The sequence below is a fragment of the Pseudoalteromonas sp. MEBiC 03485 genome (genome assembly GCF_004195145.1).
Taxonomy (GTDB): domain Bacteria; phylum Pseudomonadota; class Gammaproteobacteria; order Enterobacterales; family Alteromonadaceae; genus Pseudoalteromonas; species Pseudoalteromonas apostichopi.
Map to the genome: position 1 here is coordinate 3,485,094 of NZ_SGBT01000001.1, position 57,671 is coordinate 3,542,764.

A 57,671-nucleotide genomic window follows, 5' to 3' on the forward strand; every position below is an offset into this window, starting at 1 on the left:
CGTGCCTTGTAATAAGGCATCTAAAGGTTTGATAACCACCTCTTCTTGACCAATTAATGAGTCAACAACAAAGCCCACTTGTTTAGTACCTATTTGTACAATCACCACGTGACCTTCTGCTTTACGCTCTTGGCGGTTGGCACCTTTTACTAACCAATGTTGTAAATAGAAAAGCGGAATCGCTTTTTGACGAACTATTATTGTCAGTTGGCCATCAACTACGTTAGTTTTAGTTAAATCAAGGTGGAAAATTTCGCTTACGCCAGCAAGTGGTAGAGCAAAGGTTTGCTCACCTACAACAACCATTAGAGTTGGTAAGATAGCAAGCGTTAATGGCACCTTAATTTCTAGTGCAGTACCTACGCCCAATTCCGACTGGATGTTAACCGAACCATTTAACTGGGTTATTTTAGTTTTAACCACATCCATGCCGACACCGCGCCCTGAAATATCAGAGATCTCTTCTTTCGTTGAGAAACCAGGAGCAAATATTAGGTTGTATGCTTCTGTATCCGACAAACGGCTTGCTTGATCATGATCAATTACACCCTTGCTGATTGCGATTTTTTTCAGCTTATCAGCATCCATACCAGCACCATCATCACGAATGGTAAGCAGAATATGATCACCTTCTTGTGATGCTGAGAGCGTGACTGTACCTGTACGCGGTTTACCTGCAGCTTCACGCACATCTGGCATTTCAATACCATGGTCTACAGAGTTACGCACTAAGTGCACCAATGGATCAGCAAGTGCTTCAACAAGGTTTTTATCTAAATCGGTTTCTTCACCTACTAGCTGCAGATTAATGTCTTTTTTCAAGCTACGAGCTAAGTCACGAACTACGCGTGGGAAACGACCAAATACTTTCTTAATTGGCTGCATCCGGGTTTTCATTACCGCACCTTGTAAGTCCGCGGTTACCACGTCTAGGTTCGAGATGGCTTTACCCATTGACTCACTGTTGCTGTTATTCGCAAGACTTACCAAGCGGTTACGAACCAATACAAGCTCACCAACCATGTTCATGATTTCGTCAAGACGTTTGGTATCAACACGAACCGTTGTTTCTGCCTGTGGAGGCGGAGCCTTTTTCGGTGCCGCTGAAGCTGCTGGCGCTTTTGCAGGAGCTGGAGCAGGTTTACTAGCTGCAGCTGCAGGTTTCGGTGCAGGTGCAGGTGCCGGTTTAGAGGCTGCAGGCTGAGCAGGTTTTGCTGGTTCAGCTTTTGGTGGCTCAGGTGCTTTTTCCGCGGTTGAACTTTCCAATGATTGAGGAGCTGTGCCTTTGCCATGTAACTCGTCAAGAAGTGCCTCAAACTCATCATCACTAATTTCATCGTCTGAATCGCTGCTTGCTGCCTCCGCAGTAGGGGTGGCAGAGGCTGGCTCAATAGAACTTGTAGCTTCAGGCTTGGCAGTATTATCTTGTTTTACTTCCCCAAAATTACCAACACCGTGCAATTCATCTAATAAACTATCAAATTCATCATCGGTAATATCATCACTGTCACTGCTATTTGACTCAGGAGCAGATGCTGCTGGTCCTTGGCCTTTTCCATGCAGCTCATCTAACAGGCTTTCGAATTCATCTTCAGTGATTTCGTCAATATTTTGAGACTCAGCGCTGCTATCAGCAAGACCGCCGCCATCAAATAACATATCGAACGCAAATGGGTCATCTTCATCGATGTTGTCTGTTGCTGTATCTGCTGTGACTTCAGGCGTATCAACAACAACCTCTTCAACTGCTGGTTCTTCAGGTGCAACTGCAACGTCCTCTGCTACAGATAAATCTTCACCTGCAAGCTCTTCTGCAGTAGGCGGCTGACTTAATTTATGAAGGACTTCTAATAGGGCTGGATCTGCAGGCTCTGGTTGTTCGCGATTTTGAATCGTGGCGAACATTTCATTAATAGTATCAAGGGCTTGTAATATTACGTCCATTAGCTCAGGCGTAACAGTGCGTACACCTTGGCGTAATAAATCGAAAACATTCTCTGCGCCATGACAAGCATCAACAAGTTCAGTCATACTTAAGAAACCTGCACCACCTTTAACAGTGTGGAAGCCCCTAAAAATGGCGTTTAATAGATCTTTGTCTTCTGGGTTGTTTTCAAGCTCAACTAATTGCTCCGACAATAGCTCTAAGATTTCTCCTGCTTCAACAAGGAAATCCTGTAATATATCTTCATCGACTTCAAAGCTCATGCAGCTACTCTCCTCTTAGAAGCCCAGACTTGATAATAGATCATCGACTTCATCTTGTCCTGAAACAACATCATCGCGAGACTCTTTATCAATAATCGGCCCTTCAGGACCTGCTAGTGTGTCACTTGGTGCAGGTGCTTTTTCTATGGCCTGTTTTTCTTGTTGTTGATGACCATCTTCTTGACTGCCAAACACAGTTAAGAGATTAATTAAACTGTCTTCTACTTCTCGCACTAGTTCAATGACACGACGAATAACTTGTCCAGTTAAATCTTGATAATCCTGCGCCATCAGCACATTGGTCATCAAGCCTTGAAGCTCATCGGTTTTTGTGTGCGAGTTATTCATGAACTTATCTAGGCTATGACATAACGATTTAAATTCACCGAGTTCAATTTCTCGGTTCATTAAACGATCCCAAGTAGGCTTAATTGCAGCAATTTCATCAGCAAGTTGTTGCGCTATCGGTAAACTTGCTTCAACTGCATCCATAGTTTTATTGGCGGCACTCTCTGTCATTTCCATAACATAATTTAAGCGCTGCTTAGCATCTGGGATAGCGTCGGTAGTTAAATCAGCGAGACGAGTATCTAGGTCAAAGTTTTTTAACGCTTCATGAAGTTGACGCGTCAATTTACCGACTTCAGCAAACAACTCTGATTGCTCTTTTGACGCAGCATCAAGAATTAGCTTATCAGCTTTTTCTTGTTCACCATTTTCAAGATACTCAACAAGTTGACGAGCTTGCTCTAAACTTATTTGAGGCGCAGCAAGTGCTGACATAAGCCTCTCCCCTTAGATTAACCTAAACGTTCAAACACTTTTTCCAATTTGGTTTTAAGTGTCGCAGCAGTGAATGGTTTAACGATATAGCCATTAACACCTGCTTGAGCAGCAGCAACAATTTGTTCTTTTTTCGCTTCAGCTGTCACCATTAACACAGGAATATGCTTAAGGCTATCATCAGCACGAATTGCGCGTAACAAATCAATACCTTGCATACCAGGCATGTTCCAATCTGTTACAACAAAATCAAATTCTTGATTTTGTAGCATTGGCAATGCTGTTGAACCGTCGTCAGCTTCCTGCACATTGGTAAAACCTAAATCCCTTAATAGATTTTTAATGATACGTCTCATTGTAGAAAAATCATCAACAACAAGAATTTTCATGTTTTTATCCAAAACATCCTCCGGTGAGGTTTGAACCTTTATTTACTTACTACTAATTAATCCAGTCATTGATTTTTGCTTTGAGCTTAATCATCGCCTGACCATGTATTTGACTCACACGCGACTCGCTAACATCGAGTATGTGTCCTATTTCTTTTAAGTTCATTTCGTCGTTGTAGTACAAAGACAAAACGAGAGCATCTCTTTCTGGTAACGATTGGATAGCCGTTAATAGAGACTGGTTAAACCGCTCATTTTTAACGTTATTAAACGGTTTGTCTAGTCCTAAATCCTGACCTACTGGTGTGATGACATCTTCATCCACGCCTAAGTCTTCAATGCCTAATACTTTACTAGAATTTACATCATGTAGAATATGATGGTACTCATCCAGTGTAATATCAAGTTTTTCAGCTACTTCAGTGTCTTTTGGTTCACGATTTAACGTGCTCTCTAATTCGGCAATGGTTTCTGCCACTAGGCGGGCATTTCGGTGAACTGAACGTGGAGCCCAGTCACCTCGGCGAATTTCATCCAGCATAGCACCACGAATACGAATACCTGCGAAGGTTTCAAAACTAGCACCTTTGCTAGCATCAAAGTTTTTTGACGCTTCAATCAGGCCTATCATGCCTGATTGAATTAAATCATCGAGTTGCACACTGGCAGGTAAACGAGCAATTAGATGGCACGCCACTTTTTTCACTAAAGAGGCATGTTTTTCAACAATCGCATTTAAATTTTGTGCTGATTGATATCCCATCGCTTTATTCACCGATGTTGTCATAGTTAGCCGTTTACTAGTTTTTCAATAAAAAATTCTAAATGGCCAGACGGTTGATTAGGGATCGGCCATTTAACTGCTTTTGTTGCTAATGTTTTAAACGCCACCGCTGCTGGTGAATTCGGGAATAATTCAACGATTACTTTTTGACGGCGCGTAGACTTACGCATGTTCTCGTCATAAGGAATGGTTGCTACTAACTCCATCGAAACATCTAAAAAACGATCCGTTACTTTTGAAAGTTTAGCAAATAATTCTTGCCCTTCACGCAAACTGCGCACCATATTGGCAACAATTTTAAATTTATATACGCCATGCTCACGGCTAAGTACTTTTATAAGTGCGTAAGCATCAGTAATTGAGGTGGGTTCATCACATACAACTACAACAACGTCTTGGGCTGCACGAGAAAAGCTTAATACCATGTCTGAAATACCTGCGGCGGTATCAACAATTAAAATATCAAACTCAGTGTTTAACTCGCTAAATGCACGTATAAGACCTGCATGCTCAGATGGCGATAATTCAACCATACTTTGAGAACCAGACGTTGCTGGTACAATTTTGATTCCTGCAGGGCCTTCAACGAGAATTTCATCAAGCTCACACTCGCCCGACAAAACATGAGATAAGTTACGTTCAACACGAAGGCCAAGCATCACGTCACAGTTTGCCAAACCTAAATCGGCATCTAATACTAATACACGATTTCCTTGCTGGCCTAATGCGATTGCGGTGTTGAGTGAGACGTTGGTTTTACCCACTCCACCTTTACCGCCAGTAACAGCGATAACTTTAACGCCACTATTATTATTTTGATTCATTTTGCGCAGGCCGCTTGCTTGATCTAATACTGTGTTAATCATACATCCCTACTGTGTTCGACGCTACTGCTTGACGTCTTGAATGTTGTGCTTTTGCTCGTTTTAAATACAATTGTTCAGCTTTTTTCACTAGTTTTTCAGCATTCGCTACGCGAATATCCTCAGGAACGCGCTGACCGTTAGTAAGATACCCTATTGGCAGACGATTTTGAATCGCTATGCTAATAATCTCACCTAAACTTAAAGATTCATCCAATTTAGTGAAGATACAGCCACTTAGGTGAACCTTTTTAAAGTGTCTTACGGTTTCTTGCAACACATTTATCTGCGCTGTAGCACTTAATACTAAATAACTACGAATATCAACACGCTGATTACGCATTAAGGTGTTTAATTGTTCAGTTAAGCGTAAATCTCGTTGGCTCATACCCGCAGTGTCTATTAATACTAGACGCTTATTACGTAAATGGTATAACACTTCAGCTAATTCATTCGCATCTTTTACTTGCTTTACACCACAACCAATAATACGACCATAAGTAGCCAATTGTTCGTAGGCACCAATTCTGTATGTATCAGTGGTGATCAGTGCAACTTTATCAGCACCATATTTTTGTGCTCCAAGTGCTGCTAATTTAGCAACTGTGGTTGTTTTACCAACGCCCGTTGGACCAACTAGTGCAAAAACTCCACCTTGGCGTAGGATTTCGTTGTTAGTTGTATGCATTTGGTTTTCAACCATTTGCAGCAGCGCTTGCCATGCTTGTTGGCGAGATACATCATCAGGAATAAAACACGCCATTTGCTCAGCAACATCACGCTCAATCCCCATACCAGCTAAACGATCAATCATACAAGCGCGTGTTGGATCACGGCGCGCCATATCTTGTTGCATTAATCCAGATACTTGGTGTTCAAGTAATTGACGAATCGCATTCATTTCTTCGCGCATAGTCGTCATTTCTGATTGATTAGCTGGGGCTGAGTTTTTATGATCAGCGGGTGAGTCTAAATCATCAAAACCTGCGTCTAAATCGTCATCAAACCCTAGGCTATGAGCTTGAGTTTGTACACGAGGTGCTGCTTGCTGCTGATAACGAGGAGCTTGCTTATATTCAGGCTGTTGCTGCTCAAAGCTTGGTTCTTTTGGTTGATAATGTTCACTCGTATCAATACCAGATTGACTAAACATTGACGCCAGCTCTGGCGAACGAGGGCGTGGGGCTTGACGCTCAAGTAACGCTTGTAGGCTATCAGCAACTTTCGCTTGCGGCTCAGGTTTAGCACGCATTGGCTCAGGCTTAACAAAATTATGCTGTGGTGCAGGTGCTGATTGTGCCACTGCAGGTTTAGCTTCGGCTTTCGGGGCTGCTTTGTCGTAATCAACAGCTGCAACGATTTCAACGCCGTTAGCAAGCTTTTTGTTCGACATAATAACCGCATCAACACCTAACTCATCTTTCACTTCTTTCAGTGCAGTGCGCATATCTTTAGCAAAAAAACGTTTAATTTTCATGGTTCAACCCCTTTACTATCCTATTGTTGGCCTACTGAGCTGACAATCTTAATCTGTCTTTCGTCTGGTACCTCTTGATAAGACATCACCCTTAAACCTGGGATTGTGTACTTAACGAAGCGAGATAACACAGTACGTAACATTCCTGACGTTAACAGTATCGAAGGTTCACCGGCCATTTCTTGGTTTTGATGCGCTTCATTCAATGATTGTTGAAGTCGCTCTGCAAGGCTTGGCTCTATTCCGGCACCTTCGTCACCTGCATTCTGAAGTGACTGATGCAACATCTGTTCCAACTCAGGCGCCAAGGTAATGACAGGGATCTCAGAAGACATACCAACAGCATCTTGAACGATAAGTCTGCGAAGTGAAATTCGCACTGCAGCCGTTAGTACATCAGGGTCTTGGCTACGTGGACCATACTCAACAAGGGTTTGAACAATCGAGCGCATATCGCGAATTGCCACCCCTTCATTGAGTAAGTTTTGTAGCACTTTTACGATAGTAGTAAGTGGTAATACGTCAGGAACCAGTCCTTCAACAAGACGTGGATGACTCTTCGCTAACATATCTAATAAGTTTTGTACTTCTTCATGACCAAGTAGTAAAGCAGCACTGTTCGTGAGTAACTGACTAATATGAGTTGCAACTACCGTTGCTGAATCAACGACGGTATAGCCAAGTGATTGTGCTTCATCTTTTTGGTCAGGTTTGATCCAAACCGCATCTAATCCAAATGCAGGGTCTTTTGTGGCAACCCCTTTGATTGGACCAAATACTTGGCCTGGATTAATCGCTAGCTCATCACCATGTTTAAGCTCACCCTCACCGCTTGAAACACCCATCATAGTGATTCTGTATGCATTAGGGTCGAGTTCTAAGTTATCACGAATATGTACAGGAGGTACTAAGAAACCAAGCTCCTGAGAAAGTTTCTTACGTACACCTTTAATACGATTTAGCAGTTCACCACCTTGAGATTGGTCAACAAGTGGAATTAAGCGATAACCCACTTCTAAACCAATAACATCAACTTGCTGTACGTCATCCCAGCCAAGCTCTTTTTGTTCTTGTTTATTGGCAACACCAGTACCAGGCGCACCACCATTTGCTTCTTGCTCTGCTTTTTCAGCTTCTGCTTTGGCTTTTTGTTGTTGTGTGAAATAAGCAAGGTAACCAAGTAAAGCACCTAAGCTTAAAAACGCGATGTGCGGCATACCTGGTACTAGACCCATGATGATCAGAATACCTGATGCAATATAAAGTGACTTTTCGTTACCTAGCTGTGTCTTAACTTGGTCGCCCATATTGTGCGACTCATTCTGACGAGTAACAACGATTGCAGTACCGATAGAAAGTAACAGTGAAGGCAGCTGTGCAACAAGACCATCACCAATAGTCAACAAGGTGTAGACTTCCATCGCACGGCTGAAAGATAAGTCATGTTGGATCATACCGACGAATAAACCACCAACGATATTGATCACTAGAATGACGATACCTGCTATTGCATCGCCTTTTACGAACTTACTAGCACCATCCATTGAACCATAGAAGTCGGCTTCACGGGTGACTTCTTCACGGCGTTCACGGGCTTGCTCTGCACTGATAAAACCTGCGTTTAAGTCAGCATCAATCGCCATTTGTTTACCAGGCATTGCGTCAAGAGTAAAGCGAGCTGATACTTCAGAAATACGGCCAGCACCTTTGGTGATAACCACAAAGTTAATAATGATTAAAATAAGGAAGACCACTAAACCAACAGCATAGTTACCGCCGATAACAACCGAGCCAAAGGCCTCGATAACTTTACCAGCTGCATCTCCACCATTATGACCTTCTAGCAATACCACACGGGTACTGGCAACATTCAGCGCTAAGCGCATGATAGTTGCAATCAGTAGAACCGCCGGGAACATACCAAATTCAAGGGGCTTCATGGTATAAACCGTAACCAGTAACACCACGAGTGCTAAAGCAATATTAAACGAAAAAAGAATATCTAAAAGAAACGGAGGCAGAGGTAATATCACCATACCCAGCGCAGCAAGTACCATTAACGGCGTACCGATACCCTTAGCATATTCTTTTTTATCTCTGTTAAGTTGTTGTAATACCGCTTTAAATTCCATAATTCAACAATTTCAAAAAATTGACACTACACGGAATTTGCAATAACTATTCCAAGTTACAAATTTATACCAATTCGCTTAATTAAGTGATCTATTTTGAGGCAATAAAACCTCGTTGATAGCAAGGCAAAAATTTCGTTATTTAGTTGTTCTAAATCAGAAATTTTTAACGCAGATAGCGACAGGTTTAATCCCTCAAAATGATTAAAGTATTATTGCGGATTGGTATTATTAATATTTGTAAGCATCTGGTATTGGTAGCTTTTTATTGAGCGGAACAGGACGTTTTCCGCGCCCTTTTTGGAAGCGTTTTAACTGGAAAACATAAGCTAGCACTTGCGCTACTGCGGTAAATAGTTGATCAGGTATTTGCTGACCAACATCGGTAGTGTGATACAGCGCACGTGTAAGCATTGGTGATTCAACAATTGGCACGTCATTACCCTTTCCCACTTTACGAATTTGCATAGCAAGCTCGTCCACGCCTTTGGCAAGAACAATAGGCGCACCAGCTTTAGCTGTGTCGTATTTTAGTGCAACAGAATAGTGAGTCGGGTTGGTTACAATAACGTCTGCATCAGGAACATCTTGCATCATCCGCCTTTGCGACATTTCCCGCTGGGTTCGACGAATACGCGCTTTAATTTGCGGGTCACCCTCAGAGTTTTTGTATTCGTCTTTCACTTCTTGCAGGGTCATTTTTAGCTCTTTATGGTGTTTATGACTTTGGTAAGGAGCGTCAATGGCGGCAATAATAATTAATGTACAAGTTAGCCCAAGGAACATCCAAGATAAAATTTCAAGCGCATGAATAAAATTACTAGGGGCGCTTTCTTGGCTTAAATGTAGTATTTCATCAAAGAAGGTATTGATTAAAAACACCGCAAAACCGGCAACGACAGCAAACTTTAAAATAGACTTGACCAGCTCTACCCCAGCTTGAGGGCCAAGCATACGTTTTATGCCTTTAGCTGGTGACATTTTACTCGCTTTTGGTGCCGCCGCTTGCCAACTAAAGTTAAATCCTCCTAATAGTGTATTGCCTATAAAAGCTGCAATTACAATAATAAAAACAAACATTGCCATAGGGAATAGTAAAGCATCCGCAACTATTCCCCACACAGAGAACATTTTAGTGGTGTCGTAGGTTTCATTTCGATTAAGGCTTAATAAGCGCCCCATGACATTATAAAGTCCCTTACCAATTTCAGGACCATACAATAATAAAGAAATTGCCGAGAAGATAAGCACAAACATAGTGCCTAACTCTTTTGAGCGAGCAACCTGGCCTTTTTTCTTGGCGTCTTCTATTTTTTTTCCTGTGGGTTCTTCGGTTTTTTCTTGACCTGAATCTTCAGCCATGGCGCGCTCCTAAGGTGTACAACCAACTAGGCTGCACATTAACTCAACCATTTTTAACCACTGAAACTCAAATTGAGTCATAAAGTTACCTAGAGTAGCCCAAATAATCACAAGACCAGCCACCAAGGTAAACGGAAAACCTATCGAAAAAATATTTAATTGCGGTGCCGCACGGGTCATTACACCAAATGACATATTAATAACAAGCATCGCCGTCAGTGGCGCTAAAGCAAGCACCAAGGCAGTAGTAAACATCCAACCGCCCCATGTGACGATATCCCAGTAATGATCAACGGACCACCAAGTTCCATCGATTGGTAGTACCTCAAAGCTATGAATGACCATTTGAATCATCATTAAATGACCGTTAAATACGAAGAATAGCAAGGTAGCCAAAATTAAATAGAACTGACCAACCGCGGGGACATTCATGCCGTTAGATGGATCAACAACTGACGCAAAACCAAGACCAGTTTGCATTGCAAGTATTTGCCCAGCTAGTACAAAAGTGTTTAGTAATAGTACTGAAGCAAAGCCTATCGCCACACCAATAAGCATTTGCTGAATAACGACAAGGATCATTTCAAAGGAGAATAGGTTATTGAAGGTCGCTTGTGGCAGCATAGGCACAGCAACAAAGGTAACGACTACCGCTAAACCAAGTTTAATTCGAGTGGGTACATTCTTCGCACCAAGGCCTGCCATAATCATGATCATGGAGCTAATACGCACCAATGGTAGCAAAAAATCGCTGAGCCATTGAATAATGACAGCAAATGGAAATTCCATTTAGCCTGCAATCTCCGGTATCGACATCACTAAACGAGTAAAATAGTCCATAAGCTCTTGAGTGAACCAGTGACCCCCTAAAATTAATGCACTAATTGTAATTAACAAACGGGGTAAAAAGCTTAATGTTTGCTCATTGATGGATGTTGCCGCTTGAAAAACTGCCACCACAAGACCGACTAACAAGCCTGGCACCACAATTGCCGATACCAATTTAATGACTAAAAATAGTGCATCACTCAGAATATCGACAAAAATTTCCGGTTCCATTTTGTCTCTCCTAACTAATTATGTGCCTTGAAGTGCATTGTTACACCCCGAGCCCGAAACTCTTAGCAAGTGTGCCCATAACAAGACCCCAGCCATCAACTAACACGAATAGCATGATCTTAAATGGTAAAGATACAATCATCGGCGAAAGCATCATCATACCCATGGCCATTAATACGGAGGCCACAACCAAATCCACAATCAAAAAGGGAATGAAAAACATAAAACCAATGATAAAGGCCGTTTGCAGTTCACTGGTAACAAAGGCTGGGATTAAAACAATCAGTGGGGTGTCTTCTGGCGAGTCTAATTGCTCATAACCAGCTATTTTCGCAAAGGTCTCTAAATCTTTTATACGAACTTGCGAGAGCATAAAAGCTTTCATTGGCTCTTTGGCAAGCTCAAGTGCTTGTACTGAGGTAACTTGCTCATTCAAGTATGGCTCAATAGCGCGCTCATTCACCTGCTGATAAATTGGCGCCATAATAAAAATACTTAAAAACAGCGACATACCTAACAAAATTTGATTCGATGGCGTCTGTTGTAAGCCTATTGCTTGGCGTAATATTGCCAGTACCACAATAATGCGTGTAAATGAGGTCATCATAATCACTGCCGCTGGAATGAAGCTCAGCGCAGTCATGATCGCTAACACTTGTAGCGTCACAGAGTAATCTTGAGAACCATCAGGGTTAGTGGTAATAGTCAGGGCTTCTATACCCTCAGCGTTAACCGACGGCAAAAACAGCAAACTTGCTAAAATAAGTATCCACTTGATCATAGCGTTAATTCTTTTTATTTGAAGGTGATTGTGGGTTCAGTAGCTTACCAAACTTCTTGGCAAGTTCTGGGAGTTCTTTTTCTTGTAAAGGTGTCTCTAGCTTATGCAAGTAATTAATACTATGCGGGGTAACACCAATTAAGTGTTGAGCGTTATCAATTTCAATAACCATCAAACGTTCACGGGAGCCTAAGGGCAAGCTACGCACTACTTTAAACTCATCACTGTTGGCAAGGTTTGGGTTTAATTTTTTTACCAAAAAAGCCAAGGCAATAATAACCACAAGCACTAAAAGCAAAGACATCACCATAGACAATAAATCTGCCGTTGGTGATGCCGTGGGAAATACAGTGCTCGACGCACTTGTTAAAACAACTAAAGCATTCATCGTAACTTTTTAATACGTTCAACTTGGCTAATAACGTCAGTTAAACGAATACCGAACTTATCATTTACTACGACTACTTCACCATGCGCAATCAGGGTGCCATTAACCAATACATCAAGTGGCTCACCAGCTACTCGATCTAGTTCGACCACTGAACCTTGGTTGAGCTGTAATAGATTACGAATGTTGATTTTTGAACGACCCACTTCCATCGAAATAGTAACAGGAATGTCCAAGATAGTATCAAGTTTACGTTTTTCGTCGCCAGACAGCTCATGTCTTTCATCTTTTAGTTCATCAAGTTCAGCCACAGCCGCATCACCTGAACCACCTTCGGCTTCTTCAGCTTCGGCCAATGCCGCAGCCCATTCGTCCATTGTATCTTGATCATCACTCATTATGTTTAACCTTATAAATCGACTACCAGTCTAAATCCACACCTTCTGATAGATGTAGATCTTCTTCTAGTTCTGCTAATTCTGCATCTGAATCCAGTTTTTTGCCACCTTTTGTGAACACATGTAGTTCTGACTTAACTGATTCAGGGCGTTTAATTTTTTCGCTAATTTGTAGTGCAACATTGTCACGAGAACGACCCATTTTTGCTCTAAAGGTCGGCAATTCTTCTACAAAGACGGTGATATGTTCTGGCATTTCCACAGGGATAATATCGCCAGCTTTAAGCTCCATGATTTGTTGTAGTGTTAAATCGACCTCAAGTAATTGAGTCGACAAATCCACTTCAACATCCATGATCTCATCACGCAATGCTTTACTCCAACGTAGGTCAGTGTCTTCGGTGTCTGATTGCACACCGGCATCGAGTAATTCACGAATAGGCTCAAGCATAGAGTACGGCAGTGCAATATGGAAATCACCACCACCACCATCTAGCTCAATATGGAAAGAGCTAATAACAACGACTTCAGTTGGACTTACGATGTTAGCCATCGCAGGGTTAACTTCTGAGTCAAGGTACTCAAAAGATACATCCATTACCGGTGCCCATGCTTCTTTATAATCTTCAAAGATAATTTTAAGCAGCATTTGAACGATACGACGCTCTGTAGGGGTAAATTCTCGGCCTTCAATTTTTGCATGATAGCGACCATCTCCACCAAAAAAGTTATCCACTAAAATGAATACTAATCGGGCTTCCATGGTAATTAGGCCTGTGCCCTTCAAAGGACGAAAACGTACCATGTTCAAACTGGTTGGCACGAATAAGGTGTGAATATATTCGCCAAATTTAATCATTTGCACGCCGTTAATCGACACCTCTGCGGTGCGGCGCATCATGTTAAATAAGCTAATTCGCATATGACGGGCAAAACGTTCATTCACGATCTCCAGGGTCGGCATACGACCACGGACAATACGATCTTGTGATGAGAAGTCATACTGTAAGGTATTACTGTCTAAGTCATCACCTTCGTGAATATCTTCCTCTTCGACTTCGTCGACGCCATGTAAGAGCGCATCAATTTCGTCTTGAGATAATAAATCGCTCACGCTGACCCCTTATTGCATCACAAAGCCGGTAAATAATACCCGCTCTATCACTTTGCTACCTTCAACATCACTTAATGCTGATTGTACTTTTTCAAGTGCAGCGACACGCACTGACTCTTTACCTTCGCTAGTACCTAATTCATCTGCGGTCGTTGTTGAAAGAACGCCAAGTAAGGTACTTTCGATAAGTGGAATGTGTTTTTTGGCAGTTTCTTCGTTTACTTCACCGCGCACTAGTAGCTGAACTTTTATCTGTACGATACGGTCTCGACTAGCACCGGGTACATTAAATACAAATGGACGTGGCATTGCGACATATAAAGCCGAACCAATTTGTGCGGAGCTCGATGGTGCAGCGGACTCAGTCACTGTGGTTTCATCTGCTAGGCTTTCTTCAGGGGCATCATCGCCCATAAATAAAAAGTACCCTGCAGCTGCACCAACTATCAACACTACAGCAGCAATGATGATTATTAGTTTCTTTTTGCCTTTACCCGTATCTTCTATTTCTAAATTTGCTTCTTCGGCCATTGTCACTTCCCTCAAAGTTACAGCAATCTGTTCATCAGGCTGTAACTATTTTATTTCTTATAATAGCAGGACTTATGCATAGTAATCTATTGATGATGAAGATTGTTGTCGAGAAGTTTCTGAGCTTTGCGCTGTTACTTCTTGTTGCTGCTCTTGTGTTTGTTGTTTTCCAGCGAACTGCCCTTGCCCTGACTGCTCTTGTTGTTGCTCAGGGTTACCCTGCTGAATACTACTCTCACCAAGTTCAATACCTTGCTGCGCTAGCATCTCTCGTAAACGTGGCATTGACTGCTCTAAAGCTTCTTTTGCTTGCTGATTTTGTACAACAAAATTAATTTGAGCTTGCTCTGCATCGCTACGTATACGAATTTGCATACTGCCCATTTCTGGCGGGTCTAAGCGAATTTCAGCTTCTTTATTATTGATATTTAATAATGCACTAACACGCTCTTGAAGCATTTTTGCTGCATCACTTTTTATAATGTTAATCGCTTGCATTACTCCAGGGTCAAGGGCCACTGATTTAGATTGAGCCTGGGTTTGTGCTGTTGTTTGCGTATGCATTGTTTGTACTTCAAGCGCTTGCTCGTATTGTTGATGAGCCATTTCATAAGCACCTGGTTGTACTGTTGCATTTGCTTGAGCCGTAATCTGAGTAAATAACTGAGCTACGCGCGGGGTAACTGCTTCTTGTGTGCGTTCGGTATTGAGTTTTGTATCCAGTTCTGTTGTGACGTCATCACCAATCATTGCTTTGCTTGCATCAGCTGTGACTTGCGCTGAGCTATTTTGTTTCGCCTTGCTATGTTCAGCTGTGACTGTTGCTGCGGGAACAGGCATTGCTGTGGCTGTATTTACTTTAGCTGGAGCATTAATAGCCTCTGTGAGCAAGGTTTGTGTTGCAGAGAGCTTTTCGTACTGAGCAGTGCCCGGCGTTAACGTTTGCAGTTGAGTATTCACTTTATTTAAAAGCGCTTGCTGTTCATCCTTAGTCAACGCCGTGATTTGCTTTTCGACGCCTGTAGGTAACTTGTTATCTAGAGCCTTATTGTCAGCTAATTTAGTATCTTGTTTTGCCTGATTTTCATTAGCAATGTCTTGTTCTACAGCAAATTGTGATACAGGGCTTTGTGCTGCTGACTTGCTATTGCTTAATTCAGACAATAGCGACTTGACTGTTGCCACCTCATCAGCGCTGAGTTTATTATCAGCTTTCAGTTGATTTATTTGTTGCTCAAGTTGCTTTTGCTGTTCAGAGGTTAGCGACAAACCTTTAGCGAACTCACTCACAGCCTCTCCATCACCACTTTGTACCTTAGCGAATAGGCCAACAATTGAGTTATCTGTCACTTTCTTGTCGATGCTGCTTGCTGCAGATTTATCAACGTGGCTTTGAGTTTGTTTTGAACTAACTTCGCTCGTTTTACCTTCTAAATCCGCAGTCTGCTGTTTTTGAGTAGATTTCAACAGAGCATCTAATTCAACATCAGCCTTTTTACCGCCTGTTTGTTCAGTTGCATTATTAAGATTACTTACCTGAGGTTTTGTATCAGGCGTATTAACAGCAGAAACACCCAGCTTTCCTTTATCGGTTAATGGGCTGTCAATAACAGGGCTTATGCTATCTTTTGGTGGTAAATCACCCATTGCTTTTAGCTGGCTATCTACCGCAGTCGCAACTTTAGACTTATGTAATAAGCTTGCTATTGAATTATCGCCTTCCGCGTCGGCTTTTGAATCATCGGTTTGTGCAACGTCTGTCATCGGTGAAGGTATAACAGGTGTAATGGTATCGATTGGGGATGGTTTTTTATCAACAACTACAGGGCTAACATCATTATTTTCAATCAATTTATTAACACGCGTACTCATAGCTTGAGCCGCATTAATTTGCGAAAGCAGTGAGTTTTCCTCATCTTCTACAAGAGCAAGTTCATCGCTTTGTTCTTTAGTTACAGCTTCATTACGAACATCTGGACTTGTTTTAGATTGCTGTTCTGAAGAGGTGGTAGCAGTTGCAGCTTTAGCATCAGCAGCTGTGCTTTCATCACCAGGTTTAGCATCTGATTTAGGCTCTTCAGAAGTACTGATAGCTTTAGTTTCATCAACTGAGTCAGCACCTGCATCACTTTTTGCTTGCGCGTTTGCCGCTTCACTTGCTTGTGTTAGTGAAGTTAAAAAACTTAAGCCCGATGCTTTGTCGCTAGACTCTGATTCTTTGCCTGAAAAACCAGTACCTTGCTCAGTTTTAACCTGCAAATTGATATCACTGATCGCCATAATTCACCTAAAACTAAAGAGGCAATTTGCCGCCGCAAGTGCCAAAATTAATGCTACTGGTTAGGTAAATGCAATTAACATGCCTAAAAAAGGTCGTATTTTAGAGAAGTGCGTTTTTAAGTTGACGTTGATAAAACTGATTTGAAGCGAACTCATCCAGCATTTTTTGCTCCGCTTTAGCCACTTGCATCGCTTGTTTTTCAGCTTGCTTTTCGATTAACTTCGCAACTGCTTTAGCTTTCACTTGCTGTTTTAACCACAGTGCTTTTCGCTGCGTAACAACTTGCTTTGCGGTATTCACAGTGCTTGCTTGCTGACGTATCGCTTCTTCAATTTTTGCGATAAAGGCATGATATTGACTAAACCCGGCACTAGACAAACCAGAGCGACCTTTCAAATGTAACTGCTGAGAATACTCCATGCGAAAGTTATTCAGCCCTTGCAGTTTTTGTTGGTTACTTTGTAAGTGCTGCTGCGCTTTTAAGTAATCCATGCGTAGAGACTCTTCTTTATCGCTCTCAAGCTTTAACAATAAATCAAGTTTACTTTTAGCCATTAACCTTGTCCTAATAACTGCGCAAGACCTTGTAGACCATCATCATAACTGATCACATCTTTCATGCCTTGCTGAAGGAATTGATTCACACGTGGCATCATATTAATTGCTTGGTCAAGCATAGGGTCGGTGCCTTTTTGATACGCACCTAGTGTGATCATATCTTTGTTCTGTTGATACATTGAATACACTTGTTTTAGCACGCGAGCTTGTTGCATATGCGCTTCAGATACAACCTGTGGCATAACACGAGAAATCGATTTTTCAATATCAATAGCAGGATAATGACCACTGTCGGCTAAATCTCGAGATAAAACAATATGGCCGTCTAAAATAGCACGGGCAGAGTCAGCAATTGGGTCTTGCATATCATCCCCTTCACTAAGCACAGTGAAAAACGCGGTGATCGCACCTTGCCCTTCACCACCATTACCGGCACGCTCCACCAGCGCAGGCAGTTTAGCAAATACTGAAGGCGGATAACCCTTCGTAGCTGGAGGCTCACCAACCGCTAAGGCAATTTCACGTTGCGCCATGGCATAACGGGTAACAGAGTCAAGTAATAACAACACGTTAAGACCTTGATCACGAAAATATTCAGCAATGGTCACTGCACTTTCACAACCTTTTAAACGCATTAATGGCGAGGCATCGGCTGGAGCGGCAACTACCACCGAGCGCTTGCGACCTTCAACACCTAAAATTTCTTCAATGAACTCTTTTACCTCACGACCACGCTCACCCACAAGGCCAACAACGATTACATCAGCTTCAGAGCCGCGAGTCATCATACCTAGTAGCACTGATTTACCGACACCTGAGCCTGCAAACAGACCCATACGCTGGCCTTGACCTACAGTAATAACGGAGTTGATGGCTCGAACACCTACATCCATAGGCTGACTAATAGGACGTCTTGCCAGCGGGTTTATTGGACTTTGTGCAAACTTTAGATGATGCTCAGCATTTATGGCACCTAAGCCATCAAGCGGCCGACCGAGACCATCCACCACTCGGCCAAGTAAGCTCATTCCTACAGGCAACCCTGTTTCGTTTACTTTTGGAATAACTCGCGCACCTGGCAGTACACCAGAGATATGATCATTCGGCATCAAGTAAAGTGTTTGGTCATTAAAACCAACCACTTCAGCATCAACAAATCCATTGATGGTCTCAATTTTACATTGACTGCCAACCGGTGCTCTAAGCCCTTTTGCTTCAAGTGTTAAACCAACGACACGCGTCAGAATACCAGCAACAGCAGGTTTGGGAGCCTTGATATGTTTTTCATAGTGCTGTAAGCGTTCGCTTAGAGTCATAGATTGAGCACTCATAATGAGCCTAAAAAGTGTTAGATACCACTGCTATGCAAAAAGTTTTCCAACGTTTCTTTGACGCGGGTCTTAATTGTCATATCTAAGGATGATTGTGGGGTTTTAATTTCACAGCCACCACGATCTAATGTGGGTTCTGCGATTAACTGCCAATGATTATCTGCTATGGTTTGCTCGCCATAACTTTGGGTAATTAAATCGATATCATCAGGGTGTAAGTGAATACGTACTTTCGCTTGTTCTTCACCCAAAGCGTCAATAGCCTGCTTTAAAGCATGCAAAATGACTTCTGGTGAAGTTTTAATTTCTTGATAAACTAATACTTCAGTTAACATGACCGCTAGCTGCACTAACTGCTTTTCTGCACTTTCATCTACTTTAGATAAAGGCTGAGAAAGGCTATCGAGCAAGCTTCTCAAGTTAGTGAGCTGCTCTTCTAAAATAGGCTTAATTTCTTCTTGGCCTTGCTCCTTACCAAGCTCAACACCTTCTTTAAACCCCGCTTCTTTACCTTCATGAGCGCCTTTTTCAAAACCGTCTATGTAACCTTGCTCATGGCCTTGCTTTAGTCCCTCTTCAAAGGCATCTTGACGGATTTTTTCAAGTTCAGCCATAGTCAATGACGGGATTTCAGGCTCTTCTGGTTGTTCGTCAGCTTGTTGTTTTTGCTGTTCTTTACGATATAAATCAGCTAGAGGCGTGCCGTATGCAGTTGAGCGCCCAGCAAGTTTTTTTGTATCTTGCGTAACTTCAGGGATTGGCCAGTTTTCAAGTAATTCATCAGCAGCTTCGCTGGCATGCACTGGACGTCCGGTATGAAAAGAAGACTTACTCATGGCTTACAGGAACTCCTCACCACCACCGCCACCAAGCATAATCTCGCCTGAGTCAGCCAAACGACGTGCCGTAGAAAGAATTTCTTTCTGTGCAGCTTCAACTTCACTAATACGAACAGGGCCCATCGCCTCAAGATCATCAGCGAGTAATTCAGCGGCACGTTTTGACATGTTACTTAAAATTTTCTCTTTCAATGCTTCATCTGTGCCTTTAATTGCTTTCATTAATACATCTTGCTGTACTTCACGAAGAATCGCTTGAATACCACGGTCTTCAACATCCATTAAGTTCTCAAAGACAAACATAAGGTCTTGGATTTGCTGCGACATCTCTTCATCGTGTTCACGGATTGAATCCATTAACTGACCTTCAACATTGGTATCTAGGTAGTTCATGATATCAGCAGCAGCTTTCAAGCCGCCCATTTTCGCAGCTTGCGCACCTGCTTGACCGGCGAATTGTTTCTCCATGATTTCATTCAACTCTTGTAATGCTGCCGGTTGAACTTCTTCAAGATTAGCAATACGCATAGTTAAATCTAAACGCACTTTCTCTGGGAATTGCGACAAAATTTCTGCTGATTGCTCTGGTTCTAAATAAGATAAAACAATGGTTTGAATCTGAGGGTGCTCATTGCGAATAATATTCGCCACTTGTTTTGAGTCCATCCACTTCAGTGAATCAAGACCTTTCGCACCTGACCCCATGACAATTTGGTCAATAAGGCTGGCGGCTTTATCTTCACCAAGCGCTGCGGTAAGCGCTTTTTTGATAAAGTCTTCAGACTGGAAGCCAATGGTACTGAAGCTTTGAATTTGCTCAATAAACAAATTATGGACTGCACTAATTTTCGCTTGCGATAAATCATCAAGCGCAGCCATTGCCATCCCCACTTTTTGCACTTGCTTAGGCTCTAAGTGTTTAAGGATTTGCGCAGCATCTTCTTCTGATAAGCTCAGCAATAAGATTGCCGCCTTATCAACGCCGTCTAATTTATCAACATCAAACGCCGGTGGTAATTGTTTTTGTTCTTGATCAGTCATCTTCTGTTAACCACGCTTTCACTACTTGAGAAGACAGTTCTGGTTCATTTGCAACCAATGCACGAACTGCTTTGAGTAAATCTTCATCGCCATGTAAGTCTGGCAGCTGTAGTGTACCATCACTTGAGAATCCTACAGCAGCAGAGTCAAAGTCTTTATTTAGCATATCTAGCGTGCTATCACCAATATCTACACCAGCACTTAATGCATCTTCATCATATTCCTCTAGTGTATCGTCTGGGTAAATTAGACGTTTCAACATAGGTCTTACTACAAAGACAATCAATACAATGATAACCAGAGCACCTAATGCTAAGCGTAGCATCTTCATGAACCAATCTTGCTCCCAAAGCGGAACTTCAATTGCTTCCCCAACATCTTCACGAACAAATGGTACTGTTACAACTTCAAGTGCATCACCACGTTGCATATCAAAACCAACACCACCTTGTAGTAAGCGACGAATATTTGACAATGCTTCTACAGAGCGAGGAACCATGGTTGTTTCACCGTTTTCACCCACTTGCGGCACATAATCAACGGCAACTGAAACGCTTATGCGACGGATAACACCGGTTTGCTGACGCTTATGCGAAATAGTTGTATCAAGCTCGTAGTTGCGTGTTGCTTCTTTATGCGAACGGCTAGGATTCGTTGCTGAACCCGCACTACCTTGGCCAGCAATTTCAGGAATATTAGAGTTTACTGGCGGCTGATTAGTTAGCGCACCAGGAATGCCTACAGCGAGGCCACCTATGTTATTTTCTTCGAAAGTTGTTTCACTGCGCACTGCCGGTAAATCTGGGTTATAACGTTTTTGTGTTTCTTCGACTGCGCTGAAATCCATGTTTAAATCGACTTGTGCAGTATAGTTACCTAGGCCCACTACAGGAATTAGAATACTATCGATTTTATTTAAGTACTCTTCTTCACGCTTACGCTCAATTTCATACTCTTTACGAGAGCGTGCCGCGAGTGAGTTTTGTGAACCAGAATTAAGTAAGCGACCATTTTGATCAGTCACGGTAACACGCTCTGGCGATAAACCTTGTACCGCTGAGGCAACAATATCAACCACTGAGTCAACTTCTTCACCATCAAGCGAACGGCCACGTTTTAAGGTTAGCACTACTGTAGCTGAGGGCTGTTTTTCGCGACGAGCGAATACGTTTTCTTTTGGAATAGCTAAAAGTACTTTGGCGCGAGTAACATTTTTTAGCTCTTCGATGGTACGCGCAAGCTGTTGCTCACGACCATGTTTTAAACGTTCACGTTCAAGGCGTTGGCTTACACCAAATCCCATGTCTTGCATGATGATGTCAGTACCTGAGCTTGGCGCTTGCTCTAGGCCTTCACGAGCCATCAATAGCTTTATGTTTTGGTATTCACCTTCTTCAACAGAGATGACGTTACCATCGAGTTCGTAATCAATCTTTTGAGCGTCTAAAAAGTCCAACGTTTGAATAAGCTCTTCCGTTGGCATTTTACCAAGCGGACGCATATCTGGCTGACGAGCCCAAATAATAATGAAAATTGCGATAGCCAAACAGATTGCCAAAGCAATCACTAAGGTAACCTGACGTAAAACATCTACGCCGTTTAAGGCACTTAGGTAGCCTGACTTTTGCTCTTGTTGATCATCGGTATCGGTTGAATCGATACCACCGCCTGCTAAGGCTAGATCAGTTGATTGATTAGATTGCGCCACAATAATTCTCCACTACCTAGTTACACAGGCATGTTCATGATTTCTTTATAAGCTTCAACAAGTTTGTTTCGAACCTGAACCGTTGCTTCAAATGCCACTGATGACTTTTGCGAAGCAATCATCACATCAGCTAAAGAAACACTGCGGTCACCCATTTCCATTGCCGTTACTTTTTGCTTAGCGTCTTGTTGTAAGCCATTCACTGTATCAAGTGCATTAGTAAGTAAATCACCAAACTGTGCCGACGATGTTGGCTGAGTTTGTGTTGGTAAATTATTAATTGAGTTGCTACGGCCTGCTTCTAAGGCCATAGATTGCATTTCTTGAAATAATGCGCTGTTTTGAACTTTCATAATACTCTCTGACAATGCAGTTTACTTATGAACTGATAAAGCATAAACCGTGCCACAAAATAAACACAGCAATTTCAATAGCTTAAGCAGCACTCTTGGTTTGTCAGAGTTTTGACAGCAAACAAGCTCACAAAAATGTGAGCTTGTTTGCTTAACTTTTTGGAAGGAATCTATGCAGGTAAGGCTATACCTAAGTCTCGCATTTGCGCCAGTTTATAACGTAAAGTGCGTGGACTAATACCTAAGGTTTCTGCAACCTCTTTACGCTTACCATTACAGCGCGCTAAGGTTTCTAAAATAATACGATGCTCTTTATCTTTCAGCTCGTCTTTGTAATTACCTTGCTCGCTTACTTGTGGCACGGTATCTAAATTAACCTCTACAGGCTGCTCTTGATAAGCCGGTGCATTGTGTGATGGCGTAGCGACTGGCTTGATATCCGCAGATAACAACTCTTCAATAAAAACATCGTCTTGATGAATACTATTACCATCACATAATATCAACGCCCGTTGAATAACGTTATCAAGCTCTCGTACGTTACCTGGCCAAGCATGCGATAGCAGCTTTTGTTTCGCACTCTCACTTAGTTGAGCGATAGGCTCTTTACTTTTAAGGCAATGACGCTCTATCAAATGCTCAGCCAATACAATAATATCGCCAGGACGCTCAGCTAGTGGTTTCCACATTAGCGGGAACACATTTAAGCGATAATATAAATCTTCTCTAAATAGATTTTCGCTCACCGCTTCTTTTAAATCTCGGTTACTTGTGGCGAGTACGCGAACATCAAGTTCAATAGTTTTACGTCCGCCTAAGCGCTCTACTTCGCGCTCTTGAAGTACACGCAGTAATTTAGCTTGTAAGCCTAAATCCATCTCAGTAATTTCATCAAGTAAGATGGTACCACCTTGAGCTTGCTCAAATTTACCAGGACAGGCTTGAATAGCGCCGGTAAACGCCCCTTTTTCGTAACCAAATAAGGTTGCTTCAAGCATATTTTCCGGAATAGCGGCGCAGTTAATAGCAACAAAGGGGGCATCGCTACGATTTGATTTGTCGTGGATAAAACGAGCCAACACTTCTTTACCCGAGCCACTTGGGCCGAGTACCATAACACTGGCATCGGAGCGCGCAACTTTACTCGCAAGTTCTAATAACTTAATGCTCGATGGATCGGCAACAATTGGGCCATCAGTTTCTTTTTCCTTTTCAGGCAAATAACGGCTCACCATGTTAAGAAGCACTTCAGGGGCAAACGGTTTTGCCATGTAATCAATCGCGCCTAGACGCATTGCTTCTACAGCATCATCAATGGTGGCATAGGCCGTCATCATTAATACCGGCAGCTCAGGATAATTAAGTTTAATGCTACGTAGTAGGTCAAGGCCGCTCATAGCGCCCATTTGCACGTCGCTAACAACCAATGAATAGCTATTTTGCTTAAGCAAGATCATCGCTTGTTCAGCGCTATCTGCAGCAACGCAATCAATACCCGACATTTCAAGGGTATCGATTAGCGCTTCTCGTAAGCCTGCGTCGTCTTCAACGACTAAAATAGAGTTAGTATTCATTTTGCCTCCGCTGACATTGGTTCTGCACTAATTGGCAAGATCAAACTAAAACATGCTCCCCCATGAGCATTATTAGTCACTTCAACCCGTCCTTGGTGCGCATTGGCGACTGAACTTACAACTGCAAGTCCAAGCCCCGTGCCTTGGCTTTTGGTAGTGTAAAAAGGTTCGAATAATTTGTTGGCATGACGTAAATCAACACCTGGGCCATTATCACTGACACTGATGCGAACACAGTTTTCGCTAGTTTCGTCACGCTCAGCACTCAGTGTTACCACAGCCTCAGAGCCAATGATTTGAATACTGTTATGGATCAGGTTTTGAATAGCGCTCGCCAGAGCGGTTTTATTACCCACAATTTCAATATCTGGCTCTGGTAAGTTCACGCTAAGTTCACTGTTATTTTGAGCAACCATAGCATCAGCACCCGCTTTTACTTCATTAAGTAACTGCTGCATCGACACACTTTCAACCACTTGTTGCTCGCCACTTTTGGCAAATAACAGCATGTCATTCACTTGGGTTTCTAAATCTTTTAAACGCGACATTAGCTTTGTATGAAAATTACCACGAGAACTTTCTGGGAGACGCTTTGAGCCTAAATTTGCGGCATATAACATGGCAGCAGATAGCGGCGTCCTGACTTGATGAGCAAGCGAAGCAACCATTTTGCCAAGCGCACTTAAGCGCTGCATATGTGCCATCCGCTTTTGTAAACGTCTGGTTTCAGTTAAATCTGTCATTAAAATTAACTGTCCTGGCTCTGGGGCAAGCGCAGTAATATCAAGCTTAATTAAACGACCATCTTTGAGTGATACTTCATGCCCATCATCTTGTTGTGGTCGAAATGAACGTTGAATAACGCTAAACCACTTTTCACCTTCAAGGGGCTCACCTAGCATATCAATGGCAATTTGATTTGCTTTCGCGATCATACCTCGGCCATCTAAAACAACTACACCTGCGGGCATAGTATCCACCAAATGACCCAACCAGCTGGCTTGTTGGCGCAACTCGCTCAACTCACCCACATACTCTTCTTGTAGTAAGCATGGGTTATATTGTTTGGCTGTGATAAATTGTGGTTTTAGGACATTTGCTAAGGCCATAATCAATACTCAAAAAATCGTGTCTACCTAGCTAAATGCACAATTCGTACCAAATTTATTTTTGTTTTATTTCAATAAATTAAAGACAAAAACAACACTGACAAAAAAATGACAATCGCGAGGGAATAATGCAAAAAGAACACCATTGTCGTTGCCCATGGCTCGATACCAGCAAAGAAGATTATGTGGCCTATCATGACCAAGAATGGGGGGTGCCATTATATGATGATCACCGTTTATTTGAGTTTATAACCTTAGAGTCAGCACAAGCGGGACTGAGTTGGTATACCATACTTAAAAAGCGTGATGGCTATCGCAGTGCCTTCAAAAACTTTGTAGTTGAAGAGGTTGCCCAAATGACCGAAGACGACGTCGAACGGTTAATGCAGTTTGAAGGCATTATTCGTAATCGCGCCAAAATAGCTGCGACTATCAATAACGCACAACGTTTTATTGAAATTCAAAAAGAGTTTGGCAGCTTCTCAAACTACCAATGGCAGTTTGTCGATGGCAAGCCTTTGGTAAACAACCTTGATAAATTAGAAGACTATCCGGCTATTACTGAAGCCTCAACAGCATTTGCCAAAGATTTAAAAAAGCGCGGCTTTAAGTTTTTAGGTCCAACCACTGTGTATGCGCATATGCAAGCCTGCGGCATGGTAAATGATCATAGCAATGATTGCTTTAGAAAGGCTGAGATAATCAGTGAGTACGAATAGATAAAATCGAGGAAGTCACCTAACGCGGCTTAGTCGCGCGTTAGGTTATATTTCTTCATTTTTTCGACCAGTGTGGTGCGGCGAACACCTAAAATTTCTGCTGCACGTGCAACAACATAATCGTAGCGCTCTAATGCTTGGCTGATTAAGCTGATTTCTAGCTCAGCAAGATACTCTTTCAACTCAATGCCTTCATCAGGGAGTAAACCTGAGTCAACCGTTGTTGCTGGTACATCAGGTTCTTCATCATCATAATCACTAAAGCCAGTGCTGAAAATATCGTTGAACGCATCTCGCTCCATCAACTCTTCAGGGTACTCAGGCTCATAAGCCTCAACTTCGATATAACGATATTTAGCTGGAAGGTCTGGCACATCAACCACTTTATCAGGAAACATGATCACCATACGCTCAACTAAATTAGCAAGCTCACGAATATTCCCCGGCCACGCATGCTCTTTTAAGCTTTGAATCGCACGCTCAGTAAATTTGGCCGTTGTGCCACTTTGCTCGTTAACACGACGCATTAACTCTTTTAAAAGTAGAGGAATATCGTCAGCACGCTCACTTAGCGAAGGGTTTTCAATTGGAAACACGTTTAAGCGATAAAAAAGGTCTTCACGGAAGTCGCCCTTTTCAATCATTTCTTCAAGGTTACGGTGAGTTGCAGCAATAATTCGTACGTCAGCTTGAATAGGCTTAGTACCCCCTACTCGCTCATAGCTACGCTCTTGCAACACACGTAGTAGTTTAACCTGCATTTGCAAAGGCATATCACCAATTTCATCTAAAAACAGCGTGCCGCCTTGCGCTAATTCAAAGCGCCCTTTTCGTGCAGAAATAGCGCCCGTAAAAGCACCCTTTTCATGGCCAAATAGCTCACTTTCTAGAAGCTCGCCAGGGATAGCACCACAGTTTACCGGCACAAATGGTCCGGTATTGCGTTTAGAGAGTAAATGAACGTTACGTGCAACAACTTCTTTACCTGTGCCTGACTCACCTAAGATCAACACATTTGCATCGGTTTTTGCTACTTGCTCAATTAAAAAGCGCACATCTTTTACAGCTTCGGTTTCACCGACTAAACCATCAAATGACTTATTGGATTTAGCTTGTTTATGGTCACCCGGTAGCATGCGCTGATATTGCTGACAATCATGCAATAGCTGAGTAGTTACGTCATGGTTAAACGGCTCACAAATTAAACCAACGACATTAGCAATGCTTAGTAACGGTTTGAGTGTTTCACCAATTAATAAAAACGGAATGGCAGGAAACTGTTTGATCACAGCCTCGTGATTTAGCTGCTGTAAAGCACCAAGAATGACCATGCATTCTTGCTGTTGATGTTTTTCACAAAAAGACTGTAACGAAGTCTCATCAACTAATTGTGCAGTTTCACCAATGAAGGTAAGTGCTGCATGTAAACCTATCGCACGATTATTATTATTGTCTAAAATTAAGATCATTATTGGCGAACCACAGTTACCACGAGGTTAGTTAATTTCTAAATTGTAAGCGAGTTTAGGAGGGATGCAAGCGCTAAGCGGCAATTTATTGACATCAACGCCAAAAAATAGTCACTTAGCCCCTGAATTTAATACTAAAGAATTAAAGTAAACCTAAAATGGATTCAGCTGAACGATTTGCTTGACCACGCAAAGCAACAGATGCTTGTGACAAAATATCATTAGCTACTTGATCAGACACAGCTTTTGCATAGTCAGTATCTTCTATACGGCTTTGACTCGCAGCAATATTCTCTCGCTGGTTGCCTAAACCTTTTATCGTACTCGCTAAGGTGTTTTGAAAAGCGCCTAGCTCAGCTCTTTGAGCGTTAATTTCCTCTGCTGCTTGGTCGCTAATATCTATGGCAGCTTGTGCCCCTGCTTGCGTTGAAATATCGATTCCCGCAATCACAGAAGCAATACTGCCATCCGATGGCGTCACTGATTGTGTGGTGTTGGCATCTGGGCCAACCTGAAAAGACACTTGTTCACCATCAAATAAAGGTTTGCCACCGAATGAGGCATTTTCGAATGTTTCTGAAACTTGTGTTTGCAATTGCGACACTTCTTCTTGAAGTGCAGCCCTGTCACTGTCTGTAAGCGCACCATTACCCGCTTGAATAGAAAGCTCTCGTATGCGAGAAACAGCATCATTCACACCTGATAGGTTTGACTCTGTCACTTGTGAGTAAGAAATGCCATCGTACGCATTGCTAATAGCTTGGCTATAACCATCTTGCTGTGATGTTAATCTATCAATAATTTGTAGTGCAGCAGCATCATCTGCCGCTGAGTTTACTTTTTTACCTGACGCTAATTGCTCAGCAAGCTTATTGCCCGTTTGCTGAGTTTGGTTTAAAAACCCGGTATTGGGTGATTGAATTTTCATGGCGGCCTCCGACAAACCGATTGCTTAAATTATAGCTTAATTTGCCAAATTTTGTACTTTGTACCATGGTTTAGATAAATTAACTTGGCATCTGACTTGCTAGTGTATTAGTTAATAGTTAAATTACTGAGAATTGTGTCAAAATTCTCACTTTGCGTACTTCACTTTTATAAATAACTACGCCAATGATAAATAACTTAGGTAACGCTATGTTCGACAATAAAACGATTTTAATTACCGGTGGTACTGGTTCATTCGGCAAAAAATACGTCAAAACGCTACTAGAACGCTATAAACCTAAGAAGATCATTATCTTCTCACGGGACGAACTAAAGCAGTTTGAAATGCAGCAAGAGTTTGACCAACCGTGTATGCGATACTTCATTGGTGATGTGCGCGATAGAGAAAGGCTTCGCCGTGCTATGCGAGGTGTGCACTATGTGATTCACGCAGCAGCATTAAAACAAGTTCCAGCTGCTGAATACAATCCAATGGAATGTATCAAAACCAATATTAATGGTGCTGAAAACGTCATTGATGCAGCTCTTGATAATAACGTAGAGAAAGTCATTGCACTGTCGACTGATAAAGCAGCGAACCCAATCAACTTATATGGTGCGACTAAACTTGCATCAGATAAGTTATTTGTTGCTGCTAATAATATTGCTGGCGGCCATAAAACAACCTTTTCAGTAGTAAGATACGGTAACGTAGTTTGCTCTCGTGGCTCTGTTGTGCCTATTTTCCAAAAGTTTATTGACCAAGGTCGCGACCATATTCCTATTACCCATGAAGAAATGACCCGCTTTTGGATTAGCCTGCAACAAGGTGTTGATTTTGTTCTAACTAATTTCGAGCGAATGCTGGGTGGCGAGATTTTCGTGCCGAAGATCCCTTCAATTCGTATTACAGATCTTGCCAAAGCCATGGCCCCTGATTTACCGATTAAGATAATCGGTATTCGCCCAGGTGAAAAGTTACACGAAGTCATGTGCCCGGCCGACTTATGCTTTGAAACGTACGAATATAGCGATCATTTTGTTATCGCTCCAGGTATCAAATTCAGCAGCCGTAGCAATGATTTTACTGAAAATGCACTTGGCGAAAAAGGCAAACAAGTTGCCCAAGGTTTCGAGTATAACTCACTCGATAACCCTGATTATATGAGCATTGAAGAAATTAAAAACTTCAATGTCCAAGCGTTACTGTAATACTGAATTATGACGAATAAGGTAATTCCTTACGGCAAACAAAGTATTTCACAGGATGACATCAATGCCGTAATTGATGTCTTGAAATCTGACTGGTTAACACAGGGCCCTGCTGTTCCAGCATTTGAAAGTGCCATTGCAGAGTATTGCGGTGCTAGCCACGCCTGCGCCACTAACAGCGCCACCTCAGCCTTGCATATTGCTTGCCTTGCTTTAGGCGTAGGTAAAGGTGACATCGTATGGACGTCACCAATCTCCTTTGTCGCATCGAGTAACTGCGCGCTGTATTGTGGTGCTGAAGTCGACTTTGCTGATATCGACCTTGAAACAGGCAACATGTCTATTGCAGCACTTCGAGACAAGCTAAAGTTAGCCAAACAAAACCAGCGACTTCCTAAGGTCGTGATCCCTGTTCATTTAGCAGGTCAGTCTTGCGATATGGCAGCAATCAATGAACTTGCCAAAGAGTATGACTTTAAGGTAATTGAAGATGCCTCGCATGCAATAGGCGCCAAGTATAAAGATAAGCCTGTTGGCAGTTGTGATTATTCAGATATTACTGTGTTTAGCTTTCATCCAGTAAAGATAATCACATCTGCTGAAGGGGGGATGGCGGTTACCAACTGCGCTGAACTCAACAAAAAAATGAGCCGTTTGCGAAGCCATGGTATTACTAATATTCCTGAAGAAATGACCGAGCCAAGTCACGGCCCTTGGTACTATCAACAGCTAGACCTTGGTTTTAATTATAGAATGACTGACATGCAAGCCGCTTTAGGACTGAGTCAGTTAAAGCAGCTAGATAGCTTTGTATCAATGCGAAACGACATTGCAACAACATATAACCATGCGTTTGCAAATTCAACGGTAACTCATTTAACACAATCGGATGATTGTTACTCTAGCTACCATTTATATATTGTTCGTTTAACGCAGTGTGAAGTAGAAAAACATAAGTCAATCATTACAGGCATGCGCGAGCAAGGAATTATTGCTCACTTGCATTATATACCGATCCATTTACAGCCTTATTATCAAGCTTTAGGCTTTTCGGAAGGTGATTTTCCTAATGCAGAAACGTACTACAAACAGGCTGTTACTATTCCTCTGCATCCTGCTATAACTGCAGACGAGCAGCAATTCGTTATCAAAATACTGATTGATTTATTATGAAGCTCACTTTAGGCACAGTGCAATTCGGCTTGAACTACGGTGTCAGTAATAAGCTTGGTCAACCAAGCATAGCCAAGGCTCATGCCATTTTAGATATTGCAAAAGATGCAGGCATTACAACATTAGATACCGCACTTGGTTACGGCGAGAGTCACCAAGTGTTGGCATCCTATCCTTCGATTAATGACAGCTTTAACATAGTTACTAAGTTACCTCCTCTACAAAAAGAGCAATTTTCTCATAAGGATGCAGATCATTACATTGCATTAATTGAGCAATGTTTTTCAGATTTTAAAACCCAAAAGCTAAGCGCAATCCTATTTCACCAAGCAAGCGACATCGAGAAACAAGGTGTTGCGCCCGTTTTAGCATGTTTAAAGCAACGACAATTAGAAAATCAATTAGCAAGTAAAGGGGTTTCTTTGTATTCAGGTGCTGAGGTGGATGGCTTCACACAGTTGAGTGAAATTAACCTTGTGCAAATACCTTATAATGCATTTGATACCTACTTTAAACACACTGGCGCTCTTTCATTACTAAAGAAAAACAAGACTCAAGTGCACGCTAGATCTTGTTTTTTACAAGGCTTGTTATTAATGCCCATCAATGAGTTAGCTAACTACTTTAAACCTTGGAAGCAACATTTAGAGTCATTTCATCAGTTAGCGCAGTATATTGGTGTGTCGTCACTAACACTCAGCCTTGCATATGCTTTAAAAGAAGATGAAATAGATAAAATAGTTGTCGGTGTGAACTCAGAGTCTGAGTTAGAGCAAATTTTAGAGGCCTATCAGGGCAGCATCAAAATCTGTCACGACGTGCTCAAAGAAATGACTGTTAATGATCCAAGACTCACCAACCCAGCAAATTGGCAACTATAAATAGTTTAGAAAAATGATTGATTGCCGATAAATGGCTATGATCAAAAAAGGCAGATATATATGAATGACAACAATAAACAATTAAAACTTGCCTTTATTGGCGGTGGCAATAACTCAGCTGTAGGCTATGTTCACTTCGCCGCAAGTCAACTCGATAACAAGTTTGCTGTTGTTGCAGGTGCTTTCTCAAGAAATCCCGATGAAAATAGTGCGACAGCGCAGAGATGGGGAGTTTCAGAAAAGCATTTATACAACGATTGGGAAGAGCTTGTAGAGCAAGAGAAAGACCGTGTTGATGCATTTGTTATACTGACACCAACACCCCATCATATTGAGGTAATAACTACGCTTCTAAAGGCGAATTTACCCATTATTTGCGAAAAAGCACTTGTTACCGGCCCTGCAGAAGTCGCTGAAATTGAAGCCTGCTACGATAAAAATAAACACTTTCTAGCTGTCACATACAACTACAGTGGCTATGCGATGGTCAGAGAGTTGAAACACCTAGTAAAGCAAGGTGCGCTTGGCACTATCCAAAAAATTCACCTTGAAATGCCACAAGAGGGGTTCAGAAGGCCGCCAGATATTGCAGGTAAACCATCAATGCCGCAAGCATGGCGTTTAAAAGATTTTGAAGTGCCAACCATTTGCTTAGATTTAGGAGTTCATTTACACCACTTATCAACATACTTACTTGAAATGGAGCCAACGGAAACAATCGCACAATTTACTAACCATTCTCAATACCCAAATTTAATTGATGATGTAAATATGTTGCTGAACTACCCAAATAACATAAAGGGTAGTATGTGGATGTCAAAAACGGCTATTGGCCACCGCAATGGACTTCAAATCAGAATATACGGTGACAAAGGAAGCGCGCGTTGGTTCCAACTAAACCCTGATGAATTAGAGTTAAACTACAATGACGGGCGCAGAGAAATCTTAGATAGAGCCGGACAGTGTGAGTATGCTAACCAATTTAGATATAACAGAATGAAGCCAGGTCACCCAACAGGATTTGTTGAAGCTTTTTCTAATTTATATACAGATATTTACGAAGAACTTTGCTGTTACTTAGCTGGTACGGACAAAAAAAATGACTATGTATTTGGCTTAGAGCAAGCAAAAGACGGCTTGAACTTATTTAAAGCAGCGCAAGAATCAGTCGAGTCAGCGCAGTGGATAAAGCTTAAAAGAGGTAATTAGATTATGATGAGTAACCTTCCTATAGCAATCTATGGCGCCGGTGGTAATGGGCAAAAAATCTATCATGCACTTTCAGAGCATGGAATTAAAATAGAATTTTTTGTCGATTTATACACGCAAGAAACTGAGTACCAAGGCTGTCCAATTTACAAACCTGACAATATTGCCAATAAAAATGTAACCATGCTTGTATCGGTATCTTGTACAAGTGAAGCTATTAAGCAGGATCTAATTGGAATAGGTGTTCAAGAATGCCTAAACATGAATGAAATCATTAATAGCTACCCATATGTTTTAGAACGTTTTATTTCAGAGGATTACCGAGCAAAACTAATCTCTAGCACACAGAACGACAAAGAACAGTTAGCTTGGCTTAAAGAAAGACTAAGCGATGATGAGAGCAAAAAGTGTCTTGATGATATCATCGCATTTCGTAGCTCACCCTCTAGTGAAAGCTATGTTGAAAATGACTGGCAAATCCAATACTTTCCACCTTGGTTACTGAAACTTCCGCTTTGGAAAAATGGGATTAACTTTATTGATTGCGGTTCATATATCGGCGATACACTCGCAAGTGCAGCACAAGTATTAAAAGAAGCAGGTATACAGTTAAACACAATGCAGTGTTTTGAACCTGATCCAAAGAACTTCCACTTATTAAACAAAACAGCGAAAGAATTAGTCTCTCAAGGTATTAAGACTTATTTATTTCCATGTGGTGTATGGGAAGAAAATACAATATTGAGCTTCAGTGCAGACCTTTCACAAGGCAAGTTTGCTGACTCACAGCAAATCAAAGACAACAATCAACTTCTGCCTGTTATAGCGTTAGATGATACCAGCATAGCCTCTGCGGTTAATTTCATTAAAATGGATATCGAGGGCGCAGAGCCGCATGCATTGAAGGGTGCAAAAGAAATTATAACGCACCAATCCCCGCTACTCGCTATTTCCGTCTATCATGAGCCTGCTCATATTTGGCAAATAGCTCAGCAAATTGAAAGCTACAACCCTAATTATGAGTACAAACTTCATTGTCATGGCGATTTCGGTTTGGAAATAATATTATACGCAATTCCAAAAACATAATTACTACACAGCAAATAAAACGGTTTCACTATAGCCTTGGGTATAATGCCTCAAAAAGAACTTGTATTCAGGGCATAACTTTTTCAAGTATTGTGGAACTGATATCAAATGTTCTGCTCGATGATAAACACTGATTGCTAGCATTGGTTTATCCCTTAAAATAGTATTTTCCATACCGTGAAGCACATCTAATTCAACGCCTTCAACATCCATTTTTACATAACTGGGCGAGACTTTATTTTCACTGCAAAACTCATCGATACTAATTTGCTGAACTGAAATTACGTCTTCATTTTGGTCTGGTTCAACAACTTTTGAAGATGTCCCTGACAATGAAAAATTAACAGTCTTATTTATGCTCCCTACTGCAACCGGAACGACCTGAATAGCTTTGTTGTGTTGGTATTTTTTTTCAAGGATTGCAGTTTGACTTGGAATAGGTTCAAAAAGGTATGCATTTCCCGATGGACAGTTCCTTAAAAATCGTTCTGAATCACTGCCATCAAATGCTCCTAGGTCAAAAAAAACGCTCTGATCTTCAAATGGGTTAAGAAAAGGTTCGATATACATATTTGTAATATCAAACTTAAAGTCTTTCATAAAGCTTAGGTCATATTTATTGCGAAAATTAACGATTGATTCAAAAGTACTCACAGAGTAATCATCTTCAAACCAACTTTTAACCTCATTGTAATTTTCTTGATTACTTTCCCAATGACTTAGGACTCCCTCCCAGAACTCTATTTTTGGGCATTGAAAGCCCGAGTTGCGGTAAAAATAAAAATAGTCGCAGTAATTCAATCTGTGTTTTTCAAGTAAATTGTTTACGTCCACAGGTCTACTATTCGTAACAGCTGAAACAACCAAAGCATCTTCAGGTACTTGCTCGAGCTTTATACAAGGTAGCCCTACGAAAAATTCTTGCTGATAAAAATTATCTATAATAGCAATAACTTCAAGGTCATTATTCTTGTGTATTTCTATTAACTCTTCAGCTTCAGTGGTTGCTCCGAAAATATAACGCTTAGCATTCTTCTCAAAATACTTTTGTAGAAAATCTGTGTTCATAACTCCCTTACCTCTTCTTTTAAAAATTTTTCCAGATAGCATCGCTTTAACTATTTAATTCACAAATCAGCTTAACTTAAAATAGTTTGCTTGGTACTGAACTATTGCGAATACTTTTCTTTGACCAACTGACGAAGAATTTTGCCTAAACTACTTCTTTCAAAACTATCAATTTGCTCTAACACTCTAGGCTGTTGATAATCAGTCAATTGCTGTAAACACAGTTTCTTTAATTCTGTTTCATTTACTGATGACGAGAGCGTCGTATAAACAACTTTTATTACCTCACCAAACTGAGAGTCTGGAATTGAAAAAGCCACGCAATCCTCAATGTCCGGATGCATTTTTATAACGGCTTCGATATCTTGAGGGTATACATTGATTCCGCCGCTTGAGATCAACTCTTTTTTACGGCCGACATAATATAAATAGCCTTGCTCATCAAGGTAACCTAAATCACCGGTTTTGAAAAAATCACCAAGATAATAAGCTTCTCGCGTTTTTTCCGGTAATTTATGATACCCGCTAAACCCGGTTGTTGTTTTACAACAAATTTCTCCAACTTCAGTTGCAGCTAATTCTTGGCCATGCTCATCGGTAATTTTCACAGTGACAAATGGTAGAGCATTGCCTACACTGCCGCTCAATTCAGGGTGTTCTGATACAGCGAAATCAGTCACAACACCAACCTCTGAAGCACCGTAACACTCGTGTAAGCGGCAACTAAGCAAAGAAAGTAAGCTTTGTTTACTCTCTTTATCTAATACCGCCGAAGAGGATACTAGGCAGCGTAAAGAGCTCAAATCATGCCCTTCAACACCGTTTTGAATTAAGCTTACTAATTGAGATGAAACGGCAAATAAAAAACTCACTTGGTGCTGTTCAATTGCTTGTAGCCATAGCTTCAAATTAAACTTTGGTAATACAACCGTTGTTGCACCAAGCATCAAAGGCATTAGCACACCACGCTGAGCTAGCGAGTGGTACATAGGAGTCGCTACGAGAATAACGTCATCGGACGTTAATCCGTAGTAGTTTATGGTCGCATCAAATGCTCTATTTACTTTACATGCTTGGCTCAACACTATTGGTTTAGGTTGACCAGTAGAACCAGAAGTCATGGTTAAGATGTAAGGTGCTTGCGTATCAATCGCATCAGTAAAAAAGCATTCTGCTTGAGCTTGTTGAACACAAAGCCAATTTGTTTCATTAGCAACACTTTGGCCTAATGTTATTAAATTTTCAGCTTCAATAAGATTATCTGCAAGAAGTGATTTGCTAATGGTCGGCCAAGCAATCACCTTAGCAACAGGGGTTTTCTTAAGAGCAACGGTCAGAGCAAGCCCTTTTAAGCTAACAGGTAACGGCACAGCGGCTAAACCTAATTTAGCGATTGCCAGCAGCGAAACAATAAATTCAATACCGTTAGGTGCAAATATTGCGACACGTTGGCCTTGCGTAACACCTTGTTTTAAAAAGTGGCTAGTAAGCTTAATAACTTGCTGATTTAATTCATCATACGTTACGCTTTGCTGTTGAAAAACGACAGCTACCTTAGTGGGAGTGTTAGCGACATTCGTAGCAAATAACTCATAAATACCTTTATCCACCTACTCACCCTTTTCCTACAAAATTAAAATCATCAATCGAAGCATTTGGAAATAAATGTTGGGTCACTGCCATTTTTTTCGCATCCCCTGCAATAGATTTAAATCCTGCTCGCTGATTAAGCAAATTTACAAACTTATTTTCTTTATTAATAACGGCTACCCACATTGCATCTGGGTATGTTTGCTCAGTCTCTTTTAGTTGCCAATCTAATACTAGTTGAGCATGGGCAAAATTAACATCGTCACTTGCTGCAAACCAGCCACCTATTAAATAATTTTGCTGTTCTATTTCATACAATTGATGCCAAACGTAAAGTAACGGCTTGCCTTTCACTTCCATAACATAAGAGTCGCGTCGATTAGCAAACCACCAGCAATAATGATCAAGTTGATCGATATCTTTTGTGATCGTCATTCGCCAAGCATTGTTCGGTAAGTTTCTCGCTGCCAAATAGCGGTTTATGTCCTGATCAACCACTCGCCTTAACGTGATTGTGTCGGTTAAATGCTGATACTGGCTTGCAATTAGATTGTTATTGGCTTGAGTAATCTGGCTAGAAGCGAGTTCTGAAGTAATTAACTTAGCAACACGACTTGCACCTTCGCCATCAATTTTTACCGCAACGTTTTCACGCATTAGGTGGATACGTTCTATATTTTGTAGCATTGCTAAAATTAGCTTTAAAACCTGTTCTGGCGGATAGTCAATTAAGTTTGCGATATGGAAATAATGCCCCAAATCATCTAATGCAGCTTGTTGATTTTCTTGATTCTTTGCGATTGAGAACGTTAACGCAGGGGTTTTAGTCGCAGCCAGCTCATACAAGGACGTGCCTAAAGCGCCAACAAACAAGGTACAGCTTTTATAGTAGTTTGCTAAACAACTAGGTGCTGCAATTAAATTTAATTGTGAGTGACCTAAAGCTAACTCATGTAGCTGAGTAACGGATGTAGCATTAGGGCCTATAATTAGATTAACTTTATACTCTGGCGCTGTTTCAAGAATTAATCGTATGATTTCAGTAAGCTGTTTCCAATCGCCACCACCGCCGAGAGAAAACATAAGCTCTTTATTTGAGCGCTCTGTTTGCACGCAGTTTCGATAAGCCCTAGACAGCATCGAAAAATCAGGACCAAGTAAAAAGTGTTGTGATTCAAGTGCAGTACTTTGATAACGCGACGAAGTCTTTTCAGCATTCCATTTACTATCGATAACCAGCTCTGCTAAATGATCTCTTTCAAGATCATCAACCGCAATAATCGATGGCACATGTTTAGCCATCTCTGATTCCCATTCAATATCAAAACGATAGCTATCAATAATTAATTTATCAATAATGAGCTGTTGCTCGTTGAAAAGCTGAACACAGTTAGCCGCATCTTCTATCTGTGTTTTTGCATAGGGTAATAAATGTATATTTCCGAGTTCTTTAGTTAAATGATGCGACAATTGTGTATCGACTAAAAAAACAACTTCTTCACCTAAACATTGCAACTCTAACGCGAGCCATTTACAACGCATAAAGTGACCCAAGCCACATAGTGTATCGACTCTAATTGCTATCATTTAACTTCACTAACGCAGTCGCTAAATTTCCTACCTTTGCATTTTCACTATCGACCATTAACTCTGGAGGAACAGCGATACCATATTCAGTTTCTAAGCTCATAATAAGGCTCAGTATCTCAAATGAGTCTAACGCTCCCGCAGCTACAAAGTCATATTCAGCAATGTCAGCATCTTCAACAAATACACCGCGTTCTAATAAAAATTGCTGGACCGATTGGATTAAGTCTTGTTTCATATCGCTCACTTTAGGTCACTCCAAGACAATTGGGTACCACAACGTAATTCTTTATTAACTGTTCGTCCAATAAGGTTTGGCAGCTCTTTTGGCATAATTTCACCGCCCCCAGGACGCATTTGTCTTAAATGCTCAGGGCTCAGCTGCTCTCCAGCTTTAATATCTTTGATAATGTAAACACAGCGATGTGCTTTTGAGGCAACAGATGGATAATCAACTTTGCCCAGTGCTTTTTCAATTTGTCTCACTCCATGGACAAGGGCCTGAAGCTCCGATGGCGTCATTGAAAAAAAGCTATCTGCAGTATTATCTGTTTTATCTAATACAAAGTGCTTTTCTATCATGCATGCACCGACGGCAACTGAAGCCAGTGGCACATCATTTCCCAGTGTGTGATCAGATAAACCAACCGGACATTCAAAAGCCTGCTGCATATGTGGGATAGTTCGCAAATTAATAGTCTCTGCAGGAGCAGGATAAGTGCTTGTACACTTCATCAATGCAAGTTCGGTAACACCCGCATCTTCAGCGACTTTTACCGCCTCAGCAATTTCAACTAACGTCGCACCACCTGTAGACATAATTACGGGTTTACCAGTAGCGGCTACATCACGAATTAATTGGTGGTCAATTAGTTCAGGTGAAGCAATTTTATAGGCTGGTGCATCTAATTGTGCTAATAAATCGACTGCCGATTTATCGAATGGTGATGAAAAACAAGTAAGTCCAAGTTTTGCTGATAGTTCAAACAGTTCCGCATGAAAATCCCAAGGCATATAGGCTGTCTTGTATAAATCATGTAAGTACTGACCTTGCCATGGTCCCGTCGCTTCAAAGTGCGGAAGTTTACAATCCATGGTTAAAGTATCTGCGGTATAAGTTTGTAGCTTAATCGCATCAGCACCGGCTTCATGAGCGGCATGAACTAACTCTTTAGCTTTATTTAAACATTGACCATGGTTAGCTGACATTTCAGCGATGATATAACAAGGGTGATCGTGCCCTACCCATGTATCAGCTATTTTAAATTCTTTCTTAAACATTTTACCCAACTTGAACTTGTTCTACGTGCTCATTGATCTTAAGTATATCAGGATGAGAGCTTAGCATTTGTTTTAATTCATCAAATGTGAAATCAGTACGGTAATCGAATAAGCTATAAATGGCTTTAATTAACTCATAGTCAGCTGGCTCATCTAAAGTTAAACGCCAATGACTGAAATCATCGATGTTCTTATAGTCAGCCACTTTCATATTTCTGCAAATATATTGCGTCATATGCTCTTTTTCAAAATCTTCTGTTGCGCATTCAAAGGCTGATTTAAGCGCCTCAAATGTAAACACTTCTGTATCAAAACCATTAGGAAAACCACAGTGAGGGCCAGCCGAAATATAATCATACTCACTGCGCACACTATAGAAGTGGTCTATAACACGTGCGGTTTCAGTTAAATCAATAAGAGGACAATCACTGGTACAACGAACAATCACAGTATCTGAGTTTGCCTTTACAGACTGTGCAGCTAGGTAATAGCGACTTAATACATTGTTAGTGTCACCTTCAACGTATTTCACACCCAGTCGTTCACACAATTCAGTGATCGGTCGCTGAGTGCCATCATCTGTTGTCGCGATAATGATCTTCTCTTTAAAAGGAGCCAATCTTTCAAGCATCACTTCTAATACTGGCTTTGTTCCAAGAGGTAGCATTACCTTTTGAGGTAAACGAGATGACGTCATTCTAGCTTGAATTACAATATAAAAATCGTTGTTCAGAAGCTTTGAAACAAGCTGTTCAGTAAAAGTATTCAACAACTTAAAACTCCCATAACATTGTTAGACCGCCATCATTTCGACCATCATCTACAACTTTAAAACCTATTTTATAATAAGCCGAAACGGCAGCAGTATTTGCTGAGTCAACACCAAGCTGCATTTTAGTAATACCTAATTGCTGCTTTGCATGGCTTGCAAAACATTCAATTACTTCCTTTGCAACCCCTTTGCCATGCCACGCTTTTTCACCAATCAGAATACCCATTTCAACACAATCGCGGCTTTTTCCTTTGATGATAAACTTAATATTTCCAATATGCTCATCACTATCAAGAGTAAAAATGCCATAAAAATACACATCTTTATCTGCAAGCTGCTCTTCAATATATGCAACAAGGCCACTGTTAGACTCTGGTTTATTTAGGATGAATTCGCTAACACCTGAATTCAACCAGTTTAAATACTTAGCAGATGCATCAGCCGCTTCTAGGTATCTTAGTTTAAACCTATTTGAAGTCAGTAAGTTCATCTTAATTCAGCCTTTTAAAGCCCGAGGTTGATGGAATAACATGTGCCAGTAACTCTGGGTTTTCAATCGCATCGGCTATGGCCGAAAACGCATTATCAACCGCTTTTAAATAAGTCTCAACGTGGTGCTCTTTATGCGCATACATGCAGTAAAACATATTAGTTGCTAATACACCTTCCTCTAACATTTTCTCAATAAAGTAAGATTTAAGCGTCAAAAAGTTTTCATTCTTTAAACTAAAGTGGCAAAGAGCATCAATACCAGAAACATGAATTTCAAGGCCATGCTTTTGCGCTAAACTTAGCCAGCCATCCTTAATTTTTGCACCGATTACGGCTAGATGCTCATGGACTTGGTGTTGCTCGTAATAGTTGATCGTTGCTAATGCAGCTGTAGGCCCTACTCGTTCAGTCCACATAGTGCTAGATATAAAACTAGTTTGTGCTGCATCCATCCATTTAGACTTGCCTATGACGGCAGCCATAGCATAGCCATTAGCCATTGCCTTAGAAAAAACAGCGATATCAGGATTAATACCCAGCTTCAAATGCGATCCGCCACAGTTGATCCTAAAGCCCATAGATATTTCATCAATAATTAATGGGATATTTAATCGTGCTGCAATGGCCTCAACTTGCTGCCAGTATTCTTCAGATGGGGCAAAATTTCTCATTGGCTCCATCACGATAGCTGCAAGCTCTTCACCATTTTCAGCAACTAACTGCTCTAGCGCTTCGATATCATTAAAAGGAAAAGGGAGTGCTGTTCCTGCTAGCGCTTTTGGAACACCTTTAGGTGAAAGGCCAGGAATTAAATGGTCGTTAAGATTACTATTACTTGTAACATTGGCTGATAAGTACCAATCATGCCATCCATGATAACCACTAAAAGCAATTTTATCTTTACCTGTTGCTGCTCGTGCAATACGCACTGCGACAGTCATTGCTTCACCGCCACAACGGGCATATCTAACTTCTTCAGACCAAGGGTGTAATTCTAATAACTTCTCAGCAAGCTCAACATCCTCAGGGCAATTTAAGCTAGAACTAACCCCATTGCGAATAGAGTTAATTACCGCATCATCAACTTCATCTACCGCGTAACCAAGAATATTTGCGCCGATACCAGAAATAGACATATCTAGGTACTCATTACCATCAAGATCCCAAACTTGGCATCCTTTTGATTTAGCAAAATACCCAGGCCAAATGTTGGTGCTAAACATATCTGGTCGCTTAGAAAGCAATTGAGTTAAGCCAGGGATGATACTTTTAGCCTTACAAATTGTTAGATGTGATTTACTCATTTTAAAATTCTAACCTTCACTGTCATAGTTAAGTCTGAAATAAGGAACAACACTTCCCCCAAAGCTTAATTTAAACCATCCTCTCATAGGGCTATTAATCCCCTCAAGATCAAGTCGCTCCATTCCATAATCAGCTAGATAGGTTAAAGCCTGCCATATTACAGCAGTCCCTGTGTGAGCATCTCTCATCTTCGGATCATTTGCACCAAACAAATAATATGCAATTTTATTGAACCCTATGAGATAAACAGCATAACTACCTACTTTCCCTGCCTTATCAACTGCTTTGAACATTTTTATTATTCCATGAGCATCTAACGCCAATAACAGAGCCAATATTACATTTTCATCACTTTTATTAATTTCTATTGACTGGCGTTCCATCGTTAGTTTATAAAATGCAATAAACGCATTGTAATCTTTGCTAAGCTCAATGCTTACACCCTTTTTAAACCCATAACGAATTTCTTGTCGCCTTGATACAGATGCTTCTTTATACAATTTGTAATCACTAAAATCATGTTTGTTTCTGAACTCATTTAATTCAACTTGTGATGAAAAATTAACTTGAGATGTAAATTTTGCCAACTCAGAATGGTAGTTTATCCAAGATAGAGCTCTTATATCTTGAATCATCGGATTCAAAGTAAAACGTAATCGTTTGTATAGTTTTATTAGAGATTCACCAATGAACTGCTGAGCTTTAAACTGCTCTGAATTTGTTTGAGCATTATTTAATTGAGGGAAATCTTTGTAGATGATTCCATCATAAACAGCTAGTCCGTGCCCCGTAACTTCTCTCTCATCATCAGACAGAATTAAAACAACTCCCGCAACAATTTCACTACCTTTTTTACAAAAATAGCAATGAATTGGTCTTGATAGAGCATTAAGGAAGTAACTTAAGGAAAACGGAGAGCCAAACTTGGATGATTCAACAAACTCATCCCATTCATATCCTAACTGAACTTTTTCAAGCTGATATTTATCTAAAGATGCCATTTTTAAAATTCTTTATTACCCATTAACAATAACCCTTCATTTAATAACCTTTGTATAGTAGGGATTAAACTCAATGCATCCACACCTATTTTCTCAGCAATAGATATTAAATCTCTTTTTCCATCACAGTAAGCGATAAAATTAAGTAATGTCCGTACATCAGCATAATCTTCATCCATTTTACTTAAAGTAGGATATAGCCCCCTTTTACCAAGTTGAGGTTCACAGTAGGCAGATACCTTATAATATTTATTATGCTCTAAAAGTAATATCGATTTATAAGCGACTTCTAACCCTCCAGCCAATCCATCAGGAGTAACTAAATTAAGATCATCTAAAGATGTATGGTATTCAGGATACTCACCGTACTTAGTTCTCATGATTGAGCAAATAGGTAAATCGACACCAGGTGCACAATATTGCCTCTCATCACTTCCTCTATCAAGAAAAGAGTAAGACTTATAATTGTCCTGTGTATGATGAAAAAGTACATGCTTTGCGACTCTGTCAGATAAAGTATTTTCACTCCTTGAAGATAAATACGAATAAGCACGTTCATCACCAATGCATGTGAGTACGAAACCAGCTACAACATTCTCTTTTAATTTTTTTATATTGGCATGTATGAAACTGATTGAGCCTATAGTCTCCGGTACGAAAACAACTCGGTAACTGTAATAACGATTTTTTAGATCATTAATTAGCTGTGCTAAAGCAGTAGTTACTACAGGTCCTGACAACTCATTATTTGCCATTGATGGGTGGCATATATAAGTAGATATCAATACTTCTTTATCACTCTCACCTTTAATTAAAAGCTCTCCATAATTTAACTCACCGTCGATAAACTCAGAATCAATTACAACTTTATACTCATTTTTAACAAATTCTTTCATTTGCTGTTCAGAAACACAAAAACCCCACCTTTCCTTGTAATAAGATGTAACATAGGGAATTGCATTAGGTAAGTTTGGTAGTGAATAAAGATGAGGTAATAAGTTATCCCGAGAAATTGTTAAATTGACAGCCGTTGAATACCCAACTAAATGTAAATTGCTATTAACAAAATCAATAACTTTATTTCCATCCAGATCTGCAATGTAAGCTTCTTTAACATGCCACTCTTTCGGTATTGTCCAATCAAATACCTGAGTACCCGTTTTAACCCTCCGAACTTCCAAATCAGGTATTTGATGCTGTAAAAAACTCAATGTTTCTCTAACACCTGGGCCTAGAATGCTTCTACAAATAGGAAACAACGTGTGTGCCCATTGATGCATTTTCAAACCCAATTCATTTTTACTTTCTAAATTTATCATATGCACCAATATAATTAGCTCATCTAGTAATAAGACGCGTATCACTTATTAATAGCGAAATTAATTCATGAATTTTTTTTAAGAACAAGACTCCAACTAGCTGAGACTGAATCATTGCCTTCTATTTCCACCTGAGTATGTTCCAAATGTAGTAATTCAAAATCTTTGGTCAACTCCGTAATCAGCGGCTTATCAAAAAAGTGTACGACACCTACATTAGCAAACGGTCCAGTAAAATAATCACTTCGAACATAATCAACTGAACAAGCTTTGCCCTCGTTAAAACCTGAATGTTGAGTACTAAACCAGTCTAAAATAATAAGTAATCCACCCGTTTTTAGCTTACTATGAGCCAAAGATAAATAATTTCTAATACTTTGCGTATTATTATGAGTCGAAGCTGCACGATCAACCACTAAATCAAACTGATTTTTGAATGGCAGAGCTTCAGTGAAATCACCAACTACAAAGTTCTTTTTTACAGGTGCGAACGTATCTTTTAATTTCGAGATGATATGTTCACTACCATCAATACCATAATAGTTGTTGGTGTAGCTTAAAAAGAAAGGGATATTAGCGCCGGCGCCACAACCGACTTCAAGGACACTAAATTCATCATCAGCTAAGCTTAGTGGACTAAAGCGCAAGCACAGGCTAACGAGATTGCTCCAAGGCCAGATAGACAAGTGCTTATTTTCTCTGTAAAGATTATCCCAATGTAAAATAGAACTCATATTCTCTCCATTTATATTACAAGTTTGATGTATCGAAAACATGCTCGCTATACTTATTCCATTTATCTATATATAAATTAGGGGCTTCTCTTAAAAAATCACACCAAATAACTCTAATTTTCTCATAACACTCTAAAATATTATCATTTTCGCTGTATGAAAATAATAAGTTCACAATGACAGAGTTTACATAGAGCACTTCTCCCTCTAACAATAAATAATGATGGGAATATTGACTTTCTGTTAGGCAGGTTAAGTATCTAAATTGATATATAACTTGCTCAATTGCTTCAGTAACTGAGCTAGGATTAGGTTTCAAAATATCAGCCATTTCAATACATAGCTTAGAGAACTCTTCAAAAAATAAGTTTTTATCAAGTTCTAAACTTGTAACTGATGGTGAAAACAACTCATTACAAATATAATCTATTACATCTTCTTTTTTATAATCATGATTAATAATTATATTATCTGATTCTAAAGCTGTACTTCCCTCTAGCTTTGCTCCATCACTGCAATTATAGCAAGATATATCCTTGCCCTCATATGATTGCAATAAGTTTTCGATTTGCTTTTTTCCTGTATAAAGGAAATGGTCTGTCAATACCACATTTCGAAAATTCCCTTGCACTTCAAATTCATTGCCCATTGTAATGGGGTTATGAATAGCCTCACCTTCATTATTATAATACATACTAAATTTTGAATGGTGATTTTCAGGAGTAATGTAGCCATTATCCATACCAAACAAATATAAGTCTTTAAAACCTAAGGATAAAGCGTAACTTAACCCAAGATTGCCCACAAGAGGATTACAAAAAGCTAATGTTGGACTTGGTTCAAGATGAGATAAAATTTGCGATACTTGATATAGACAAGTTCCAGCCTCACGCCCTTTTAAAGCAACTCCAGACCATTTAAATAAGTCTGCAACTTCCGGGTGCATCACATTCAATGTAAGTAAGTTAATATTTTTCCTAATTTCTTCATCCAGATAAAAGTTTAAAAAATCAAATGTTTCTCTTGTACGTTCTAAGGCAATATGAAAGTCGGGTTTAATTCCGTTATTTAATAACGCAGTAGTAGCTGAATTGCATGAAAAGATTAAAACTTGATCTTTTAACTGCTTGATTACTTCTATGTCATTATCGAGGGATGGCCCATTTGCTATAATGAAAATAGGCATATTTTTATAAGGTTGGCTAGTAACTTTATCTGCACAAAAATGTGGTATCTTTTTTTGATCATTACCAATTGTATGAGCTAAACCCATAAGTTGATCATCAATAAAGCCCCACCCCATAAAGATACGATGAAACTCTTTTTTTAATTTATCAATTAACGAATTAATTTTAAATGAAGGATAATGCTGAAAGTAAAATGAATTTGCAATAGTAAAGGGACCAAGGTTTTTTGTTCTATTCAATAGAGCTTGATAAGTTTCATCATCTGATAAACCTATGCTTAAATACAAAGTAGCGCCACATGCATCAACTTTACCTAGATATGATGCCCAGTCAAAAGTAAACAAACTTGCAAAAAAGTAGTCCTCCTCTGGTTCAAATATATTTATAAACTCAGCATTTACTTTTTCAAATAATAAAGATAAATGGTATCCTAAGCCGACACCAAAAATAACTACACTAGGAATCTTATTACTTAGATCAGTTCCAAGCTTAAGGTTTTTTAAAGATGCTAAATAAGATTCACCAATCGATTTCATTAAGTCAACATGTACAAAATCAGCATCATTTTCTAAATGCACCAGAGATGAATAGTTTATGCTTGTTAAAATAGGCGATTCGATTGATTTTTGAACCTGCTCTACGACCTGGTTGAGAGGTTCACTATTATAGATAGGCACCTTTGTTGCGTAGTCAACTATATTTGCAGAACCATTTTCATTCAGAAATAAGTTGAACCTATCAGAAGGCTGATGAGAAGCAAATTTAGTTGCAATATCAGGGAAATATTTTTGTAATGAAGATATATTTTTTTTAAATAGATCATTAGCTTTATTGACAAATATTGATTCTTTTTCTTCTTTTTCTTCGAGGTTTTTTAACTTTTTTTGAATATCATCAAAATTTTTAAAATTCATTGTTCTATATGAGTCAGACATTTTGGTATTTCTTCAAGTTTTTTTGATTTTTTTGGTACTGTGCTAACTGCTCAAACGTTGATTTTTTTAACGCTGATACCTGATTAGTTAGATCTTGATGTTTATCTAATATAATCCGTAATTCTTCTGAATTTTTAAAACACCCACTTTCAACTGATTCTTTAAACAATATTTCGATTTGTTTATCTACATTTAATAGCCTCTCAAAGTTTTTCGTGTCTATAAGTGTTTCAAACTCATGAAAAAGCTTATCAAATTTAGCCAACATTTGCGTCTACACCATTATCCAAAAGTGTTTTTTCACGAACATCATGCGGAATAGCATCCCATGCTGACTTTATTTCTTTAAGGAGATTAGAAACCTCAACTACTATATCAACATCATTTTTTATGCTCGCATCTAACAACCTATCAATCATATAAGAATAAAGTGAGTATAGATTTTCGGTTACTTCACCGCCCACTTCAAAATCCAAACAACCTCTTAATGCTTCTAAAATAGCTGATGCTTTAGATAAATGCTCACTTTTTGCTTCATAATGTTTTTTTTCTATAGCAACTTTAGCTAGTACCATCTTTTCAATAGCGCCGGCCATCAACATTTGAATAATCTCATAACGGTCTGCACCAGCAACTCGTGTTTTGAGGGCCTCTTTTTGATAATTTTTAACTTTCGCGTTGTACATATTTCACCTTTCAATTCAAACAAAAAACCAACGATTACCATTAAGACGACTTAGTAAAGCCAGGGAGACTCGATAATTGAGCACTTAAGTACGTTTGAGTTGATTGCATTTGCGCTAACAACACATCTAAGCCAGCATATTGCTGGCGAAGCCTTGCTTCTAACTCTTCCATTCTATATTCGTGATTAATAACATCATCTTCTAGGTCATCAAGTTGAGAATTTAAGTTAGTTTCTCGTTGGTTCATGATTCCTTTAGAGTCTAAGTAATTGTCAAAAAGAGACTCTAACTGTTTTGCTATCCCATTCTCACCTGCAAAAGCCTTGCCAACATCGTCATAATTCTCATCCATAGCTTCATTTAAGCTACGGACTAGGCTAGACTTTTCCAAGTAACCATCTTTATCAACACCTAAACCGATATCAAAGATACTTGAAAATGGACCAGCATCCGTAATAGGTGTTGAAAGTGCATTTATTAATTGAGAATCGAATGAACGGATTGTTGAATCTGCATTTAGTGGTTTACCTACCCGCGTTTGTAAACCAATTTGACCAATTAGATTATTATAGTTCGCAATAAACTCATCGACTAAAGTCGTAACACTTTCAGTGTCTACGTCTACAGATAACTTTGCAGTTTCACCGTCAACACTTTGTCGCTTTGCAACAATTGTCATGTCTTGTACAGCATCTTTAAAGGTATTAGTATCACTGACAATCGAAATACCGTCGACTTTAATTTCTGCACTTTTAGCTTCATCACCGGCTGCAATTGCAATACCACCAGCAGTCACACCATCGTTAGCAAGTGTTGAAACATTATCAAGTTCAGCTGTATCGTTAGTAATAACTAAATCATTACCTGCCCCTGAGACATTTGATGTGAGGACTAACTTTGATTCTGTTCCCGTGTTAATGATATTCGCAGTAACGCCAAAGTTATCGTTTGAATCGTTAATTGCATCACGTAAATCAGCAAGCGTTGCACCCGCATCGAGTGTTAAGTCGAAACTCTTATCTCCAGCAGCAAAAGATAAAGTTCCACCAGAAGCGGTGACAACATCATCAGTTGAAGTAAATAGACCTGCATTTGAGGTAGCTCGACTACCTTGAGCGAGTTCAACCACTTCAATATTGAAGTCCCCAGGTGAAATATCAGATGTTGGTGTTACTGATATCAGATCGCCGTCATCACTGGTCGGTTGCTTAATGTTCGCAATACGCTTATTAAAGTTATCAATATCCGCCAATTTTTCTATTGTATCTTGCAGCTTAGACATTGCAGATTTCACTTCGCCTAGAGAAGAAAGCTCTACCTGTAAAGACTCTTCTTTTTCAGCGAGCGCTTGTAGTTTAGGGGTATTCTCAGCTGACAATGTCGCACTGATGATACTTTCCAGATCAAGTCCAGAACCAACCCCAGCAGATGTAATTAATGCCATAGTAATACTCCTAAAAGACTAATTGCTATGCTGTTCTATCGAACAACAAACCTTTATTGCTTAATTTATCGGCAAACTCTTCTAAAGCTTTAGCCACTTCACGAAATTCTTCTGTTGGAATTTCTCGAATTACTTCGTCATTTTCTTTATCAAGAACTTTGATAATGGGTGGCTCTCCCTTTTCATCAAATTCAAAAATTAGATTTGTTGATGTAACTGGGATATAGCTATTGAGTTTTTCAAGGTTTTGTTTTACTTCGGCAATTAGATCTTTTTTATCTTTTCGCTCATTGTTTTTTGAAACTTGTTCAATATCCACGGGCTCTCTACTAGCAATTTCTGTGCCTTTATTTGCTTTAATATCATCAATTTCAGCTTTTAAATTTGCAGAATTTCCACCAGTATTAAGGTTTTCATTAGACCTTTGCGTTGAATTAAGATCTATCATAGTAACACCTCTTAATATCTTACTCGGTAAGTATAAGCCACTTCGAAGCAAATTTCCTGAGCCTGAAGTGACTTATAAAACAAATATTAGCCTAGTAGTGAAAGTGCTACTTGAGGGCGTTGATTTGCTTGACTTAAGATTGATTGGCTAGCTTGTTGTAAGATTTGCATCTTAGTCAAGTTCGCAGTTTCCTGGGCAAAGTCTGTATCTTTAATACGAGATTTCGCTGCACTCAAGTTTTCAGAAATATTAGATTGGTTACGAATTGTTGATTGGAAACGGTTTTGTACTGCACCAAGTTCTGCACGTTTTTTATCAACTACGGCAATCATTGAATCCATACCAGCTAATACAGCTTGAGCATTCGCTTGCGACGAAACACTAATAGCTGTAGCAATGAATGTTCCTGCAAAGGTATATGCGTTAGCAGCTTCACTTATTGCACTTACACCATCTGCTGCTGCACTAAGTGACTCGTTAGAGATTGCTGACGCAATACTTGCAATACCTGATAATGTAAAACCACCTTCAGCTGAAATTGTGTTTGCAGTTCCACCTACATCTTTCATGCTAAACCCAATCGTTTGTACTGCGTCAGCACCAACCTGGAAACTTGCATTATAAGAACCGTCAAGTAAATTTTGCCCACCAAAGGTAGTATCTTCTGAAACGCGATTTACTTCTGAAGACAAAGAGCGAATTTCTTCTTGAAGTGCTAAGCGATCTTCATCTGTATTTGAACCGTTCGATGCTTGTTGTGCAAGAGTACGAATACGTTGGAACATTGATGTTACTTCATCAAGTGCACCTTCAGCTGTCTGCGCAAGTGAAATACCATCGTTCGCATTTCGATTACCTTGCGTTAAACCATTAACTTGGCTTGTTAATCGGTTGGCGATTTGCATACCTGCAGCATCATCACTTGCACTATTAATACGCATGCCTGATGACAAACGCTTAAAAGATGTATCTAGTGCATTTCCAGAATTCATTAACTGGCGTTGTGCGTTCAAAGAGCTCACATTTGTGTTTACATATAAAGCCATATTAGCCTCCGCTTTATCATTTTATAGCTAAACAGCGGGATACCCCTACCCTGCTATTTAACCGACATAGAGTCCTAGATTGATAGTTCTCTAAGTCAGTTATCGTCTGATAAAACGAAAGCTTTAGCTTTATTTGTAAATTTTTTAACTAATTTTTAAATTTTAGCCTTGTAACAAGCTTAGAGCCGCTTGAGGTCGTTGATTTGCTTGACCTAAAATTGTTTGGCTTGCTTGTTGTAAAATTTGATTTTTAGTCAATTGAGCTGTTTCTAAAGCAAAGTCGGCATCTTTAATTCGTGATTTTGCAGCTGATAAATTTTCTGAAATATTGGCTTGGTTACGAATTGTTGATTGGAAACGGTTTTGCACAGCTCCCAGCTCAGCACGTTTTTTATCTACTACTGCAATTAATGAATCCATCCCTGCCAACACAGCTTGAGCATTTGCTTGTGATGAAACACTGATTGCACTCGCAATAAAAGTACCTGAAAAAGTATAAGCATTAGCGCTCTCACTTATTGCACTGACACCATCAGCAGCTGCACTTAAAGATTCATTAGCAATTGCTGAGGCTATACTTGCAATTCCAGATAATGTAAACCCCCCCTCTGCAGAAAGGCTATTTACTGTCCCTCCTACATCTTGCATGCTGAAGCCAATCGCTTGAACTGCATCAGCTCCCACTTGAAAGCTTGCTGAATAGCTACCATCTAATAAATTCTGACCCCCAAAAGTAGTATCCTGGGCAATCCGGTTTACTTCTTCAGATAATTGCCTAATTTCTTCTTGGATAGCTAAACGATCTTCATCTGTATTTGAGCCATTTGCAGCCTGTTGTGATAGAGTTCTAATTCGTTGGAAAGTCGATGTAATTTCATCCATCGCCCCCTCTGCAGTTTGCGCAAGTGAAATACCATCATTGGCATTTCGGTTACCCTGATTTAAACCAAGAATTTGTGATTGTAGGCGGTCAGAAATTTGTAAACCAGCAGCATCATCAGCCGCACTGTTAATACGTAGACCTGATGAAAGACGCTTAAACGAGGTATCTAAATCACCACCGGTTCTATCTAGTTGTCTTTGTGCGTTTAGTGCACTAACGTTAGTATTTACATATAAAGCCATAATATACTCTCTTCTTATCTGTCAAAGTAAAGCCACTTTTTAAAAGTGAACTTGACAAAGTGACCCTTACAGCGGCAATTCTAAGTCGCCTAGGGCAAAAAACTGCCACTTTGCTGATTAGTTAATTAACTTGAAGTAAATAGAGCAATTAATAGGCCAACTATTAATTGAGATAAAAAAGTAATGAAAAAAGGCTCCATTTATAGGAGCCTTAAGAGAGATAAGTTTAAGAGTGGGTTCTAGTGCACGAATTATGGCATAATTTGTGCTTTGTATTTTATGTTCTTACAAATGTTAGAACACTACTGTCAGGATTTTGAGCGCCTCCGCTTTATAATCCTATCTTAGCGCCTTTGTTAATACCCCATTAGACAAAGGCGCTTTTCTTTAAGTCAAAGTTTTGACTTCACTTTAACTCAAATTCCCAACTATTAACCTAGTAAGCTTAATGCAGCTTGAGGACGTTGGTTAGCTTGACTCAAGATTGTTTGGCTTGCTTGTTGTAAGATTTGCATCTTAGTTAAGTTCGCTGTTTCTTGCGCAAAATCGGTATCTTTAATTCGAGATTGTGCAGCACTTAAGTTTTCAGAGATATTCGATTGATTACGAATTGTAGATTGAAAACGATTTTGTACCGCACCTAATTCTGCACGCTTTTTATCAACTACCGCAATCATTGAATCCATACCAGCTAATACAGCTTGAGCATTCGCTTGCGATGAAACACTAATAGCTGTAGCAATGAATGTTCCTGCAAAGGTATATGCGTTAGCAGCTTCACTTATCGCACTTACACCATCTGCTGCTGCACTAAGTGACTCATTAGAGATTGCTGACGCAATACTTGCAATACCTGATAATGTAAAACCACCTTCAGCTGAAATTGTGTTTGCAGTTCCACCTACATCTTTCATGCTAAACCCAATCGTTTGTACTGCGTCAGCACCAACTTGAAAACTTGCTTTATAGCTACCGTCGAGTAAATTTTGACCACCGAAAGTAGTATCTTCTGAAACACGGTTAACTTCTGCAGATAATGAACGCATTTCTTCTTGAAGTGCTAAACGATCTTCATCTGTGTTAGAACCATTTGCCGCTTGTTGAGCTAATGTACGCATACGTTGGAACATTGAGGTTACTTCGTCTAGTGCACCCTCAGCAGTCTGCGCTAGCGAGATACCGTCGTTCGCGTTACGGTTACCTTGGTTAAGACCGTTGATTTGTGATGTTAAACGGTCAGAAATTTGTAGACCAGCCGCATCGTCAGCTGCGCTGTTGATACGAAGACCAGATGATAAACGCTTGAATGAAGTATCAAGTGAGTTACCAGAATTCATTAATTGTCTTTGTGCGTTTAATGAACTAACATTTGTATTTACATAAAGTGCCATGATATTTCTCCCGAAGTAAACTTATCATTTACTCTTAAACTTACTCTAATTAAGCGGTAACTGTTATTTGTTACTCTGCTTGGTTAATTAAGTTATCGGTCCGCTCAAAAAATCCTTTAGTGAATTTTTAAACAATTTTTAAATTTTTATTTAATGCACTGTATTTAAAAAAGAAATACTTTATCTTTTTAACTAAACATGGCTCCTGGTTACCTTGAAAGCCGCTATCACGATGTGTTAATGAGAGTAAGAATACAATAAAGAGTGAGCTAAAAGCACTTTTAAAGTGGGAAGCTTAAGGTAGGTTTTGTAGGTTAAGCTTATTAACTAAGCTTAACCTTAGCAAATTATAAATAATCAAATAATGAAAGGTTAGCCAAACGGCCAAATGTTGCTTGTGCAGCTTGCAGTGATGTTTCCTGTTTGGTAAGTTCAGTAATCGCTTCAGCCATATCAAGCTCAACAAGCTCGGCTTTTGCAGCTTTGTTGCTAGTATCTAAGTCACCGTTTGATTGTTCAATTTTCTTGGCTGTATTTAAGCGGCCACCCAAACCTGCCTGTACAAGTGAAATCTGATTTTTGGCATTATCGAGTTGTACAATGGCATCCGCTAAAACTTGATCAAACTCTTCCTGAGTTAAATTAGGATTGGTTAGTCCTGCTATCAGGTCATCCAAAGTATTTAACGCATTCTCTTTTTGTGGCGCTTCAAGATCAACATCAACTTGCCCATTTGCAACAGGCTCAATACTAACCTCCATGCCTTTATAAACGATTTTACCATCTTCAAAACTACCACTGTCAATTGTTACACCCGCTTGCTGTACCACATAAGTATTAGGTGTCCCTGTTGTAGTAATAAAGCTTAGTGTATTAGCATTTGCAGCGGCGGCAGGATCAGCGTTGTAATTTGCTTGATGGAATTTATCAAAATCAGCTTGCTCAGTCACATAAATTTTCGAGCTTGTGATACCGCCAGACACAGTGCCGTCGTTTGAGGCCACATTTAGGCGCGCATTTACTTTTTCGAATGTATCAAAACCATTGTCACTCGATTTGATTTCTACACCTTCAGCCACTTTGATTTTGTGTTGCCCCTGATCGCCGCCATATTCATAGCGACCAGACGTACTATTGTAACTATAAGAAGGGGTATTATCTTGATAGCCCGAAAAGATAAACTTACCATCTTCGGTTTTTGCATTCATTAAATCAAGAACGGTGCTTTGTAGTGCCTTAACTTCTTCAGCAATACCTTCACGGTCGATATCACTATAGGCACCATTACCTGCTTGAATAGATAAAGTATAAGCAGACTCAAGTGCACCTTTAATATTTTGCAGCACACTTTCTTCTGTCGTCAGGCGGCTATTCAACATAGTGATATTTTTTGTGAACTGTTCATTACCCTGAATGCGATCGTTATAAAGTAAAGCGCGAGCCGTTGCTGAAGGATCGTCAGCAGCAGTCAATACACGCTTTTGGGTATTAACCTGCTCTTGTGCTTTGTTTACATTTTGCTGTGAGTTAAGAATAGAGTTAAGGTTATTCTTATACATCATGTTATTTGAAATACGCATAATTACCTCGCCGCACTTAATAAGGTGTCAAAAATAGTACGTGCTGTTGAAAGTACCTGTGCAGATGCCGCATACGATTGTTGAAAACGCAGTAAGTTTGCCGCCTCTTCATCAAGGTTTACACCTGATAGCGATTCATACCAGGCTTCTGATTGATCAGCCAATGCTGTAAAGGCTGCGCCATTGGTTTGAGCTTGACTAGTCACAACACCAATATCAGTAACAATTCCAGAATATGCTTGATTAAAGGTTTTATGATTATCAGCAGTACTACTTGCTTCAACATTTTGACGAACTAGTTCACCATTTTGTAAATCAGCCAATAGCAAACCATTACGGTTATCATCAAAACCACCAGTGTTAAACTCAAGTGTGAAAGTGTCTCCTGTAGCTGGAGAGCCTTCGATATTAAAATCGAAGCCATAAGCATCATAAGGTGCTCCCGCTTGAGCAAGAATATTCTCAGCAGGTGGTGTAATAGTAAACGTTGATGTGCCGTTGCCATCTGTGATTTGATATTCGTTAGCATTCGCCGTTTTCACTAACGTGATATCGCCATTCGCCAAACTAGGTGGTGGGCCTACGGTAATACCCGTTGAGTTATCAATATCTGAGACTGTACCAGCAGAAATACTTGCGTCACTGGTGTTATTAATATCGTTCGCAGTTCGAATAGGTGATGCTAATGCTAAGTCTTCAGGGCGTTCCGTCGCAAGCTCTAGGCTCGTAGAAGCCTGAGAGTTCAACTTAACCATAAATTGGTCACCGGTATTGGCAGCACCCGATACATTGAGCTGTAAACCAAACGCTTCGCCGCCAGTGATGGTTGATGAATCAATCACACCTGCTGTCACATTCGCTGTTGACGCGGTGCCAATTGGTTCGCCTTTATTATCGATTGCCTGAATCTCAACAGTCGTAGCACTGGTATAAGTAACGATAAAATCACTTGCTGGCAATTCGCTGCCTTTACCTGGCTCAAGAGTTGCCGTCATTGTTGATGTGCCCGTGTTGGCTTGATAACCGAACGCATCAACGGTTGGAATAGCAAAAATATCACCACCAATTTCACCATTAGCGTCCATACCTAAGCTATTTTGTTGGTTAAAGGCATCAGCTAACGCTAACCCCATTTGACCTAGCTGGTTTTGCGCTGGCACTAAAATGTCGTCACGAAATGCCAATAATCCGCCTATTTTGCCTTTCAACTTACTCACATCAACTTCAAGCGGCACAGCTTTGCCACCGTTTACATCAAGTTTCAGCTCTTTAAAGTTCGGATCAGGATCGCCACTGAATGAAAACAAGTTAAATGTACCACTTTGCATGACAAGAGCTTGGCCTGAGCCTAAATACACTTGCTTTTCGCCGTTATTACCATCAAGGGTTTCAATATCAATCAGCTCAGATAAGTCACGAATCGCTTTATCGCGTTCATTGTATAAACCACTTGATACTGACTCACGATCAGTACCATGAACCGACGCAATCTTAGTATTCAAATCACTGATATTTTGGATCAGGTTATTTGCTTCTTCAGAAAAAATCTCTAGTTGCTCATTTACCACTGCTTTTTGGTCAACCACAATGCTCGATAATCTGTCCATTTGATCAATTAAGTTTTGTGCATCAGTCATGACCAGTGAACGAGCTACTGTTGATGACGGTTGATTTAAGCTTTCTTGTACATTGTTAAAAAACGAATTGACACTCGTTGATAAGCTGTTTGACTCTTCTGAGAACAAGCTGTCTACTCGGCTTGCTTCAGTTACAAACTGATCAAAGAATGCTTTATTAGAGGTATCTCTATTTAATTGCTTTTGCGCAAATTCATTCAGTAAGCGATACGTTTCACCACGACCCACTTGGTTGTCGATCATGGTTGTGAACTCAGTACGCTCACGCACATAACCCTCGGTATTAACGTTGGCGATGTTTTTACTGGTGGTTTGTAAAAGCTCAGAGTTAGCTCTTACACCGGCATTTGCTATGTCATATAAGCTAAATGACATCAGGGTCTACTCCTTAACGTACCAATGAAGCAGCGACACTTTGAAGCTCAACACGCTTCAATACCTGCTTAATTTTATCGGCATAATTTGGATCAGTTGCATAACCTGCTTTTTGTAACGAATCTAAAAAGGCTGCAGGCTCTGCAGTATTATTGAGTGCTTCTTGATAACGTGGGTTTTCATTTAAGAAATCCACAAAGTCGTTAACACTGTCTTTAATCGATTGATAAGAACGGAAACTTGCTTGCTTTTTAACTGGCACGCCTTGTTCAAACTCAAGCGTGACTTTGCTCGCTTTATCACCTTGCCAGCTCGTATCCGATTTAATATTGAATAAGTTGTTACTACTTGTGCCATCAGCTTTACTGATAATGTGTTTACCCCAACCTGTTTCAAGGGCTGCTTGAGCAACCATCACAGCAGGATTTAAACCAATCTTCTGTGCAGCATTTTTTGCGTGCTCCCAAACAGAGCTAATAAAAGACTCCACATCTTCAAAGCGGTTTTCTGTTTGCTCGTTTGCTGTTGTATCTGCGACAGCTTGCGGTTCAGCCTTAACATCATTTTTGCTATCAACCACACCGCTTGCCCGTTTATCACTATCAAAGTCAGCAGTGGTTCTAAGCACAGAACCAGGAGTAAATTTCTTACCGTCAGGCGAAAGCTGCTGCACTATCAAATCAGCTAGACCGAGCGAGCCATTAGATGAAAGCTCAACCGACATTTGTTGATCATGCATCTCTTCAAAAAACTTAACGCCGCTTGAGTTAAATGGGCTGTCTTTATCTTCAAACGCTTCATTTGCTTTACGCATACTTTTAAGAAGCATTTGAGTGAAGATAGACTCGAATTGTGCCGCCGCTTTTTTCAGCGCCTCTTTTGACGCATCGCTAGAGGCATCACTTTTCAAAGCACTTTGACGTAAT

General features: G+C 40.2%; 54 protein-coding genes (2 of these 54 cut by a window edge). 6 read left to right on the plus strand and 48 right to left on the minus strand.

The window, feature by feature from the left end; translation table 11 throughout:
* The 24 genes from EVU92_RS16010 to EVU92_RS16125 form a co-directional block, all read right to left on the minus strand.
* A protein-coding gene (locus EVU92_RS16010) for a chemotaxis protein CheA (protein ID WP_130052059.1) crosses the window boundary here: on the minus strand, positions 1 to 2,208 show its 5' portion. It extends 90 nt beyond the left edge of the window; the window shows 2,208 of its 2,298 coding nt (coding positions 1-2,208); the start codon lies at positions 2,206 to 2,208; its stop codon lies off the left edge, out of view.
* 15 nt (positions 2,209 to 2,223) lie between these two features.
* Positions 2,224 to 2,991 carry a protein phosphatase CheZ gene (locus EVU92_RS16015; RefSeq protein ID WP_130052060.1) on the minus strand — a complete coding sequence of 256 codons (768 nt, stop codon included), beginning with the start codon at positions 2,989 to 2,991 and terminating at the stop codon, positions 2,224 to 2,226.
* 17 nt (positions 2,992 to 3,008) lie between these two features.
* Positions 3,009 to 3,392 carry a chemotaxis response regulator CheY gene (gene cheY, locus EVU92_RS16020; RefSeq protein ID WP_016708035.1) on the minus strand — a complete coding sequence of 128 codons (384 nt, stop codon included), beginning with the start codon at positions 3,390 to 3,392 and terminating at the stop codon, positions 3,009 to 3,011.
* Between the two features lie 40 nt (positions 3,393 to 3,432).
* Complete coding sequence (locus EVU92_RS16025) at positions 3,433 to 4,143, minus strand: RNA polymerase sigma factor FliA (RefSeq protein ID WP_054553325.1); 711 nt, start codon at positions 4,141 to 4,143, stop codon at positions 3,433 to 3,435.
* Positions 4,144 to 4,169: 26 nt separating this feature from the next.
* Positions 4,170 to 5,030 carry a MinD/ParA family protein gene (locus EVU92_RS16030; RefSeq protein ID WP_130052061.1) on the minus strand — a complete coding sequence of 287 codons (861 nt, stop codon included), beginning with the start codon at positions 5,028 to 5,030 and terminating at the stop codon, positions 4,170 to 4,172.
* Positions 5,023 to 6,504 carry a flagellar biosynthesis protein FlhF gene (gene flhF, locus EVU92_RS16035; RefSeq protein WP_130052062.1) on the minus strand — a complete coding sequence of 494 codons (1,482 nt, stop codon included), beginning with the start codon at positions 6,502 to 6,504 and terminating at the stop codon, positions 5,023 to 5,025. Before flhF ends, EVU92_RS16030 begins: the two co-directional genes overlap by 8 nt.
* 20 nt (positions 6,505 to 6,524) lie before the next feature.
* A complete protein-coding gene (flhA, locus tag EVU92_RS16040) occupies positions 6,525 to 8,636 on the minus strand; it encodes a flagellar biosynthesis protein FlhA (protein WP_130052063.1) in 2,112 nt (703 codons plus the stop codon).
* Positions 8,637 to 8,867: 231 nt separating this feature from the next.
* Positions 8,868 to 9,998: a flagellar biosynthesis protein FlhB gene (gene flhB / locus EVU92_RS16045; RefSeq protein ID WP_130052064.1), complete on the minus strand. Its 1,131-nt coding sequence runs from the start codon at positions 9,996 to 9,998 to the stop codon at positions 8,868 to 8,870.
* Positions 9,999 to 10,007: 9 nt separating this feature from the next.
* Positions 10,008 to 10,787 carry a flagellar biosynthetic protein FliR gene (gene fliR / locus EVU92_RS16050; RefSeq protein ID WP_130052065.1) on the minus strand — a complete coding sequence of 260 codons (780 nt, stop codon included), beginning with the start codon at positions 10,785 to 10,787 and terminating at the stop codon, positions 10,008 to 10,010.
* Positions 10,788 to 11,057 (minus strand): flagellar biosynthesis protein FliQ, encoded by a 270-nt coding sequence (gene fliQ, locus EVU92_RS16055; protein ID WP_036970111.1) that lies wholly within the window; start codon positions 11,055 to 11,057, stop codon positions 10,788 to 10,790.
* A gap of 40 nt (positions 11,058 to 11,097) precedes the next feature.
* Positions 11,098 to 11,838, minus strand: a complete 741-nt coding sequence (gene fliP / locus EVU92_RS16060) for a flagellar type III secretion system pore protein FliP (protein ID WP_130052066.1) — start codon at positions 11,836 to 11,838, stop codon at positions 11,098 to 11,100.
* 4 nt (positions 11,839 to 11,842) lie between these two features.
* Entirely contained in the window at positions 11,843 to 12,226 is a 384-nt protein-coding gene (gene fliO / locus EVU92_RS16065; protein ID WP_130052067.1) for a flagellar biosynthetic protein FliO, read from the minus strand.
* Positions 12,223 to 12,624: a flagellar motor switch protein FliN gene (fliN, locus tag EVU92_RS16070; protein WP_054553267.1), complete on the minus strand. Its 402-nt coding sequence runs from the start codon at positions 12,622 to 12,624 to the stop codon at positions 12,223 to 12,225. The genes fliO and fliN overlap by 4 nt, the downstream gene beginning before the upstream one ends.
* Positions 12,625 to 12,646: 22 nt before the next feature.
* Complete coding sequence (fliM, locus tag EVU92_RS16075) at positions 12,647 to 13,738, minus strand: flagellar motor switch protein FliM (RefSeq protein WP_054553268.1); 1,092 nt, start codon at positions 13,736 to 13,738, stop codon at positions 12,647 to 12,649.
* Between the two features lie 9 nt (positions 13,739 to 13,747).
* Entirely contained in the window at positions 13,748 to 14,269 is a 522-nt protein-coding gene (fliL, locus tag EVU92_RS16080; protein WP_130052068.1) for a flagellar basal body-associated protein FliL, read from the minus strand.
* A 72-nt stretch (positions 14,270 to 14,341) separates the two neighbouring features.
* Positions 14,342 to 16,549, minus strand: a complete 2,208-nt coding sequence (locus tag EVU92_RS16085) for a flagellar hook-length control protein FliK (protein WP_130052069.1) — start codon at positions 16,547 to 16,549, stop codon at positions 14,342 to 14,344.
* A 100-nt stretch (positions 16,550 to 16,649) separates the two neighbouring features.
* The gene (fliJ, locus tag EVU92_RS16090; RefSeq protein WP_130052070.1) at positions 16,650 to 17,105 is read right to left on the minus strand and encodes a flagellar export protein FliJ; all 456 of its coding nucleotides are present in this window, start codon (positions 17,103 to 17,105) and stop codon (positions 16,650 to 16,652) included.
* Complete coding sequence (gene fliI / locus EVU92_RS16095; protein ID WP_130052071.1) at positions 17,105 to 18,439, minus strand: flagellar protein export ATPase FliI; 1,335 nt, start codon at positions 18,437 to 18,439, stop codon at positions 17,105 to 17,107. Before fliI ends, fliJ begins: the two co-directional genes overlap by 1 nt.
* Before the next feature lie 17 nt (positions 18,440 to 18,456).
* Positions 18,457 to 19,275, minus strand: coding sequence for a flagellar assembly protein FliH (gene fliH, locus EVU92_RS16100; RefSeq protein WP_130052072.1), 819 nt, complete (start codon positions 19,273 to 19,275; stop codon positions 18,457 to 18,459).
* Positions 19,276 to 19,278: 3 nt separating this feature from the next.
* The gene (gene fliG, locus EVU92_RS16105) at positions 19,279 to 20,319 is read right to left on the minus strand and encodes a flagellar motor switch protein FliG (protein ID WP_130052073.1); all 1,041 of its coding nucleotides are present in this window, start codon (positions 20,317 to 20,319) and stop codon (positions 19,279 to 19,281) included.
* On the minus strand, positions 20,312 to 22,027 hold the full coding sequence (fliF, locus tag EVU92_RS16110; protein WP_130052074.1) for a flagellar basal-body MS-ring/collar protein FliF: 1,716 nt from the start codon (positions 22,025 to 22,027) through the stop codon (positions 20,312 to 20,314). The genes fliG and fliF overlap by 8 nt, the downstream gene beginning before the upstream one ends.
* A 20-nt stretch (positions 22,028 to 22,047) precedes the next feature.
* Positions 22,048 to 22,380, minus strand: coding sequence for a flagellar hook-basal body complex protein FliE (gene fliE / locus EVU92_RS16115; protein WP_130052075.1), 333 nt, complete (start codon positions 22,378 to 22,380; stop codon positions 22,048 to 22,050).
* Positions 22,381 to 22,550: 170 nt separating this feature from the next.
* The gene (locus EVU92_RS16120) at positions 22,551 to 23,954 is read right to left on the minus strand and encodes a sigma-54 dependent transcriptional regulator (protein WP_130052076.1); all 1,404 of its coding nucleotides are present in this window, start codon (positions 23,952 to 23,954) and stop codon (positions 22,551 to 22,553) included.
* On the minus strand, positions 23,951 to 25,063 hold the full coding sequence (locus tag EVU92_RS16125; RefSeq protein ID WP_130052077.1) for an ATP-binding protein: 1,113 nt from the start codon (positions 25,061 to 25,063) through the stop codon (positions 23,951 to 23,953). Before EVU92_RS16125 ends, EVU92_RS16120 begins: the two co-directional genes overlap by 4 nt.
* A 128-nt stretch (positions 25,064 to 25,191) precedes the next feature.
* Here EVU92_RS16125 and EVU92_RS16130 point away from each other — a divergent pair, with 128 nt between their 5' ends.
* Positions 25,192 to 25,782 (plus strand): DNA-3-methyladenine glycosylase I, encoded by a 591-nt coding sequence (locus EVU92_RS16130; protein WP_130052078.1) that lies wholly within the window; start codon positions 25,192 to 25,194, stop codon positions 25,780 to 25,782.
* A 29-nt stretch (positions 25,783 to 25,811) separates the two neighbouring features.
* Here the strand turns inward: EVU92_RS16130 and EVU92_RS16135 are convergent, their stop codons facing one another.
* Positions 25,812 to 27,251 carry a sigma-54 dependent transcriptional regulator gene (locus EVU92_RS16135; protein WP_055197959.1) on the minus strand — a complete coding sequence of 480 codons (1,440 nt, stop codon included), beginning with the start codon at positions 27,249 to 27,251 and terminating at the stop codon, positions 25,812 to 25,814.
* 142 nt (positions 27,252 to 27,393) lie between these two features.
* Positions 27,394 to 28,179 (minus strand): flagellin, encoded by a 786-nt coding sequence (locus EVU92_RS16140; RefSeq protein WP_130052079.1) that lies wholly within the window; start codon positions 28,177 to 28,179, stop codon positions 27,394 to 27,396.
* Between the two features lie 209 nt (positions 28,180 to 28,388).
* Here EVU92_RS16140 and pseB point away from each other — a divergent pair, with 209 nt between their 5' ends.
* The 5 genes from pseB to EVU92_RS16165 are packed head-to-tail and all read left to right on the plus strand — an operon-like array spanning position 28,389 to position 33,742.
* The gene (gene pseB, locus EVU92_RS16145; RefSeq protein WP_130052080.1) at positions 28,389 to 29,390 is read left to right on the plus strand and encodes a UDP-N-acetylglucosamine 4,6-dehydratase (inverting); all 1,002 of its coding nucleotides are present in this window, start codon (positions 28,389 to 28,391) and stop codon (positions 29,388 to 29,390) included.
* 9 nt (positions 29,391 to 29,399) lie between these two features.
* Complete coding sequence (gene pseC / locus EVU92_RS16150) at positions 29,400 to 30,563, plus strand: UDP-4-amino-4,6-dideoxy-N-acetyl-beta-L-altrosamine transaminase (protein ID WP_130052081.1); 1,164 nt, start codon at positions 29,400 to 29,402, stop codon at positions 30,561 to 30,563.
* Positions 30,560 to 31,444 (plus strand): aldo/keto reductase, encoded by an 885-nt coding sequence (locus EVU92_RS16155; protein WP_130052082.1) that lies wholly within the window; start codon positions 30,560 to 30,562, stop codon positions 31,442 to 31,444. The genes pseC and EVU92_RS16155 overlap by 4 nt, the downstream gene beginning before the upstream one ends.
* 60 nt (positions 31,445 to 31,504) lie before the next feature.
* Positions 31,505 to 32,653, plus strand: coding sequence for a Gfo/Idh/MocA family oxidoreductase (locus tag EVU92_RS16160; protein ID WP_130052083.1), 1,149 nt, complete (start codon positions 31,505 to 31,507; stop codon positions 32,651 to 32,653).
* A gap of 3 nt (positions 32,654 to 32,656) precedes the next feature.
* The gene (locus EVU92_RS16165; RefSeq protein WP_130052084.1) at positions 32,657 to 33,742 is read left to right on the plus strand and encodes an FkbM family methyltransferase; all 1,086 of its coding nucleotides are present in this window, start codon (positions 32,657 to 32,659) and stop codon (positions 33,740 to 33,742) included.
* A gap of 3 nt (positions 33,743 to 33,745) precedes the next feature.
* Here the strand turns inward: EVU92_RS16165 and EVU92_RS16170 are convergent, their stop codons facing one another.
* The 22 genes from EVU92_RS16170 to flgJ all read right to left on the minus strand — a co-directional run.
* A complete protein-coding gene (locus EVU92_RS16170; RefSeq protein ID WP_168990029.1) occupies positions 33,746 to 34,810 on the minus strand; it encodes an FkbM family methyltransferase in 1,065 nt (354 codons plus the stop codon).
* Positions 34,811 to 34,911: 101 nt separating this feature from the next.
* A complete protein-coding gene (locus EVU92_RS16175; RefSeq protein WP_130052086.1) occupies positions 34,912 to 36,420 on the minus strand; it encodes a class I adenylate-forming enzyme family protein in 1,509 nt (502 codons plus the stop codon).
* Between the two features lie 4 nt (positions 36,421 to 36,424).
* On the minus strand, positions 36,425 to 37,987 hold the full coding sequence (pseG, locus tag EVU92_RS16180; RefSeq protein WP_130052087.1) for a UDP-2,4-diacetamido-2,4,6-trideoxy-beta-L-altropyranose hydrolase: 1,563 nt from the start codon (positions 37,985 to 37,987) through the stop codon (positions 36,425 to 36,427).
* Positions 37,974 to 38,225, minus strand: a complete 252-nt coding sequence (locus tag EVU92_RS16185) for an acyl carrier protein (RefSeq protein ID WP_240701325.1) — start codon at positions 38,223 to 38,225, stop codon at positions 37,974 to 37,976. The genes pseG and EVU92_RS16185 overlap by 14 nt, the downstream gene beginning before the upstream one ends.
* Before the next feature lie 5 nt (positions 38,226 to 38,230).
* Complete coding sequence (pseI, locus tag EVU92_RS16190; RefSeq protein ID WP_130052089.1) at positions 38,231 to 39,268, minus strand: pseudaminic acid synthase; 1,038 nt, start codon at positions 39,266 to 39,268, stop codon at positions 38,231 to 38,233.
* Between the two features lies 1 nt (position 39,269).
* On the minus strand, positions 39,270 to 40,040 hold the full coding sequence (locus EVU92_RS16195) for a glycosyltransferase family protein (protein WP_240701326.1): 771 nt from the start codon (positions 40,038 to 40,040) through the stop codon (positions 39,270 to 39,272).
* Between the two features lies 1 nt (position 40,041).
* Positions 40,042 to 40,530: a GNAT family N-acetyltransferase gene (locus EVU92_RS16200; RefSeq protein ID WP_130052090.1), complete on the minus strand. Its 489-nt coding sequence runs from the start codon at positions 40,528 to 40,530 to the stop codon at positions 40,042 to 40,044.
* Position 40,531: 1 nt separating this feature from the next.
* Complete coding sequence (locus tag EVU92_RS16205; protein WP_130052091.1) at positions 40,532 to 41,836, minus strand: aminotransferase class III-fold pyridoxal phosphate-dependent enzyme; 1,305 nt, start codon at positions 41,834 to 41,836, stop codon at positions 40,532 to 40,534.
* Positions 41,837 to 41,845: 9 nt separating this feature from the next.
* Positions 41,846 to 42,838 carry a GNAT family N-acetyltransferase gene (locus EVU92_RS16210; RefSeq protein WP_130052092.1) on the minus strand — a complete coding sequence of 331 codons (993 nt, stop codon included), beginning with the start codon at positions 42,836 to 42,838 and terminating at the stop codon, positions 41,846 to 41,848.
* A gap of 2 nt (positions 42,839 to 42,840) precedes the next feature.
* Positions 42,841 to 44,157 (minus strand): DUF4910 domain-containing protein, encoded by a 1,317-nt coding sequence (locus EVU92_RS16215; protein ID WP_205987935.1) that lies wholly within the window; start codon positions 44,155 to 44,157, stop codon positions 42,841 to 42,843.
* A gap of 65 nt (positions 44,158 to 44,222) precedes the next feature.
* Complete coding sequence (locus EVU92_RS16220) at positions 44,223 to 44,891, minus strand: class I SAM-dependent methyltransferase (RefSeq protein ID WP_130052093.1); 669 nt, start codon at positions 44,889 to 44,891, stop codon at positions 44,223 to 44,225.
* 16 nt (positions 44,892 to 44,907) lie between these two features.
* Positions 44,908 to 47,013: a 6-hydroxymethylpterin diphosphokinase MptE-like protein gene (locus EVU92_RS16225; protein WP_130052094.1), complete on the minus strand. Its 2,106-nt coding sequence runs from the start codon at positions 47,011 to 47,013 to the stop codon at positions 44,908 to 44,910.
* On the minus strand, positions 47,006 to 47,281 hold the full coding sequence (locus tag EVU92_RS16230; RefSeq protein WP_130052095.1) for a hypothetical protein: 276 nt from the start codon (positions 47,279 to 47,281) through the stop codon (positions 47,006 to 47,008). The genes EVU92_RS16225 and EVU92_RS16230 overlap by 8 nt, the downstream gene beginning before the upstream one ends.
* Entirely contained in the window at positions 47,271 to 47,699 is a 429-nt protein-coding gene (gene fliS, locus EVU92_RS16235; protein ID WP_130052096.1) for a flagellar export chaperone FliS, read from the minus strand. Before fliS ends, EVU92_RS16230 begins: the two co-directional genes overlap by 11 nt.
* A gap of 40 nt (positions 47,700 to 47,739) precedes the next feature.
* The gene (gene fliD, locus EVU92_RS16240) at positions 47,740 to 49,143 is read right to left on the minus strand and encodes a flagellar filament capping protein FliD (RefSeq protein WP_130052097.1); all 1,404 of its coding nucleotides are present in this window, start codon (positions 49,141 to 49,143) and stop codon (positions 47,740 to 47,742) included.
* Positions 49,144 to 49,168: 25 nt separating this feature from the next.
* The gene (locus EVU92_RS16245; protein WP_130052098.1) at positions 49,169 to 49,591 is read right to left on the minus strand and encodes a flagellar protein FlaG; all 423 of its coding nucleotides are present in this window, start codon (positions 49,589 to 49,591) and stop codon (positions 49,169 to 49,171) included.
* Positions 49,592 to 49,677: 86 nt separating this feature from the next.
* Positions 49,678 to 50,637 carry a flagellin gene (locus EVU92_RS16250; protein WP_130052099.1) on the minus strand — a complete coding sequence of 320 codons (960 nt, stop codon included), beginning with the start codon at positions 50,635 to 50,637 and terminating at the stop codon, positions 49,678 to 49,680.
* A 162-nt stretch (positions 50,638 to 50,799) separates the two neighbouring features.
* A complete protein-coding gene (locus EVU92_RS16255; RefSeq protein WP_130052100.1) occupies positions 50,800 to 51,762 on the minus strand; it encodes a flagellin in 963 nt (320 codons plus the stop codon).
* Between the two features lie 431 nt (positions 51,763 to 52,193).
* Positions 52,194 to 53,153 (minus strand): flagellin, encoded by a 960-nt coding sequence (locus EVU92_RS16260; protein ID WP_130052101.1) that lies wholly within the window; start codon positions 53,151 to 53,153, stop codon positions 52,194 to 52,196.
* A 347-nt stretch (positions 53,154 to 53,500) separates the two neighbouring features.
* Positions 53,501 to 54,733, minus strand: a complete 1,233-nt coding sequence (flgL, locus tag EVU92_RS16265) for a flagellar hook-associated protein FlgL (protein ID WP_130052102.1) — start codon at positions 54,731 to 54,733, stop codon at positions 53,501 to 53,503.
* 2 nt (positions 54,734 to 54,735) lie between these two features.
* The gene (gene flgK, locus EVU92_RS16270) at positions 54,736 to 56,745 is read right to left on the minus strand and encodes a flagellar hook-associated protein FlgK (protein WP_130052103.1); all 2,010 of its coding nucleotides are present in this window, start codon (positions 56,743 to 56,745) and stop codon (positions 54,736 to 54,738) included.
* A 13-nt stretch (positions 56,746 to 56,758) separates the two neighbouring features.
* Positions 56,759 to 57,671: the 3' portion of a flagellar assembly peptidoglycan hydrolase FlgJ gene (gene flgJ / locus EVU92_RS16275; protein WP_130052104.1), read on the minus strand. Its footprint extends 56 nt past the window's final position; the window shows 913 of its 969 coding nt (coding positions 57-969); its start codon lies beyond the right edge, outside the window — the gene reads right to left on this strand; the stop codon is at positions 56,759 to 56,761.

Coding starts and splice junctions, on each gene's coding strand:
- fliR (WP_130052065.1), bottom strand. CDS start 10,787: ATGGAATTTCCATTTGCTGTCATTATTCAATGGCTCAGCGATTTTTTG.
- pseI (WP_130052089.1), bottom strand. CDS start 39,268: ATGTTTAAGAAAGAATTTAAAATAGCTGATACATGGGTAGGGCACGAT.
- EVU92_RS16225 (WP_130052094.1), bottom strand. CDS start 47,013: ATGTCTGACTCATATAGAACAATGAATTTTAAAAATTTTGATGATATT.
- EVU92_RS16170 (WP_168990029.1), bottom strand. CDS start 34,810: ATGAACACAGATTTTCTACAAAAGTATTTTGAGAAGAATGCTAAGCGT.
- fliS (WP_130052096.1), bottom strand. CDS start 47,699: ATGTACAACGCGAAAGTTAAAAATTATCAAAAAGAGGCCCTCAAAACA.
- EVU92_RS16245 (WP_130052098.1), bottom strand. CDS start 49,591: ATGATAGATCTTAATTCAACGCAAAGGTCTAATGAAAACCTTAATACT.
- EVU92_RS16030 (WP_130052061.1), bottom strand. CDS start 5,030: ATGATTAACACAGTATTAGATCAAGCAAGCGGCCTGCGCAAAATGAAT.
- EVU92_RS16185 (WP_240701325.1), bottom strand. CDS start 38,225: ATGAAACAAGACTTAATCCAATCGGTCCAGCAATTTTTATTAGAACGC.
- EVU92_RS16215 (WP_205987935.1), bottom strand. CDS start 44,157: ATGATAAATTTAGAAAGTAAAAATGAATTGGGTTTGAAAATGCATCAA.
- EVU92_RS16135 (WP_055197959.1), bottom strand. CDS start 27,251: ATGATCTTAATTTTAGACAATAATAATAATCGTGCGATAGGTTTACAT.
- fliI (WP_130052071.1), bottom strand. CDS start 18,439: ATGAGTGCTCAATCTATGACTCTAAGCGAACGCTTACAGCACTATGAA.
- EVU92_RS16165 (WP_130052084.1), top strand. CDS start 32,657: ATGATGAGTAACCTTCCTATAGCAATCTATGGCGCCGGTGGTAATGGG.
- EVU92_RS16120 (WP_130052076.1), bottom strand. CDS start 23,954: ATGAATACTAACTCTATTTTAGTCGTTGAAGACGACGCAGGCTTACGA.
- EVU92_RS16085 (WP_130052069.1), bottom strand. CDS start 16,549: ATGGCGATCAGTGATATCAATTTGCAGGTTAAAACTGAGCAAGGTACT.
- fliH (WP_130052072.1), bottom strand. CDS start 19,275: ATGAGTAAGTCTTCTTTTCATACCGGACGTCCAGTGCATGCCAGCGAA.
- fliG (WP_130052073.1), bottom strand. CDS start 20,319: ATGACTGATCAAGAACAAAAACAATTACCACCGGCGTTTGATGTTGAT.
- fliP (WP_130052066.1), bottom strand. CDS start 11,838: ATGATCAAGTGGATACTTATTTTAGCAAGTTTGCTGTTTTTGCCGTCG.
- pseB (WP_130052080.1), top strand. CDS start 28,389: ATGTTCGACAATAAAACGATTTTAATTACCGGTGGTACTGGTTCATTC.
- EVU92_RS16025 (WP_054553325.1), bottom strand. CDS start 4,143: ATGGGATATCAATCAGCACAAAATTTAAATGCGATTGTTGAAAAACAT.
- fliJ (WP_130052070.1), bottom strand. CDS start 17,105: ATGGCTAAAAGTAAACTTGATTTATTGTTAAAGCTTGAGAGCGATAAA.
- EVU92_RS16140 (WP_130052079.1), bottom strand. CDS start 28,179: ATGAAAATTCAATCACCCAATACCGGGTTTTTAAACCAAACTCAGCAA.
- EVU92_RS16210 (WP_130052092.1), bottom strand. CDS start 42,838: ATGGCATCTTTAGATAAATATCAGCTTGAAAAAGTTCAGTTAGGATAT.
- flhB (WP_130052064.1), bottom strand. CDS start 9,998: ATGGCTGAAGATTCAGGTCAAGAAAAAACCGAAGAACCCACAGGAAAA.
- EVU92_RS16250 (WP_130052099.1), bottom strand. CDS start 50,637: ATGGCTTTATATGTAAACACAAATGTGAGCTCTTTGAACGCACAACGC.
- EVU92_RS16125 (WP_130052077.1), bottom strand. CDS start 25,063: ATGGCCTTAGCAAATGTCCTAAAACCACAATTTATCACAGCCAAACAA.
- fliD (WP_130052097.1), bottom strand. CDS start 49,143: ATGGCATTAATTACATCTGCTGGGGTTGGTTCTGGACTTGATCTGGAA.
- fliQ (WP_036970111.1), bottom strand. CDS start 11,057: ATGGAACCGGAAATTTTTGTCGATATTCTGAGTGATGCACTATTTTTA.
- fliL (WP_130052068.1), bottom strand. CDS start 14,269: ATGGCCGAAGAAGCAAATTTAGAAATAGAAGATACGGGTAAAGGCAAA.
- EVU92_RS16230 (WP_130052095.1), bottom strand. CDS start 47,281: ATGTTGGCTAAATTTGATAAGCTTTTTCATGAGTTTGAAACACTTATA.
- EVU92_RS16255 (WP_130052100.1), bottom strand. CDS start 51,762: ATGGCTTTATATGTAAATACTAACGTTAGTGCACTAAACGCACAAAGA.
- EVU92_RS16015 (WP_130052060.1), bottom strand. CDS start 2,991: ATGTCAGCACTTGCTGCGCCTCAAATAAGTTTAGAGCAAGCTCGTCAA.
- pseG (WP_130052087.1), bottom strand. CDS start 37,987: ATGATAGCAATTAGAGTCGATACACTATGTGGCTTGGGTCACTTTATG.
- flhA (WP_130052063.1), bottom strand. CDS start 8,636: ATGGAATTTAAAGCGGTATTACAACAACTTAACAGAGATAAAAAAGAA.
- EVU92_RS16220 (WP_130052093.1), bottom strand. CDS start 44,891: ATGAGTTCTATTTTACATTGGGATAATCTTTACAGAGAAAATAAGCAC.
- flgL (WP_130052102.1), bottom strand. CDS start 54,733: ATGCGTATTTCAAATAACATGATGTATAAGAATAACCTTAACTCTATT.
- EVU92_RS16155 (WP_130052082.1), top strand. CDS start 30,560: ATGAAGCTCACTTTAGGCACAGTGCAATTCGGCTTGAACTACGGTGTC.
- flhF (WP_130052062.1), bottom strand. CDS start 6,504: ATGAAAATTAAACGTTTTTTTGCTAAAGATATGCGCACTGCACTGAAA.
- fliO (WP_130052067.1), bottom strand. CDS start 12,226: ATGAATGCTTTAGTTGTTTTAACAAGTGCGTCGAGCACTGTATTTCCC.
- EVU92_RS16130 (WP_130052078.1), top strand. CDS start 25,192: ATGCAAAAAGAACACCATTGTCGTTGCCCATGGCTCGATACCAGCAAA.
- flgK (WP_130052103.1), bottom strand. CDS start 56,745: ATGTCATTTAGCTTATATGACATAGCAAATGCCGGTGTAAGAGCTAAC.
- fliE (WP_130052075.1), bottom strand. CDS start 22,380: ATGAAAGTTCAAAACAGCGCATTATTTCAAGAAATGCAATCTATGGCC.
- pseC (WP_130052081.1), top strand. CDS start 29,400: ATGACGAATAAGGTAATTCCTTACGGCAAACAAAGTATTTCACAGGAT.
- EVU92_RS16205 (WP_130052091.1), bottom strand. CDS start 41,836: ATGAGTAAATCACATCTAACAATTTGTAAGGCTAAAAGTATCATCCCT.
- EVU92_RS16200 (WP_130052090.1), bottom strand. CDS start 40,530: ATGAACTTACTGACTTCAAATAGGTTTAAACTAAGATACCTAGAAGCG.
- EVU92_RS16260 (WP_130052101.1), bottom strand. CDS start 53,153: ATGGCACTTTATGTAAATACAAATGTTAGTTCATTAAACGCACAAAGA.
- fliN (WP_054553267.1), bottom strand. CDS start 12,624: ATGAGTGATGATCAAGATACAATGGACGAATGGGCTGCGGCATTGGCC.
- EVU92_RS16160 (WP_130052083.1), top strand. CDS start 31,505: ATGAATGACAACAATAAACAATTAAAACTTGCCTTTATTGGCGGTGGC.